Annotated in this window: 55 protein-coding genes (1 of these 55 only partly in view); 27 read left to right on the top strand and 28 right to left on the bottom strand. The window is 61.1% G+C overall.

The annotated features are described in order from the left end of the window. The 3 genes in view from C8K66_RS25310 to C8K66_RS25300 are tightly spaced (each overlapping or abutting the next) and all read right to left on the bottom strand, a layout consistent with a single transcriptional unit that may run on beyond the window. On the bottom strand, positions 1–504 hold the 5' portion of the coding sequence (locus tag C8K66_RS25310; protein ID WP_108526273.1) for a molybdopterin cofactor-binding domain-containing protein. It extends 1,752 nt beyond the left edge of the window; 504 of the gene's 2,256 nt are visible here — the first part of the coding sequence; the start codon lies at positions 502–504; its stop codon lies off the left edge, out of view. Further along, positions 501–965, bottom strand: a complete 465-nt coding sequence (locus C8K66_RS25305; RefSeq protein WP_108526271.1) for a (2Fe-2S)-binding protein — start codon at positions 963–965, stop codon at positions 501–503. Before C8K66_RS25305 ends, C8K66_RS25310 begins: the two co-directional genes overlap by 4 nt. Continuing rightward, positions 962–2,236 (bottom strand): c-type cytochrome, encoded by a 1,275-nt coding sequence (locus C8K66_RS25300; protein WP_108526269.1) that lies wholly within the window; start codon positions 2,234–2,236, stop codon positions 962–964. Before C8K66_RS25300 ends, C8K66_RS25305 begins: the two co-directional genes overlap by 4 nt. A gap of 235 nt (positions 2,237–2,471) precedes the next feature. Here C8K66_RS25300 and C8K66_RS25295 point away from each other — a divergent pair, with 235 nt between their 5' ends. From C8K66_RS25295 to C8K66_RS25280, 4 genes are all read left to right on the top strand, one after another. Beyond that, on the top strand, positions 2,472–3,389 hold the full coding sequence (locus C8K66_RS25295; protein ID WP_108526267.1) for a LysR family transcriptional regulator: 918 nt from the start codon (positions 2,472–2,474) through the stop codon (positions 3,387–3,389). Between the two features lie 111 nt (positions 3,390–3,500). Next, complete coding sequence (locus tag C8K66_RS25290) at positions 3,501–4,145, top strand: DsbA family oxidoreductase (protein WP_057005726.1); 645 nt, start codon at positions 3,501–3,503, stop codon at positions 4,143–4,145. Positions 4,146–4,182: 37 nt separating this feature from the next. Beyond that, the gene (locus tag C8K66_RS25285) at positions 4,183–5,295 is read left to right on the top strand and encodes an alkene reductase (protein WP_108526265.1); all 1,113 of its coding nucleotides are present in this window, start codon (positions 4,183–4,185) and stop codon (positions 5,293–5,295) included. A 52-nt stretch (positions 5,296–5,347) separates the two neighbouring features. Next, complete coding sequence (locus C8K66_RS25280; protein WP_079444318.1) at positions 5,348–6,490, top strand: FAD binding domain-containing protein; 1,143 nt, start codon at positions 5,348–5,350, stop codon at positions 6,488–6,490. 167 nt (positions 6,491–6,657) lie between these two features. Here C8K66_RS25280 and C8K66_RS25275 read toward each other — a convergent pair whose 3' ends face one another. Both C8K66_RS25275 and C8K66_RS25270 read right to left on the bottom strand, forming a co-directional pair. Then, positions 6,658–6,927 (bottom strand): DUF2790 domain-containing protein, encoded by a 270-nt coding sequence (locus C8K66_RS25275; protein WP_017847593.1) that lies wholly within the window; start codon positions 6,925–6,927, stop codon positions 6,658–6,660. A 407-nt stretch (positions 6,928–7,334) separates the two neighbouring features. Then, the gene (locus C8K66_RS25270) at positions 7,335–8,456 is read right to left on the bottom strand and encodes an amidohydrolase family protein (RefSeq protein ID WP_046382742.1); all 1,122 of its coding nucleotides are present in this window, start codon (positions 8,454–8,456) and stop codon (positions 7,335–7,337) included. Positions 8,457–8,733: 277 nt separating this feature from the next. Between C8K66_RS25270 and C8K66_RS25265 the strand changes: the two genes are divergently transcribed. After that, entirely contained in the window at positions 8,734–9,633 is a 900-nt protein-coding gene (locus C8K66_RS25265; RefSeq protein ID WP_046382743.1) for a LysR family transcriptional regulator, read from the top strand. Between the two features lie 232 nt (positions 9,634–9,865). Here the strand turns inward: C8K66_RS25265 and C8K66_RS25260 are convergent, their stop codons facing one another. The 16 genes from C8K66_RS25260 to C8K66_RS25185 all read right to left on the bottom strand — a co-directional run bounded on the left by C8K66_RS25260 (position 9,866) and on the right by C8K66_RS25185 (position 27,316). Continuing rightward, positions 9,866–10,501, bottom strand: coding sequence for a hypothetical protein (locus C8K66_RS25260; protein ID WP_165933338.1), 636 nt, complete (start codon positions 10,499–10,501; stop codon positions 9,866–9,868). Further along, positions 10,498–11,199, bottom strand: coding sequence for a hypothetical protein (locus tag C8K66_RS25255; protein WP_108526261.1), 702 nt, complete (start codon positions 11,197–11,199; stop codon positions 10,498–10,500). Before C8K66_RS25255 ends, C8K66_RS25260 begins: the two co-directional genes overlap by 4 nt. Positions 11,200–11,303: 104 nt before the next feature. Further along, positions 11,304–12,065, bottom strand: a complete 762-nt coding sequence (gene pstB, locus C8K66_RS25250) for a phosphate ABC transporter ATP-binding protein PstB (RefSeq protein ID WP_017847588.1) — start codon at positions 12,063–12,065, stop codon at positions 11,304–11,306. 76 nt (positions 12,066–12,141) lie between these two features. Beyond that, entirely contained in the window at positions 12,142–13,035 is an 894-nt protein-coding gene (pstA, locus tag C8K66_RS25245) for a phosphate ABC transporter permease PstA (protein ID WP_026140105.1), read from the bottom strand. Then, positions 13,035–14,000 carry a phosphate ABC transporter permease subunit PstC gene (gene pstC, locus C8K66_RS25240; RefSeq protein ID WP_046382745.1) on the bottom strand — a complete coding sequence of 322 codons (966 nt, stop codon included), beginning with the start codon at positions 13,998–14,000 and terminating at the stop codon, positions 13,035–13,037. Before pstC ends, pstA begins: the two co-directional genes overlap by 1 nt. Before the next feature lie 74 nt (positions 14,001–14,074). Further along, positions 14,075–15,106 carry a phosphate ABC transporter substrate-binding protein PstS gene (gene pstS / locus C8K66_RS25235; protein WP_026140103.1) on the bottom strand — a complete coding sequence of 344 codons (1,032 nt, stop codon included), beginning with the start codon at positions 15,104–15,106 and terminating at the stop codon, positions 14,075–14,077. A gap of 453 nt (positions 15,107–15,559) precedes the next feature. After that, positions 15,560–16,558 carry a helix-turn-helix domain-containing protein gene (locus tag C8K66_RS25230; RefSeq protein WP_057005721.1) on the bottom strand — a complete coding sequence of 333 codons (999 nt, stop codon included), beginning with the start codon at positions 16,556–16,558 and terminating at the stop codon, positions 15,560–15,562. A gap of 71 nt (positions 16,559–16,629) precedes the next feature. Further along, positions 16,630–18,108, bottom strand: coding sequence for an aldehyde dehydrogenase family protein (locus C8K66_RS25225; RefSeq protein WP_057005720.1), 1,479 nt, complete (start codon positions 18,106–18,108; stop codon positions 16,630–16,632). Between the two features lie 71 nt (positions 18,109–18,179). Beyond that, positions 18,180–19,028, bottom strand: a complete 849-nt coding sequence (locus C8K66_RS25220; RefSeq protein ID WP_057005719.1) for a VOC family protein — start codon at positions 19,026–19,028, stop codon at positions 18,180–18,182. 22 nt (positions 19,029–19,050) lie between these two features. Beyond that, positions 19,051–20,697 carry a bifunctional 3-(3-hydroxy-phenyl)propionate/3-hydroxycinnamic acid hydroxylase gene (locus C8K66_RS25215; RefSeq protein WP_057005718.1) on the bottom strand — a complete coding sequence of 549 codons (1,647 nt, stop codon included), beginning with the start codon at positions 20,695–20,697 and terminating at the stop codon, positions 19,051–19,053. A 30-nt stretch (positions 20,698–20,727) separates the two neighbouring features. Beyond that, on the bottom strand, positions 20,728–21,540 hold the full coding sequence (locus C8K66_RS25210; RefSeq protein ID WP_057005717.1) for an IclR family transcriptional regulator: 813 nt from the start codon (positions 21,538–21,540) through the stop codon (positions 20,728–20,730). Positions 21,541–21,543: 3 nt separating this feature from the next. Beyond that, complete coding sequence (locus C8K66_RS25205) at positions 21,544–22,395, bottom strand: fumarylacetoacetate hydrolase family protein (protein WP_057005716.1); 852 nt, start codon at positions 22,393–22,395, stop codon at positions 21,544–21,546. Positions 22,396–22,627: 232 nt separating this feature from the next. Continuing rightward, on the bottom strand, positions 22,628–24,073 hold the full coding sequence (locus C8K66_RS25200; protein WP_057005715.1) for a carotenoid oxygenase family protein: 1,446 nt from the start codon (positions 24,071–24,073) through the stop codon (positions 22,628–22,630). Positions 24,074–24,118: 45 nt separating this feature from the next. Continuing rightward, on the bottom strand, positions 24,119–25,300 hold the full coding sequence (locus C8K66_RS25195) for an MFS transporter (RefSeq protein ID WP_057005714.1): 1,182 nt from the start codon (positions 25,298–25,300) through the stop codon (positions 24,119–24,121). A gap of 15 nt (positions 25,301–25,315) precedes the next feature. Beyond that, positions 25,316–26,308, bottom strand: coding sequence for a transporter (locus C8K66_RS25190; RefSeq protein ID WP_057005713.1), 993 nt, complete (start codon positions 26,306–26,308; stop codon positions 25,316–25,318). A gap of 114 nt (positions 26,309–26,422) precedes the next feature. After that, complete coding sequence (locus tag C8K66_RS25185) at positions 26,423–27,316, bottom strand: helix-turn-helix domain-containing protein (protein WP_108526259.1); 894 nt, start codon at positions 27,314–27,316, stop codon at positions 26,423–26,425. A 204-nt stretch (positions 27,317–27,520) separates the two neighbouring features. Here C8K66_RS25185 and C8K66_RS25180 point away from each other — a divergent pair, with 204 nt between their 5' ends. From C8K66_RS25180 to C8K66_RS25165, 4 genes are all read left to right on the top strand, one after another. Next, on the top strand, positions 27,521–28,360 hold the full coding sequence (locus tag C8K66_RS25180; protein ID WP_169864956.1) for an SDR family NAD(P)-dependent oxidoreductase: 840 nt from the start codon (positions 27,521–27,523) through the stop codon (positions 28,358–28,360). Between the two features lie 115 nt (positions 28,361–28,475). Beyond that, positions 28,476–30,224 (top strand): FAD-dependent oxidoreductase, encoded by a 1,749-nt coding sequence (locus C8K66_RS25175; protein WP_057005711.1) that lies wholly within the window; start codon positions 28,476–28,478, stop codon positions 30,222–30,224. Beyond that, a complete protein-coding gene (locus tag C8K66_RS25170) occupies positions 30,224–30,556 on the top strand; it encodes an NIPSNAP family protein (protein ID WP_057005710.1) in 333 nt (110 codons plus the stop codon). The genes C8K66_RS25175 and C8K66_RS25170 overlap by 1 nt, the downstream gene beginning before the upstream one ends. 83 nt (positions 30,557–30,639) lie before the next feature. Continuing rightward, on the top strand, positions 30,640–32,013 hold the full coding sequence (locus C8K66_RS25165; RefSeq protein WP_108526257.1) for an aromatic acid/H+ symport family MFS transporter: 1,374 nt from the start codon (positions 30,640–30,642) through the stop codon (positions 32,011–32,013). A gap of 26 nt (positions 32,014–32,039) precedes the next feature. Here C8K66_RS25165 and C8K66_RS25160 read toward each other — a convergent pair whose 3' ends face one another. The 5 genes from C8K66_RS25160 to C8K66_RS25140 all read right to left on the bottom strand — a co-directional run bounded on the left by C8K66_RS25160 (position 32,040) and on the right by C8K66_RS25140 (position 38,017). Continuing rightward, a complete protein-coding gene (locus C8K66_RS25160; protein WP_057005708.1) occupies positions 32,040–33,596 on the bottom strand; it encodes a methyl-accepting chemotaxis protein in 1,557 nt (518 codons plus the stop codon). Positions 33,597–33,947: 351 nt separating this feature from the next. After that, positions 33,948–34,181, bottom strand: a complete 234-nt coding sequence (locus tag C8K66_RS25155) for a hypothetical protein (protein ID WP_026140102.1) — start codon at positions 34,179–34,181, stop codon at positions 33,948–33,950. A gap of 397 nt (positions 34,182–34,578) precedes the next feature. Further along, positions 34,579–35,385 carry a sulfite exporter TauE/SafE family protein gene (locus C8K66_RS25150; protein ID WP_017847582.1) on the bottom strand — a complete coding sequence of 269 codons (807 nt, stop codon included), beginning with the start codon at positions 35,383–35,385 and terminating at the stop codon, positions 34,579–34,581. Positions 35,386–35,413: 28 nt separating this feature from the next. Continuing rightward, entirely contained in the window at positions 35,414–37,084 is a 1,671-nt protein-coding gene (locus C8K66_RS25145) for a bifunctional protein tyrosine phosphatase family protein/NAD(P)/FAD-dependent oxidoreductase (protein WP_108526255.1), read from the bottom strand. A gap of 54 nt (positions 37,085–37,138) precedes the next feature. Then, complete coding sequence (locus C8K66_RS25140) at positions 37,139–38,017, bottom strand: MBL fold metallo-hydrolase (RefSeq protein ID WP_017847580.1); 879 nt, start codon at positions 38,015–38,017, stop codon at positions 37,139–37,141. Between the two features lie 243 nt (positions 38,018–38,260). Here C8K66_RS25140 and C8K66_RS25135 point away from each other — a divergent pair, with 243 nt between their 5' ends. From C8K66_RS25135 to gspD, 18 genes are all read left to right on the top strand, one after another. Beyond that, the gene (locus C8K66_RS25135; protein ID WP_057005704.1) at positions 38,261–39,592 is read left to right on the top strand and encodes a sigma-54-dependent Fis family transcriptional regulator; all 1,332 of its coding nucleotides are present in this window, start codon (positions 38,261–38,263) and stop codon (positions 39,590–39,592) included. Positions 39,593–39,751: 159 nt separating this feature from the next. Continuing rightward, positions 39,752–39,928, top strand: coding sequence for a cytochrome oxidase putative small subunit CydP (gene cydP, locus C8K66_RS31035; protein WP_017847578.1), 177 nt, complete (start codon positions 39,752–39,754; stop codon positions 39,926–39,928). Further along, entirely contained in the window at positions 39,925–41,496 is a 1,572-nt protein-coding gene (locus C8K66_RS25130; protein WP_057005703.1) for a cytochrome ubiquinol oxidase subunit I, read from the top strand. Before cydP ends, C8K66_RS25130 begins: the two co-directional genes overlap by 4 nt. After that, positions 41,489–42,625 (top strand): cytochrome d ubiquinol oxidase subunit II, encoded by a 1,137-nt coding sequence (gene cydB / locus C8K66_RS25125; protein WP_108526253.1) that lies wholly within the window; start codon positions 41,489–41,491, stop codon positions 42,623–42,625. Before C8K66_RS25130 ends, cydB begins: the two co-directional genes overlap by 8 nt. A gap of 22 nt (positions 42,626–42,647) precedes the next feature. Beyond that, the gene (gene cydX, locus C8K66_RS25120) at positions 42,648–42,770 is read left to right on the top strand and encodes a cytochrome bd-I oxidase subunit CydX (RefSeq protein ID WP_017847575.1); all 123 of its coding nucleotides are present in this window, start codon (positions 42,648–42,650) and stop codon (positions 42,768–42,770) included. Further along, positions 42,767–43,054: a cyd operon YbgE family protein gene (locus C8K66_RS25115; RefSeq protein ID WP_017847574.1), complete on the top strand. Its 288-nt coding sequence runs from the start codon at positions 42,767–42,769 to the stop codon at positions 43,052–43,054. The genes cydX and C8K66_RS25115 overlap by 4 nt, the downstream gene beginning before the upstream one ends. A gap of 177 nt (positions 43,055–43,231) precedes the next feature. Further along, positions 43,232–45,622, top strand: coding sequence for a TonB-dependent receptor (locus tag C8K66_RS25110; protein WP_108526251.1), 2,391 nt, complete (start codon positions 43,232–43,234; stop codon positions 45,620–45,622). A 387-nt stretch (positions 45,623–46,009) separates the two neighbouring features. Then, positions 46,010–47,719, top strand: coding sequence for a type II secretion system ATPase GspE (gene gspE, locus C8K66_RS25105; protein ID WP_057005699.1), 1,710 nt, complete (start codon positions 46,010–46,012; stop codon positions 47,717–47,719). Continuing rightward, the gene (gene gspF, locus C8K66_RS25100) at positions 47,716–48,918 is read left to right on the top strand and encodes a type II secretion system inner membrane protein GspF (RefSeq protein WP_108526249.1); all 1,203 of its coding nucleotides are present in this window, start codon (positions 47,716–47,718) and stop codon (positions 48,916–48,918) included. The genes gspE and gspF overlap by 4 nt, the downstream gene beginning before the upstream one ends. Before the next feature lie 20 nt (positions 48,919–48,938). Further along, positions 48,939–49,349 carry a type II secretion system major pseudopilin GspG gene (gene gspG / locus C8K66_RS25095; RefSeq protein ID WP_156422917.1) on the top strand — a complete coding sequence of 137 codons (411 nt, stop codon included), beginning with the start codon at positions 48,939–48,941 and terminating at the stop codon, positions 49,347–49,349. A 7-nt stretch (positions 49,350–49,356) separates the two neighbouring features. Continuing rightward, positions 49,357–49,782, top strand: a complete 426-nt coding sequence (locus tag C8K66_RS25090) for a prepilin-type N-terminal cleavage/methylation domain-containing protein (protein WP_108526247.1) — start codon at positions 49,357–49,359, stop codon at positions 49,780–49,782. Then, positions 49,779–50,111, top strand: a complete 333-nt coding sequence (locus tag C8K66_RS25085) for a type II secretion system protein (RefSeq protein WP_108526245.1) — start codon at positions 49,779–49,781, stop codon at positions 50,109–50,111. Before C8K66_RS25090 ends, C8K66_RS25085 begins: the two co-directional genes overlap by 4 nt. Next, positions 50,108–50,716, top strand: a complete 609-nt coding sequence (locus tag C8K66_RS25080; RefSeq protein WP_079444300.1) for a prepilin-type N-terminal cleavage/methylation domain-containing protein — start codon at positions 50,108–50,110, stop codon at positions 50,714–50,716. The genes C8K66_RS25085 and C8K66_RS25080 overlap by 4 nt, the downstream gene beginning before the upstream one ends. Continuing rightward, entirely contained in the window at positions 50,713–51,414 is a 702-nt protein-coding gene (locus tag C8K66_RS25075) for a hypothetical protein (protein WP_057005695.1), read from the top strand. The genes C8K66_RS25080 and C8K66_RS25075 overlap by 4 nt, the downstream gene beginning before the upstream one ends. After that, complete coding sequence (locus C8K66_RS25070) at positions 51,411–52,409, top strand: type II secretion system protein GspL (protein ID WP_057005694.1); 999 nt, start codon at positions 51,411–51,413, stop codon at positions 52,407–52,409. The genes C8K66_RS25075 and C8K66_RS25070 overlap by 4 nt, the downstream gene beginning before the upstream one ends. Then, a complete protein-coding gene (gspM, locus tag C8K66_RS25065; RefSeq protein WP_017847564.1) occupies positions 52,384–52,983 on the top strand; it encodes a type II secretion system protein GspM in 600 nt (199 codons plus the stop codon). Before C8K66_RS25070 ends, gspM begins: the two co-directional genes overlap by 26 nt. After that, the gene (locus tag C8K66_RS25060) at positions 52,980–53,498 is read left to right on the top strand and encodes a general secretion pathway protein GspN (protein ID WP_108526243.1); all 519 of its coding nucleotides are present in this window, start codon (positions 52,980–52,982) and stop codon (positions 53,496–53,498) included. Before gspM ends, C8K66_RS25060 begins: the two co-directional genes overlap by 4 nt. Positions 53,499–53,503: 5 nt before the next feature. Continuing rightward, positions 53,504–55,627: a type II secretion system secretin GspD gene (gspD, locus tag C8K66_RS25055; protein WP_108526361.1), complete on the top strand. Its 2,124-nt coding sequence runs from the start codon at positions 53,504–53,506 to the stop codon at positions 55,625–55,627. 240 nt (positions 55,628–55,867) lie between these two features. Here gspD and C8K66_RS25050 read toward each other — a convergent pair whose 3' ends face one another. Continuing rightward, a complete protein-coding gene (locus C8K66_RS25050; protein ID WP_046486556.1) occupies positions 55,868–56,482 on the bottom strand; it encodes a hypothetical protein in 615 nt (204 codons plus the stop codon). After that, on the bottom strand, positions 56,479–57,069 hold a 591-nt coding region (locus C8K66_RS25045; RefSeq protein ID WP_371928169.1), incomplete at its 5' end, for a DUF2515 family protein. The genes C8K66_RS25045 and C8K66_RS25050, both read right to left, overlap by 4 nt.

Below are 57,069 nucleotides of genomic sequence, written 5' to 3'. Positions count from 1 at the left end.
GATCACCGCATCCCGCGTGGTCAGGCTGTCGATGCTGCGCTGCCATTGCCGTGCTGCGGACTCGAGTAACAACTGCCGCACCTGGGCCGCGGCGTTGAACAGTGCAGTGCCGCTGTCGACGATCGTATGGCTGCCGGCGGTGTAACCTTCATTGGGTGTCAGTGCAGTGTCGGCAGTGAGAAAACGGATGAGCCCAGGTGACACTTCAAGGCGTTCGGCGGCGATCTGCAGGAGCGCAGTTTTAACACCCGTGCCCAGCTCCACTTTGCCGGTGTAGACGGTGATGCCATCTTTCGCATCAATGCGGATCCAGGCGTCCAGATAGGGCGTGGCCCGCAGGCTGCCGGGCAGATCAGGCGCCAGGATTGTCGTACCCAAGGTGTCCACCTCGGTGTCAGCGAAGGCCCGGGGAATACCTGGAAGCATCGCGAACCCCATCACCAAAGCCCCGTTTATCACGAAGGCGCGGCGGCTCAGATTGACGTTTTGCGTGGGGTTTTTCATACCTTGCCTCCCTGCGCGACAACCGACTTGATCGCGGCGAAGATCCGCACGTGGGTGCCGCAGCGGCATAAATTCGGTGCCATGTGGCGGCGGATCGTTTCATCGTCCGGATGAGGGTTGGCCTCCAGCAGCGCCTGCGCCCTCACGATCATTCCCGCGATGCAATAACCACACTGGGCGGCCTGTTCATCGATAAAGGCTTTCTGCAACGGCCCCGGTTGGTCGACGCTGCCCAGGCTCTCGACGGTGCGTACCGATTTGCCCGCCAGTGCGCCGCACGGCGTCAGGCAGGAAAACACCGGCTTGTCGTTCACTAACACGGTGCACGCGCCGCACTGACCCAGGCCGCAGCCGTATTTGGCGCCATTGAGCCCCACCTGGTTGCGCAAGGCATATAGCAGGGGCATGTCGTCCGCGATGTCCATTTCGTGAGTCTTGCCGTTGATGTCAAGTGTGATCACGGTTGCTGCTCCTGAGCCCGAATACTTTTGATTGTCTTGTCGAGATCCGTCCAGGGTCGGTTTGCACAGCTTTCATTGCGCAAGTACTCGGCAAGTGCGGCCACATGGGTGTCGTCCAGGTTGTGGGCGAAGGCAGGCATGTAGTGGCTGGAAGCGGCGCTGGACATCGGAATGCCCTGCAGGATGGTCTGGATCAAATTGCGTGGCGAGTCCGCCCTCACCGCCGAGGTGTTCGCCAGTGCCGGCCGCGATTCAATGACGCGCATCGGCGCCGCGCGGCCATGGCAACTCGCGCAGGCCCCCTCGAACAACGCGGCGCCCCGCAGCGCCGTGGCGCTGGGCTTGACCCCAGAGGTGCAGGGCGGCGATGGGGCATCCGATGAAGTTTTCTTGAGGTCAAGAATGTACTGCGCGATGGCATGCGCGTCTTCCGCCGGCAATTGCGCGATGCTCAGGCTGACCGGCAACATCGGGCCCGCCGCTGCGCCATGTCCTTCGGCGACCTCGCCCGTCAGATAGGCGACCAACTGGGCTTCATTCCAGGGGGGTTGTGCCTCGGTCATTCCGCGCAGGGCGGGAGCTGTCCAGCCGTCGACGACGCCACCGTTGAACAGTTCGCTGCCTTTCTCCCCACCAATCAGATTCAGGGGCGAATGGCACGACGAACAGTGCCCCGCGCCCTCGACCAGATAACGTCCGCGGTTCCATTGTGCTGATCGGTTGGGAAGTGGTTCCAGCGGATCCCCATGCAGGAACAGTAAGTTCCAGAAAGACACCAGCGGACGGAAGTTCATGGGGAAGACCATATGATTTTCCGGTGCGGTGTATTTGATCGGGTCCACGCTCATCAGGAAAGCATAGGCGTCGGCAATATCGGCATCGCTCAGCTTCCGGTAATGCACGTAGGGGAAGGCCGGATAGAGAAAGTGGCCGTCACGCGCGATGCCTTCACGCATGGCCCGTTCAAAGGCGTCCAGCGACCACTGACCGATACCGGACTGCGGGTCCGGGGTGATGTTGGTGGTGAAGAGGGTTCCGAAGGGCGTTACCAGCGGCAAACCGCCGGCCATGTAGGCGCCCCCTGGCCGTGTGTGACAGACCGCACAGTCGCCCGCTTCGACCACGCGGCGGCCTCTGTCCAGCGTCTCGCGATCAGCATTCAGGTGTTGGCTGACAGTGGCAATTTCCGGCCTCCACATCATCCAGAACGCAAAGCCTAACCCCGCGACGCCGATTGCCAGAACGGCACCGATGATCGTCTTGCGCTTCATCGCCTTACCTCTCGAGCTGAATTAACGACAGATTTTTCAATCCGCCGCGTGCGATGGGCGGCGATTTTCCATGTCGTGAGCTTAGAGAGGGCGCTTGTGATGGAGTACCCCATCAAGGCGCAACGCTACATTGCGCCAGGCGCAACGGCGGCAGAATTAACAACCGTTAACTCGCGCAGGGTGCGCCGATGTCCAAAGATAGGCGCTCAAGGAGCGTAATGACGGAAGGGGTTTCATGGACAAGCTGCTCGCACTGAAAATATTCATCCAGTCAGTAGATTCCAAGGGCTTTTCGTCTGCCGCCAGGCAACTCAATCTGGCGACCTCGTCAGTGACCAGAATGATCGACAGGCTTGAGGATGACCTGGGCGCCGTGCTGCTGAATCGCTCTACCCGGCGAGTCACGTTGACCGATGCCGGTAGTGTGTACTACCTGAAAAGCCGGGATATTCTGAGCGCCATGGCTGACGCCGACGAGTCAGTTTCGGACCGCGGTGAAGTGCCCGCGGGACAGTTGCGTATCTCCGTGCCCGTGGCGTTTGGACAGCGTCTTATTGCCCCTCATATCGGCGCGCTTTTAGCGCGCTATCCCCTGCTCGTACTGGATATGACGCTATCGGACGACATCGTCGATCTGCTCGGCGAACGCATCGATCTATCGATCCGGCTGGGGTCGCCAGCGGCGATGGAAACGCTGGTCAGCCGCTGCATCGGCAACTTTCGCCGCCGCGTAGTCGCCAGCGCCGAGTACCTGAACGCTCGAGGATTTCCCGACGGGCCCATGGACCTCATGCAACACGAGTGCATGTGCTTCAACTATGGCGCGCCACAGCAGTTCTGGACATTTACAGAGCAGGGCCAAGAGCTGCGCGTGCCCGTCGAAGGGCAATTCAAGAGCAACAATGCCGAGGTCCTGCGCGAAGTGGTGCTGGCCGGGTGCGGGGTGGCGCTGTTACCCGATTGGCTGGTCAATGATGACGTCGACAGTGGTCGACTCACTGCCTTGTTCGACGCTTTTGTCGTCAATCCGAACAGCGCCAGTTCAGCGATCTCGGCCTTGTACCTGCCCAATCATCGCGGCTCGAAACGTATCAATGCGTTCATTGATTTCCTCACCGAATTGCTCAAGTCGCAAACACAGCCGACGACGTGATCGGTGCATCGTTGCGTTTTGCGAAAAGCAACGTTGTGCAGCAGGTGGATTCTCTGTCGGCGCTCCGGCACCTACCTTGGGGAGGTGAAACATTCAACCACGGAGACCGTCATGAGTTTGCATTCATCCAAAATTCAGGTGACTTACGACTTCATCTGCCCATGGTGCTGGATCGGTGAGGAAAATCTTGAACGCGCGCTGGCCGCTTCGGGTTTTTCAACGGACCGCCCAATCAGTTTCCTGCCTTATCAGTTGAACCCGGACATGCCGGTTCGAGGCATGGATCGCAAAGCCTATCGCTCTGGCAAGTTCGGCAGTTGGGCGCGTAGCCAGGCCATGGACGCACAGGTCACCCACGCCGGTAAGGCCGTCGGCCTTGAGTTCGATTATGAGCGCGTCGAAAAAACGCCCAACACCCTGGCCGCGCATCGGTTGGTATGGCGCGAGCAACAGGCGGGTCGAGACGCTTCCTTGCTGGTCAAGGCCATTTTCAAGGCGTACTTCAGCGAAGGGCGGGATATCGGCGACCTCACTGTGCTGGCCGACATCGCTGCCGAAACCGGGCTGGACCGAGAGGTCATTGTCGACTTTCTCAAGGCCGATGAAGGCACCGCTGAAGTCTTGAAGCTCGAAGCCCAAACCAAGGCGTCCGGTGTGCGCTCGGTGCCGAGTATCCAGATCGCGGATGACGTGATCAGTGGCGCGCAGCCCATCGAAATAATGATCCAGATACTGAAGCGAAGCCAAGCCGCCTGAGGCGGTTTTTCAATCCCAATCCATTCAGGACATCATCATGACTCATCACTTGTTCAGCCCTATCAAACTCGGCCAATTCACCCTCGATCACCGCGTCGTCATGGCGCCTCTGACTCGCTCGCGAGCGGGGCAACCTGGCAACGTACCGACATCGATGAACGTCGAGTACTACCGTCAGCGTGCCAGTGCTGCATTGATCATTACCGAGGCTACACAGATTTCGCAGCAGGGTCAGGGTTACGCCTGGACGCCCGGCATCCATAGCGACGAGCAGATTCAGGGCTGGAAGGCTGTCAGCGAAGCCGTGCACGCAGAAGGCGGGCGCATTTTCCTGCAGCTCTGGCATGTGGGGCGGGTGTCGCACCCGGTGTTCCAGCCTAACGGCGGCTTGCCGGTGGCACCGACCGCGCAGCCAGTGCCCGGCAAGACCTTCATCCTGAATGAAGAGGGCGAGGGCGTATGGGGTGATGTACCTGTCCCTCAGGCGCTGGACATTCCTGGGATCGAAGCGATCGTTGCCGACTTCCGCAGGGCCGCTCGCAACGCGATTCTGGCCGGTATGGATGGTGTGGAAATTCACGCGGGCAACGGCTACCTGCTCGACCAATTCATCAACAGCGCCAGCAATCAGCGAAGTGATCGCTACGGGGGAAGTATCGAAAACCGTGCGCGGTTGCTGCTTGAAGTCGTGGAAGCCGTGACCGCGGAAGTAGGTGCCGAACGTGTTGCTGTCCGCCTGACACCGATGGGACGTTTCATGGGAATGGGCGATGACACCCCGGAACAAACCTTTGGCTACATCGCATCCCAGCTCAATCACTGGAATCTCGCTTACCTGCACCTGGTAGAACCGATGATGGTCGGCACAGTGCTCGATGAAAGTAACGATCCACGCTGGGACGCGATCATCAAGCAACTGCGTACTGACTTCCACGGCGTTCTGATGTTGGCGGGTGGCTACTCCGGCGAAACGGCCGAACAGGCCATTGCGCAGGGCCGTGCAGACCTCATTGCGTTTGGTCGCCCGTTCATTGCCAACCCCGACTTACCGGCTCGCTTGCGTGGTCGCAACGAACTCAACGTGGCTGACGGCAACAGCTTTTTTGGCGGCGACGCCAAGGGGTACATCGACTATCCGGTGTTGGCATAACGCAACGGTAAACCGCAGCTGCGGGAATCACCCTGCAACGAGGAGAAAGGTAATGAAGAGTTCAGGCGTTCCAAAGGCCTTGGTCATTGGTGGTTCCCTGGGCGGGCTGTTCGCCGCCACGGCGTTACGCGCGATTGGTTGGCAGGTCGATATTTACGAGCGATCCCCTGCGGCGATGGATAGTCGTGGCGGGGGCATCGTTCTGCAAGCGGACGTCCTGCACCATTTTCGTTATGCGGGCATTCATCCGGCAGGAGCGCTCGGCGTCCGGTCCCATGATCGTCTCTATCTGGATCGAGAGGGTAGCGTCGTGCATAAAGAGCCGATGCCGCAAACCCAGACGTCCTGGAACACACTGTACAGCTCATTATTTTCTGCATTTGCTGCTGAGCATTATCACCGTGGCAAGACGTTGGTGGATCTGACTCAGAATGAACACCGGGTGACTGCGATTTTTGCCGACGGCAGCACTGCCGAGGCAGACCTGCTGATTGGCGCTGATGGCTCGGGTTCAACCGTGCGAAGCGTGGTGTTGCCTGGAACAGTACCCAGCTATTCGGGGTATGTGGTGTGGCGCGGGCTGGTCGATGAAGAGCAACTTCCAGACTTCGCCAAAATGCAGCTTTACGAGGACTTTGTTTTTCAACAAGACCCTGAATCGCTGATGTTGGAATACATGGTGCCGAGCGTGAATGGCTCCGTTAATCCGGGCGAGCGTCGGTTCAATTGGCTGTGGTATTTGAAAGCTGCACAAGGGGCGGAACTGGACGCTGTGCTCACTGACAGCGATGGCCGTCGGCGTAGTCACTCCATTCCACCCGGAGCCTTGGCCGCTGGGCAGGATGCTTACATACGGGGAATGGGTGAGCGGCAGGCGAACCCGGCTTTTCGGGAACTGATTCGCCAGACCCAAGATATTTTTGTGCAAGCAATCCTTGATCTCAAAGTTCCTCAGATGGTGTTTGGCCGTGTGCTGTTGACTGGCGACGCCGCTTTTGTGCCGCGTCCTCATACCGCCGGAAGCACGGCCAAGGCAGCCCGCAATGCACTGGCCCTGGCGCAAGCAATCGACGACATCGGCGACCTCGATAAAGCCCTGCTTGCCTGGCAGCACCAACAACTTGCAGAAGGCATGCGTATGGCGGATTGGGGGGTGAGTATGGGCAATCGGATTATGGGGATCGCCCAAGCCTGATGGAGCGGCTCACATCGGACTTATTGGCGAGAGCCTTGCGTTGGCGGGATGAAAGTGGGGTGTGATCGTTGGGCTGTTGCAGTCTTTCTAGACTGAATATAAAAAGAGGAGATTAGCTTCAGATCGAAGCGGTCTCCTCTTTTTTAGCACCTGTAAACTTTGAAGTTTTAACCATTCTGGCAAGCGCCACCGAGTATTTTGTATTGCAGGTCGTGCGTTATACCCTTGTGATCCACATACACCATGTGCGCGTCCACTGGGCCACAAGCGTTGTTTGTGTCCTCTGCTGTAGTGATGTCGATGACCTTGGCGATATCCAGGTGTTCGGAATAATTGTACCGCTCAGGTTCAGGGGCAGAGGCATTGTTGTTGGCGCCATCATGGGCTGAAGCGTATACGCTAAACATCATGAGTGAGGCGAGCATTGCATATTTCATCAGGGTGTCTTCCAGTAAGAGTGAGAGAGGGGACAAAATCTCTTTGTTTGCTTCTGGAGCTGATTATGCTGTCGCCAGGTTGTTTGTAGAAATGCTCAGGCGGGATACTGATTATTACCGAAAATGATGTTTATCCATGTTTGTCTACAGATGGGCCAATATAATTTAATGGGTGTAGTGCTTGCTGTCGGCAATGCGGGTCGGTTGGTTTTTATAGTCTTTTGACTGATTTATTTAAAGTCGTATGGGCCCATGGTTATGATTGATCAGTATTTGTTTATTCGGTTCGATCATCTTGGCTGGGGGCCCGAGCCGAACGGCAGAGACGATTTGGTGAAGTCTTGAACGGTTCGCAAAAAAAAAGGCCGGTCAAACCGGCCAAAGGGAAATCGAGAGTTTCGCCAACGCTATACGGGGAGTTTCAGGATTCTGGCCGCGTTGGCGCCGAGTACTGCCGCTTTCTCGCGCGGGCCCAAGCCTACGCTTTCGACAAAACGCACCGGCTGTTCATAGCCCATGTCGAAGCAGTAGTCGCTGCCCAGGACCAGATGGTCGATACCGACGTTGGCGATCAAATAGTCCAGCACCGGCCCGGAGTGCGACACGGTGTCGTAGCTGAATCGCGTCAAGTAGCTGCTCGGCTTCTGGGCCAGGCGTCGTGTCTCAGGGCGTGAGGTCCACCCGGCATCGAGACGTCCCACGAGTATTGGCAAAGCCCCACCGGCGTGAGGCAATGACACATGCAGTTGAGGGTATTGATCCAATACTCCGCCGAGGATCAGGTGTGACGCCGCGATAGCGGTATCGAACGGGTTGCCCAGCAAGTTGCTCAAGTAGTAGTTGCTCAGACGGTTGCCGCCGACCGTTTGTTGCGGGTGCAGGAATACTGGGAGTCCGAGCTGTTCTATACGGGCAAAGACGGGCGCGAAGCGCGGATTGTCCAGGTCCAGGCCGTTGATGTTTGTGCCCATGTACACCCCACGAACCCCAGGCAATTCGGCGGCGCGTTCCAGCTCGGCGATGGCATCGTCAGCCTCTAGCATCGGCAACGTGGCCAGCACCACAAAACGTTGTGGGTGTTGGCGATGGACCATCGACGCAGCATCGTTCCAGGCACGTGCCAGGCGGGCATTGAGTTGTCGATCTGCCCAGTACACCATTGGCACGCTAAGGGACAGCGCCTGTACGTCGACGCCGGAACGGTCCATATCGAGCAAACGCGCCTGCACGTCGATGAATTTCAACGGCAATGGCCCCAATCCTCCGGCCGGGGTGGAGAAGCTGAAAGTAGTTTCCTGGCGGGTATAGCTTGCACCGAACGTTTTGCCCTCACTTCCCAGGAGGTGTAAGAACTCTTCAGGGTAGTAATGTGCATGGATGTCCACCGATCGCACCGGGACATCGGCACCTTTCTTGATCGGTGCCGCCGAGGCGGGTGATAAACGGGTAACCAGCAGACCACCGGCGGTAGCTGCCATGATGCCCAGCAGTTGGCGACGGGTCTTTGAAAGACAGCAGGGGCATTGCATCGTCGATCTCCTTTTTATTGTTGTCTTGACGGGTTCAAGTGCGCGCCTTTGTGCTTGCACGGGTTCAGAGCGACCGGTTCCCGCCGTGGCATGTACCCGCTCCGAGACGTCGCTCTATTAATCGGTCGATCATTTGATCAATTTTGATTATCATCCGATCAATAGGGAGATCGCAAGCCTCCTTAACCAATCAAGCCATTGAGCACAGCCATGCAAGACTCCCATTGCCTGGTCATGCACAGTCGCTACCTTTACCTTTCGATCTCGGAATCCGTGCATGGACAAGTTGCTGGCGCTGAAAATGTTTGTCGAAACGGTGCGCTGTGGGGGTTACTCATCTGCGGCGCGTAAGCTCGGCATCTCCACATCGTCTGTGACACGGCAGGTCGCGGGGCTGGAAAGTGAGTTGGGCGCCAGCCTGCTCAACCGCACCACGCGCAATACGAGCGTCACGGTGGCGGGGCAGCACTATTTCGATAAAGTCGTGGCGATCCTTGAGGCCATCGATGGCGCGGATGCCGTCGTTGCCGACCGTGGCAGCGAAGCTCAGGGGCGTTTGCGGGTCAGTGTCCCGGTGGAATTCGGCCGGCGAATCATCGCCCCGCACTTGGGGCGGTTGCTTGAACGCCATCCCGGTCTGGAAATCAGTCTCTCGCTGAGCGACGAGGTCAGTGACCTGCTCAGCGAACAAATCGATGTGTCAGTACGTCTTGGTTCATCGGTTGTCAGTGATGACATCGTCAGCAAGCGGCTGGGCTATTTCCAGCGTTGGGTGGTGGCGAGTCCCGAATACCTGACACGAACCGGACTGCCGCGACACCCTCGCGACTTGCTCGAGCACCCGTGCTTGCGTTTCGATTACCACACGGGCCACCACGACTGGACATTCCTGGGCGATGAGGACGTCATCCGCGTGAACGTGCAGGGACGGCTGCAAAGCAACAATGCCGACATTCTGCGCGAGGCTGCCTTGGCCGGTGGCGGGGTGACGCTATTGGCCGATTGGCTGGTACGTGAGGACGTCAGTGCAGGTCGGCTGACGCGGGTGCTGGAGCAATATGAAGTCAACCCAGGCAGTGCAAGCACCTGCATCAATGCGCTGTATCTGCCCAACCACCGTGGTTCCAGCCGCATCAGTGTATTCATCGCGTTTCTTCAGGAAATACTCGCGCCCTAAGCACGTCCTGCGCATCAGGCAAGATCGCGTTGCGCGTCGCTTTTGATCGAATTGACTGCCAGCCAATACCCGCGCGGCGTGCGAATACCCTCTTCCTCACCCGCAGGCCCACAACGTGTCCGGTTAGGGTAAAGGCAATGGAGCGATTTCGATGAACACACAAGAGAATGTCCAGACCGTGAAGATTTTTTTGCAGCCATGGGCCGCGGTGAGAAGCCAGGGTTACTAAAACTCACGAGGGCACAATTTCCGAGCATTGTTGTGCTGGCTTCTTCTTCCTGAACGGTTGTTGCCAAGCGAGCTGTGTTTGGACTTCCGCCACGGCATCGAGGACTTTCTGTGCCCAGCGCTCATCCTCCGGATGCACGACAACAACGCGAAAACCGTGATCACGCCCTTCAGTCCGCACGCCTTCGGAATCGTCGACATGTAAGTCGATATCGAATGCCGGCGGAAATTTCGAGGGCGCGTTCGACAGGCCATGCACCGTCAGGGCACGGTTATGCAGCATGCTGTTGACCACCCCGTCGACGCGGATGCCGTACAGCAATAGCCAACGCCTGATGTAGGACGGAGTGCGACCGGACGAGGTGTAGACCCAGATACTGCAGCCCTGGCGACGTAACTCTTGGGTCAGGGAGCGTGTGCCGATACGCAGTGGTTCACCCAGCCAACGATGCACACAGGCCGGCAGCCGGCTTGGCTCGACCGCGCAGTGGTGGAGTTGGCAGGCCAGGGTGTCATCGATATCGAACGAAATGCGTATGCGCTGACGCCTGAATCCGTGCATCGGGACGGCGCGCCGCATGGCGTGCCATACCCGGCTGCCGGAAGCTCGGCATTTAGCGAGCGTGGGATACCGGCTCATCGATGACCCTCCTGGTAGAGGGACGAGGCCTTGTCGTTGAGAAGAAATTTCATTGAATCAGATGCCTGTTCTTCCAGGAAGGCTGCATACTTTTTCTTGATCTTGGGCAATTCATACAACGCCTTGACGCCATGCTTGGCAGAGTTGCGTATGACCGATGACGGGTTGAAGTAGCCCTCGGCGTTTTTCAGCGTCAGCACGAACGGAGGCAAACCTGCGCGCATGAGCAAATAGCTGACGATGAGCGACCCACTGCGGTTATTGCCTTCAATAAACAACTGCGGCTTGCTGAGGATTCGCACGTAGACACCGGCTGCACGTTTCCAGACGGATTCGCTGCGATACGCACAGTACCAATTGAACAAGTCTTTTATCCCCCCCTCGACGTTGTTGAAGAAGTGTTCCTCGGTCGCCGCCAGATGTTGAGCGTATTCTCGTCGGCGTACCGGGTCCCGGCCACAGAGCACGGTGGCGTTGATCTCCAGCATCAGGTTCAGTTGCTGAAGGTCGAACAGGTCTACGCCGCTTGCGACATAGCTGTCAATCAACGCATAACCTTCAAGTACATTGTGCAGCACTTCGTCGGTCAAGGGGTCGCGCGGCTCGGTAAAGTGCCTGCTGAGCTCGGAAAAGCGGCTCTGCACCTCGCGTAGCGCGCGTTCGATTGCAGGTAAATCAAGACGACGGGGTGCAGGCATTGGCAATCCTGGGAAACGGTAGATAAGCAGGTAAAACGACCGGATGCCCGCTAAAGCACCTTTGGCACTATAGCGGTATGCGGTCTTGACTGGACGTTTGCTGTTTAGCTGAACTTGCCGCTGATGTAATCCCCGGTCATTTGTTCGCGCGGGTTATCGAAAATCTGCGCCGTTGGGCCCATCTCAACCAAATAACCGGTGCGCGTGCCCTGGGAAATATCAACCGAGAAAAACGCCGTCGTGTCTGCAACACGGATGGCTTGCTGCATATTGTGGGTGACCAGGGCGATGGTGTAATCCTTCTTCAGCTCAACCATCAACTCCTCGACCCGACGCGTCGCGATCGGGTCGAGTGCCGAACAGGGCTCATCCAGCAACAGCACTTCAGGTTCGGTCGCGATGGCGCGAGCGATACAAAGCCGTTGTTGCTGGCCGCCGGAGAGTGACAGGCCGCTGACCTTGAGCTTGTCCTTGACCTCATCCCACAGCGCCGCGCCTTGCAGGGCGTGCTTTACACGGTCTCCCAGGTCGCCTTTGTAGCGATTGAGGCGCAGGCCAAACGCAACGTTGTCGAAAATGCTCATCGAAAATGGGTTCGGCTGCTGAAAAACCATGCCGATGTAACGCCGCACGACCACCGGGTCAACGCCCTTGCCATAGACGTCTTGCCCAAGGAAATGCACGTGCCCTTCAAACCGAAAGCCTTTCACCAGATCGTTCATCCGATTGAGGCTGCGCAGCACGGTACTTTTGCCGCAGCCAGAAGGGCCGATGAAACCGGTGATCTTGTTTTTTTCGATCGGCACATGGCTGTCACGTACCGCCATGAAGTTGCCGTAGAAAATTTTGTCCAGCTTGCAGTCCATGACCACAGGCGCCTGGGTGACAAACGGAGCGGCTATTTGCGCAGTTGATACGTTCAAAATTCAGATGCTCCCGTTCTCAATACTTGGGCTTGCCGAAAATGCGGCTGACAATATTCACGACTAGTACGATCATCACCAGCACCAGTGAGGCTGCCCATGCGAGCTCGAGTTGGTTGTCGAAGGGCATGCCGGAGAAGTTGTAAATCAGCACGGCAAGCGATGCAGTCGGATTCATGACTGCCAGGCTGCCGTCGTGAAAAATCCAGTAGTTGCTGAACAGCGCGGTAAACAACAACGGCGCGGTTTCGCCAGCGGCGCGGGCCACGGCGAGCATGACGCCCGTCAGGATCGCCGGCATGCCGGTAGGCAAGACGATTTTCCAGATGACCTGCGAGCGGGTACAGCCCATGCCGTAGGCCGCATCCTTCATGATTTTAGGCACCATCCTCATCGACTCTTCAGCCGTCAGCACGACGATGGGCAACATCAGTACCGCCAGTGCCACGCCACCCGCCGGTGCTGAATAGGTACCGGTGGTCATCACCACCAGCGCGTAGGCAAACACCCCGGCCAGAATGGATGGCAGGCCCGTGAGCATCTTGGCGGCAAAGCGCGCGGCGTTTGCCAGCTTGCTGTCTGGCCCCAGTTCCGCCAGAAAAATGGCCGCCATGATGCCGACCGGCACCGCGATTGCCGCCGCGATACCGACCATGACGAAGGTGCCTGCCATCGCGTTGCCGAAGCCACCGCCGGTCTCGAAACCGGTTGGCGGCAGTTCGGTGAATACCTCCAGGCTCAGGCGTGCCCCTCCGCGCGTGATCAGCATGTAGAGCACGGAAATCAGCGGCACGCTGGCCAGTAGAGCACCACCCCAGACCAGTGTGGTCAACACCAGGCTGCGCAGGGCGCGGCCTTCAAACTTGCGCTGCAGGCTTGGTAAAGCGGCTGTAGAGGAAGTGATGTCAGTCATCATTTAGTACCACGTTGGGCATAGACCATGATCATGGAACCGATGACGTTCACCAGGAGCGTGATAAACATCAGTACCAGTGCGGCGTACATCAATACTTCGATTTCGTTCGGCCCGGCTTCGGGGAAGTTCAGCGCCAACAAGGCCGCTAGCGTATTGGCCGGGGCAAACAGAGAAAGCGAGATGTTGTTCGCGTTGCCCACCAGCATGGCCAGCGCCATGGTTTCCCCTAGCGCGCGACCCAGGCCGAGGACCAGGGAACCGAAAATACCGGTGGCGGCGGATGGCACCATCACCTTCAGAATCGCTTCCCAATGGGTCGTCCCCATGCCGTAGGCGGCCTGTTTGGTTTTCATCGGGACACCGGTGAGGGCGTCCTGCGACACGGCCGCAATGGTCGGCAGAATCATGATGGCCAGTACCAACGCCGCAGGAAGCAGCCCCGGCCCGCTCAAGGTTGTGCCAAAAAAAGGTATCCAGCCCAGTTCGCTGTTCAGCCACGCCGTAAGCGGGCGAATCGTCGGGATCACCACGTAAATCCCCCACAGGCCATAAACGACGCTGGGGATGGCCGCGAGTAATTCGACGATGGTTCGAAACACGGCTGCCAGCTTCGCCGGCAGGAAATCCTGGGTCAGGAAAATCGCCATGCTGACGCCGAAAAAGCCTGCGATCAGCAGCGCGATCAGGGCGCTGTAGAGCGTGCCCCAAATGGCCGGCAAAATGCCGTACTTGCCTTGGTTAACGTCCCAGACGCTGCCGAGAAGCACATCAAAACCGTGCTTTTCCATGCCTGGAAGGGCCTTGCGTCCCACCTCGAATACCAAGGCGAAGACCAACGCCAGAATCAGAATCACCCCTATTCGTGCGAGCGCACGGAAGGTGCGATCAACCAGGAAATCCTTTGCAGAGGGTGGTTGGCAGGCAGAATCCTGGTTAACCGGTACGACAAAAGGTGTGCTCATAGGCTAACTCCGGAACAAGGGGGAAACGCTCCCGGTATGGCTGAGCGCGCATACCGAGAGAGGCCTCACGTGCGTTACTGGATGTTGGCGGACGCTTTGCGAACCTCATCGACAACCGATTTCGGCAGCGGGATGTAACCCATCGAGTCGGCGATTTTCTGCCCTTCGGTCAGGCTGTATTCGACCATTTCGCGCATCGCCTTGGCCTTGGCCGGGTTCTCGTTGTGCTTGCGGAAGATCATCCAGGTGTAGGACGTGATCGGGTAGGACTTGGCGCCGTCCGGATCCGGCAGCCAGGCCACCAGGCTTTCCGGCATTTTCACAGCCGCGAGGGCCTCGGCACCGCTTTCTGCGTTAGGGACAACGTACTTGCCGGCCTTGTTCTGCAGTTGGGCAAAGTCAACCTTGGCCAGCTTGGCGAAACCGTATTCGATATAGCCGATAGCGCCCGGAGTCTGGCGCACGGTCGCTGTCACACCATCGTTCTTCGGCGATTTGATGAATTTGTCGCTGGCAGGCCAGTTGACGGTGTTGCCTTCACCCAAATCTTTCTGGAACTGTGGGTTGATCGTCGCCAGATGCTTTGTGAATACCGCAGTGGTACCGCTGGAGTCTGCACGCACGACCACGGTGATCGGCATATCAGGCAGTTTCAGGCCCGGGTTGGCTGCAACGATTTTCGGGTCGTTCCACTTGGTGATTTTGCCCAAGAAGATGTTGGAGTAAACGTCGCGTGGCAATTTGAGTTCTTTAGGATTGCCCGGCAGGTTAAAAGCCAACACGATTTCACCTGCCGTCATCGGCAGCAACTGCACGCCTTCGGCAACCTTGGCGATATCTTCGTCTTTCATTGCCGAGTCACTGGCGGCGAAATCGACGGTTTTGTTCAGGAAGTCCTGCACACCGGCGCCACTGCCCTTGGATTGATAATCCACAGTGACGCCTGCGGTTTTCTTACTGAAATCCTTGAACCAGGTCAGGTAGATCGGTGCCGGGAAACTAGCGCCTGAGCCGCTCAGACGAACGCTTTCCTCAGCAAAAGCCATGGAACTTGCACAAAGAGAAACCGCAACGGCGAGTGCAGCAGACTTCATCAAATTTTTCATCGAAGGAACTCATTGTGATAACGGGCTCCCGAACTTTGCAGCACTTTCGTTAAGCTTTTATGAAAGTTGAATGGCGGGTCGCGCCAACCGCGCCAGGCGCTAGGGGCTGGCCGTTGTGCATTAGGTCGTCCAGCCTTTGCGAAACGTCGAGGTCAGGTCATTACCGTGAAGGTTAAACCAGTACCACCAGAACCCTGCAGCCGTTCGAGGCATCAGTCAGCGCACTGAGACTCTCCGGTGCGGGTCTTGAGTTCCTGAAAGACATGCAAGGCAACGCGGGAGAGAAAAACAGGGCGGCCGGTTTCTTGTCCCCGGGTGCCTTTGACGGTTTCGCTGGGGCGACGTACAGGATGACGGTTGATCGGTGCGTTACCAGCCCTTGCCGGGCGGTGAGGCGCATTGATCGCAGGGGCCGTCCATCAACGCCTTGGCGCTGGCGGACGGCGCCTGGGGTTACGCCGCAGTGGCGTTGGCACGGGTGTCGCTGGCGGTGTCACGAAACAACCGGGGCGACATGCCGAATGTCGCTTTGAAGTGCCGGCTGAAATGCGAGCTGCTGCCATAGCCCCAGGCATAGGCGATCTCGGTGAGGGAGCGATGGGCCTGTTCATGGTTGCGCAGGTCCTCGGCGCAACGGGACAGCCGACGCTGCCAGATGTACTCGCTGACACTGCACCCCAGTTCGTCCTGAAATGCCCGATGCAAGCTGCGCACTGAGCATTGCTCGGCGTTGGCGATGCGCTCGATGCTGAGGTCGCGGTCGGCCAGGTGACGCTCGATATACGCCTTGAGGCGATTCTGTTTGAAAAAGCGGAAGTCATGGTCGAGTTGCTTTTCATCTTGTTTGTTCTTCAGCGCATTGTTCAGCAACCCGGTGATGCTGTCGCCGATCAGCCCGGCCGATTGGCTGTTGAGCAGGGGATATTGGTGATAAGCGTCGCTGATCAAGTGCATCAGCATGCGCCCCAGCCCGTTGCGGCCATTCAAGTGCATGTCGCCGGTCTGCGTCAGTTGCCCGGCGGGGCCCTGGAATAGCAGGATAAAGTGCTCGCAGCCCTGGGTGCTGGTGACGCTGAAGGGTTTGCCGCAGTCGACCAGGAGCATTTCGTCCGGCGCGACGGTGCTGTTTTGCTGGCCTTGCTCGAAATGACTGACACCAGCGACCTGCAGTATCAACATGCGCGGTGTGTCGACGACATCAAGCGCCTTGCTCAGGTGGCGTGAATAGCGATGGGCACTGGCGGTCATGCGGCAGAAACGCAACTGGCCCAAGTCGCCGTATTCCAGGCGGCCCTGGAAGTTGCCGTTGTGCAACGGGTCGATGTTGGTGGACTCCAGGCGCTTTATATACTCCGGCGTGCGGCCCAGGTGATCGCTCATGAACTCTTTCCATTTCATCAGCCGATCAGAGCGAACGACTTGATCGGTGGATACGCAGGCTAGGTTATTCATTGTTTCGCCTTTTGTTTTTTTGTTTTGGGCTGGCGGGCAAGGTGTGAGCCTTGCCCGCTCCTGACAGACGATCAGAACGGGTAGTGATGGCCCCCGGCTTGCCAGGTGACCCAATGGGCTCGGGTAAACTCATCCAAGGCATAGTGGCCGTTGAAGCGTCCAAGACCGGAATTCTTTTCGCCGCCGAACGGCGCATTGGGCTGGTCATCGACGGTGATGTCGTTGATATGGGTCATGCCCGCTACGATGCCCCGGGCAAAGCTCAGGCCGCGTGCCATGTCACGGGTAAACACCGCGCTGGACAGACCGTACTCGCTTGCATTGGCCAACTCCAGGGCATGGGCCTGATTCTGCGCAATCATCAGCGGCAGCAACGGGCCGAACGTTTCATCGCGGGCCAAGGCCTGCTCGGGGCCCACTTCACCGAAGACGTGGGCCGGTAGCACCAGCCCGCGCGCCTGGCCGCCACACAGTTGCTTGAGACCGGCACGCTCGGCGGCGTCGATCTTCCCAAGCAGGCCATCAAGCTGACTCTGGTTGACCACCGGCCCGATTACCGTATCGGCCTTGGCCGGGTCACCGGTCTTGAGATTGCGCACGCGCTCGACCACCAGCGCCGCGAAGTCGGCATACAGCGCACGATCAACAATGACCCGGTTGACGCTCATGCAGATCTGACCCTGATGCAGGAAGCGCCCGACCACGGCGGCATGCGCCGCTATCTCGATGTCCGCATCCTCCAGCACCACCAGCGGTGCGTTACCGCCCAGTTCCAGGGCCACGCGCTTGATGTGCTTGCCGCCAGTGGCGATGCGTCCGACGTTGCGTCCCACGTCGGTGGAGCCGGTGAAGGAGATCAGGCTCGGTATCGGGTGTTCGACGAACGCATCGCCGATCTCCGCACCCGCGCCGACCACCACGTTCAGCGAGCCCGCCGGGAACCCGGCCTCTTCGAACAGATGGGCAATCAACAGGCCGCCGGTAACCGCCGTATCGCTGGCAGGCTTGAGCACCACGGTATTGCCCAGCGCAAGGGCCGGCACCACCGAGCGCATGCTCAGGTACAGCGGGAAGTTCCACGGGCTGATCACACCGACGACCCCCAGCGGCTCGCGAAACACGAAACTCTGTTCGCCAGGCTTGTAGCTGGTCAGGATCCGGCCTTCAACCTGCATCGGCAGTGTTGCGCATTCGCGAACCAGGTTGAGGGTGAACTGCCATTCCATGCCAGCTTTGATACGGGTACTGCCGGACTCGCGGATCAGCCAGTCGATGATTTCTTCGCTGCGGTTCTGGATGACCTGGGCGAGTTTTTCCAGTTGCGCACTGCGCTGGGTCGGGTGCAGCGCTGCCCAGTCGGTTTGCGCGCGCTGGGCGGCCTGGTAGGCGTCATCCAGGTCGGCCACCGAGGCCAGGGGCATTTCCAGCAAGGGTTCGCCGTTGAAGGGGTTGCGGTCGTCCAGGCGTCGTGCAGAACGACCCGCACGCCAGGTGCCGTTGATGTATTGGTCGCCGTTGATGGCGTAGGCCGCGAGTATTGGAGTTGTCATAGTCTTACCTTAGAGGCAGGTAGCCGCGTCGATTGAGGGTGGTGAGGGCAGACCCTTTAGGTTGAGCGTATTCAGCTTCGGATCCAGGCGCGTCCCCAGGCGTTGAGGGTGTATTCCTCCTGCGGCCAGACGCCAGGCGGGCGGGAGGCTTCGGTGATCTCCAGCTCGGCCGAGAATTCCAGGCGGTTGCGATCGGCATCGACCACCATGAAGAACAGGTTGTTGCCTGGGCCATGTCGTCCCGGGCCGAAGAACAAGGTGATCCGCTCCTTGGCGAAGCGGTCGCCCCAGTCGCGGATGTCATTCCATTCGTTGGTTTCGTAACAGTGGTGATCCCACTCGTTTTTCGACCCGCGGAAGAACGCCAGCGAATGGTGTTCATCGTCCGAACGCAGGAAGCAGGTGGTGAGCTGGCCGCTTTGCTCGTCGACGACATTGTCCGAGACGGTGAACCCCACTGTGTTGACGTAGAAGTCGATCATCGCTTCCAGCTCCGTGGTCTGGAACACCACGTGCTGCAGGCGCCCCGGCATGCCCTTGCGGTCGATGGTGGACGCGCCGCGAGACACGCCAAATAGGGTTTGCCGACCCTGGGGGTCACGGATTTGAAAGGCGCCCGCTTCCAGCAGCGGCGAGTCGAGCGCTTCGACCTGACAACCGTTGCCGAGCAGGCGCGCGCGCAGTTCACTCAAGTGCGCTTGGCTGCCCAGGTCATACGCCGCCGCGAGCAGGCCGCTATGGTCGGCGGGTGAAATCAGCATGGCCCGTTGGGGCCCCTGGAGCAGCCAGCTGCCGTCAGCCTGCGCCAGGCCGTCCATGTCCAGCAGGCGCCGATAGAAGTCGACCTGCTGCTGTGGAGCTTTGCTTGCCAGGTGCAGGTAACACAGGCGGGCGGGGGTGGAAGTCTGCAAGGTTTGCATAAACACCTCTGGGGCTGAAGGTTCAGGGGTAGACGGGCGCCATGCCCGGCTGATCCGCGCAGTTGTTCGTCAGGGTGATGCCGAACAGCGATTGCAATGCGTCGGCGACCGGGTCTTGCGTGGCCATCTCGAAGATGGCGGCGACATAGCGATCCGGACGCAGCAGCAGAAACTTCTGGCTGTCGCCGAGCAGGTCCTTGAGCGCATTCTCGCGGTCTTGCAGCACGGTGCAGCCGGGGATCGACGGTAGCGTCTGAACGTGTGCGGGCAGGATCAGGATGCGTTTGGCTTCCAGGTGGTCCCACAGACCGTGTCGCAGTTCATCGAGACGTGGATGGGGCAGGTCGCCATATTGGATCAGGGCGAAGCCGGCACCGATGGTCGTGTCCAGCAGGTGAGCGCGGCCTTGGGCATCGGTCAGCAATGGCTGAGGAAACATTTGCCCGCAGGCCAGTTTCCCGGCCTTGCCTTCGGGTAATACCAGGCCTTTGGTAAAGCGCGGTTTGGGCTTGAAGCGCATTTGCAGGAAATAATCGCGCAGCGGCGGCACCAGGCCGATGACCGCGAATGCCGCGCTGATCAGGCGAGCCCGCAGCACGGTGGCTGGCGCCATGACCACACCAAGGTTCAGGGCCAGCTTGATCAAGGCCCAGGCATGGTCGCGCCGCTCGCTTTCGTAGGACAGCAGGGCGTTCGCCGCCATTTGGCCCTTGAGCACGGCGACCAGCTTCCAGCCCAGATTGTGGGCATCGCGAACGCCGCTGTTCATCCCTTGCCCCGCGTAGGGCGGGGTCAAATGCGCGGCATCGCCGGCGAGAAATACGCGGCCGACCTGCCAACGTTCGGCGATGCGGGCATGAAAGGTGTACACCGTCTTGCGCACGATGGACACCGGGGCATCGCCTTTGAACGGATGAAGCAGGGTGTGCAGGCATTCGGGGCTGAGCACCTGCGCATCGGTTTCGTCCGGCTTGAGCAGGAATTCAAAGCGCCGCGTGCGGTGTGGGCCGGGCACTTCCACCACGGGGCGGCGGGCATCGCAGTACACGCGGGTCTGCCAGAAGGGGTCGTCATCCTGGTCGGTATCGACCACCAGCCAGCGTGAGGAGAAGCTCGACCCCACCATCTCGATCCCCAGTTGCTTGCGCACCGGGCTGCGGCCGCCGTCGCAGGCGATCAGGTAGCTGGCCTTGACGTTGAGCAACTGGCCATCGGCATCCTTGATCAACGCGTGCACGCCATGCTGGTCTTGGGTGAACTCGAGCAGCTCGTGATTGAAGCGCGCGGTCAGGTTCGCAAAACGCTCAAGGCCGGTCTTCAGCGTGCTTTCGAACAGCGGCTGGCGGAAGGCGTTACGCTTGGGAAACCCATATAACCTGCCGGTCGGCTCGACCTTGCCGAAGCAACGCCCGCCCGCGCGGGTGAAGTAATGCACGCCATAACCGGGCACCACATCGCGCAACACGGCGTCATCCAGCCCGATGGCTTGCATGGTGCGCAAGGATTCATCGTCGATCGAGACGGCACGCGGTTCGGTCACGGTGCCGGGTTTGCGGTCGATGATCAGGCTGTCCACGTTGGCCTGGCCGAGGAGGTTGGCCAGGGTCAGTCCGGTAGGGCCTGCCCCGATGATCAAGACTTGGGTGCTGAAGCTGTTGAGGGTTGTCATTGTTATTCCCTTCCAAAGTTTTCAGTCTGGCTACGCGGGGCGGTGGGTGAGCGTCGCCATGCGCTGCGACAACGCCTGTGCGAGGGCCTGCATTTGTGCCCCTTGTTGCGCTTCCTGGGCGTTGTCGCGCTCCTGAATCGGACGCAGGCAACTGATGCTGCCGACCACCTTGCTGTCGTTGTCGAAGATCGGTGCCGCCAGGCCGTAGACGCCGGGGTCAATTTCAGCCGCGCTGGCGACATAGCCCTGGCGGCGCAGTTGCTGCAGTGAGCGGCGGAATTGTTCCCAGGTCTGTCCCAGATGGCTGGCGCGCACTTCATCGGGGTTTTCCAGAAACAGCTGACTGTGTTGGCGCGACGTCATGTTGGCGAGGATCGCCTTCGAGGTCGCGCCGAGGAACAGCGGCCTGGGTGAGCCGCGGGAGTAGCTGACCTCGCTGAACAAGTCGCCATGCTGGTGGATACACACCACCTGGTTCTTGAACAGCCGGCAGATCAGCCACACCTGTTGCTCGCTCCAACGCGGCAGGTCTTGTTCCAGGGCTTGCGCTGCGCGTACCAGCGGGTCGCTCAGGCGCAGTTGGCGGTCCCAGGTGATAATCCGTGCGCCCAACGCGTAGCGGCCGGCTTCGACCTGAAACAACAGGTTCGCCTCGGCCAGTTCGCGCACGTAGCGGTAGATGGTCGACCGCGTGTAACCCAGCGCAGCGCCCATCTCGTCGACCGCCCAGATCGGGCTGGCCTCGGTAAACAGATCCAGCACCCGCAGCATGCGCTCCAGGCTTGAGCCTTTGCTGTCGGCGTCCTGCTCCGGCAGGTGTTCTGATTCAGGTAATGGCTTCATGGCTTATTGTTCATCGGCGATGCTGTTGCGCAGGATGCCGATGCCCGATATCTCGACCTCGACGGTATCGCCGGGCTTCATCCATACCGGCGGTTCACGGAATGCGCCGACGCCACCGGTGGTGCCGCTGACAATCACATCGCCGGGCGCCAGTTCGGTGAAGGTGGAGCAGTATTCGATCAGGTGGCGCACGTCGAAAATCATGTCGCTGGTGCGGGTGTGTTGCATCACTTGGCCGTTCAGGCGCGTGGTCAATTCCAGGTCCTGCGGGTCGCCGATCTCATCGCAAGTCACCAGCCAGGGACCGAAGCCGCCGGTGTCCGGGAAATTCTTGCCCGGCACGAACTGGATGGTGTGCTTCTGCCAGTCGCGGACGCTGCCATCGTTGTAGCAGGCATAACCGGCCACATACTCCAGCGCCTGCGAAGCCTTGACGTGGCGCGCGGTTTTGCCGATGACCACTGCAAGTTCGCCTTCGAAATCCAGCTTATGCGAAACCTTTGGGCGAATGATCGGTTGCAGGTGTGCAACCTGGCTGTCGGCGAAACGCGTGAAAATCATTGGGTAGGTCGGCATCTCCCGACCGGTTTCACGCACATGGGTGGCGTAGTTGATGCCAATGCACAGCACTTTGCCCGGGTTTGCGATCACCGGCAGGAACGTCACGTCCGCCAACGCTACGCGTGGCAGCGCGGCCAGGATGGTCGGCGTCAGTTCACCCAGGCGATTGATGGCGATGGCTTGCTTGAGGTCGGTGCCAAAGGTGGATTTGACCGATTCCAGGTCAATCACCTGAGCGCCCTCGACCACCCCGTAGGTGGTACGGCCTTGAACGATAAAGCTCGCGAATTTCATGAAGTGTCCTCTCGGAAAGGGGAGCGTGAGATGGGCTGCAATGGGCTCAATCTAGTCTTGCGAACTAATCCTGTAAAGTGGGATTTTTGTATAAATCCTGCATTTCGGAATAAATGTTATTTTTCTGTTCGGTGATCGGATTGCTGCCTGAAACGCCAAGCAGCCCGTGCCATTCCAGTATGTGGATGGCTACGGGCGTGGCTATTGGAGGGGAGGGGAACGCTATGCCGATTTAGCGCGGTGCCCAGCAGCCGTGCAGCGACATCCGCATACGGAATGGGACTTTGATGCGGGCGATGGGGCCGGCCGCCATGTCAGTGGAGTCCAGCACCACCAGTTCACTGCGCCCTTCGACAATCAGGTTGAGCAGGCAGACCACGTAGCCATCGCCTTCCGCTGCCGCGGCGGAGCGTGGAATGAAAATGGGTTCCTGAAAGCACCCGCTGTCACCGGGAAACCATGCGTCGGTGACACCGGTTGTCAGGTTGATGTGAGCCAGCAGGTTGAAGAACTGAAACGGCATCGGGCCATTCGCCGAGTTATACGGCCGCTGCGGATCAAAGGCGAGCAGGAATCCGTGTTCATATTTGCGGCCTATGTAACGGTCATCGCAGCGGGGAAATTCACAGGGATAGTCCGTCAGCGCCTGCGGTTGCAGTTCGTCCTGTGCGCTGCTCAGGTCAAAGACCCAGCGCATCAGGCTGGCCGCCAGGGTTTCCGGCGGCGGTACGAAACCGTCCGCCTGGGGAAAGAAGTAAAAGACGTTGCCGCCGGTGACCGGCATGTCCACATAGACTTTACCGTCTTCGTCGAACGCGTTCAGGGTATGGCCCTGGAAGCCGTCCTTGGGCCCTTTGAACCAACGCACCTCGCGCGCGTCCCCGTGGCGCGGCACCACGGCAAACAGCTGGGGCAGTTCGGGCTGCCACTGGAAATGCTGGCCGCCTTGTTTCATGCGCTCGACGTCCACCGTCAGGGGGATCAGCGGGAACACCACATAATGCTCGGTGACCGCGAAGTCGTGGACCATGGCGGCGTAGGGCGCCTGGAACCAGATCTGGTGCAGCAGTTTGCCCTGCGGCGAAATTTCGAAATACGCCATGTCGGGTGTGCCGTCGCCTTTGGCTTCGTAGCTGAAGGCCAGCAGGTTTCCGGTCACCGGGTCGAGCTTGGGATGGGCGGTGAAGGTGGCTGAGTCGATCTGCCCGTCGAAATTCCACTCGCCGAGGGTCTCCAGCGTCTGCGGGTCCAGTGCCCACGGCATGGCATCTTCCTTGAGTGCCAGCAGGACGTTGTTATGCGGGATCACCGAGGTGTTGGCCGTGGTGTTGTTTTTTGCCGCGAGCGCGTCGTTGGTGTAGGCATTGCGATAGACGCCGTTGAGCGAACGCCCTTCACGGCGCTGGGCGACCAGGCGATCGGTGAGCACATAGCGCCGACGCAACGAGACCTTGCCATCGGCAAAATAGAAGCCGCTGACCATGGCGTCGCCGTTGAAGAAGATATCCGTGCCCAGCATGGGCGGGTATTGCGGGTCCGGCGAGACTTGATAAAAGGTCCCGCGGATCGCCTCAGGCACAGCGCCTTCGATCTCCAGGTCGAATACGTCGGCTTCTACGCGGCTGGGGGTATACAGCGCGCCGGAAAACTCGGGGGTTTTGGGAAATGGAATATTCATCGCGTCATCTCATTGATCCAGTGGGTTCACGTCAGGGCAGGGTATTCAGGCAGATTGTGGCGACAGGGCCGGCGCGCGCGGTTTGAGGCCTCGACGAAAGCGCGCCACCACCAGGCACGAAATGATCAAGGCCACTCCATACGCCGAGGCTGCCAGCCACCCCACGGCCCGGAAATGCCCTTCGCCGACCACCAGCGCGGCACCGAACGGGCCCAGCCCTTGGCCGACAAAAATCGCCGCGTTGCCCAGGCCGGCCAATCGACCGGAAGGGTCCAGTTCGGCCGCCATCGACAGCAGGTAGGGCAGGCTGAAAAACCACACCATATGGATCAGGCACGCCGTGGCGGCGAACGCGACGGTGCTGTCGCCATAGACCATCACCAGGGTCGCCAGCAACGCGGTGCCAAAGCTCAGCAGTTGCGGAAACAGCAAACCCAGGCGGCGCCCCAACAGCCCGGAGAGCCCGGCGCCCAGGGCGCCGGCAAGGATGCTGCCGCCGAGGATGGCGCCGATCTGCTGGGGTTCCAGGCCAATACTTTTGCCAATTCGTTCCTGATACACCCACAGCGCGGAGTGCCCGAAAAACAACAGTGCAAACAACAGGATCAGCAGTACGGCAGTCAGCCCGAACGGCTGAGCCGCACCCTGGGCGATGCGATGGGCGTCAGGGTAGTGCCTGGGGATTTTCCAGCAACCCAGCGCCGCGAACAGGCTGGTGATGGCCAGCAAGGAAAACGCGCCCTGCACGCCAAACGCCTGCAAGAGCATGGGCATGGACGTCACCAGCAGCATGCCCCAGAGCAGGTTGCCGATATTGATCACGGCGAATGTCGCGTCTTTCGACCTGCGCAGCGCCGCAGTCGCATACACCACCGCCATGACCGCGCCACCGCTGGCGCCGCAGATGATCCTGAACACCATCAGCCAGGCCTGGCTGTGCAGTTGTGTGCTCGCCAGGTTGCCGGCGGCCAGGATCAGCAAGGCAACCAGCGCAAAGCGGCGGCGGTCGACCCGTGCCATGAACAGAGCACAGACGCCGCAGGCGATGGCCATCGCGATCAACTCGGCGGCGAAGATCGCGCCGATGGCATTGAGCGGCAGCCCCAGTTGATCAATCAACGCGCCGCCCAGGATCGGCTGGATCTGCAGCGTTCCCAGGGAAATGACCATCATCAGGCAAATAGCGCCCAGTGATTTCTTGCTGTCGATGGAGTCGAGCGCATTCATCGCATATCACCTCAGTCAGAACTTGTGAACGTAGCGGACCTGCACGGCGTAATCCGTCTTGCTGCGGTTTTCCACGCCGGTCTCTTTATAGGTATTGAGCCAAAAGGCCTGGTCTTCGGTCATTTTCCAGAAGAGGCCGGGGCCAATGCCCAGTACTTTTTCCCGAGAATTGCTCAGGCGGTCGCCGTTGACCTGGTCATCGGAAATCTGCCTGAAGTAATAGCCGTTGATCCCGACTGAAACCTTCGGGAACACCTCATACGAAGCCGTAAAGTTGGCCCACGCCGATTGACCCGATTGGGTGTCGTGCACCGGCCGCCCTTCAAAGAACTGCGCCGAACTGCTTGCCGGGTCGTTGTTCTTGAAGTTGTACAAGTAATTCAAGCGCCAACTCACTTCCCAGCGCGGCGCCGGCATCAGGGTCGCGGCCCAGTAGGGGTTGAAGGAGAAGTAATTGGAGCCGGGATTCAAGTCCTTGTGTTTGTCGTACTTGCCGGTGGGCAGGATCGTATCGAAGGCCACGCGCTGCACAAACACCGGCCGGCCTTCGGCGTTGACGATCGGATCGAACTGGATCTGCGGGCCGACAGTGACGTCGCCCAGGCCGACGCCGTTGTCCTTGAGCTTTACGCCGTTGTCGCCAAAGTCGCCGTCCAGAGAGACCACGGGCACCAAAAGGCTCCAGCCCAAGTGCGCGCCGCCGCCGATGGTGTCGGGCGAGTAATAGCTGAATTGGTTGATCAGGGTAATGACGTTGATCTTCGGGTTATCGAAGTTGCGGTTGTCCTTGCCGCCATTGTCACGAACGCTGCTGGATGTACTGAACTTCAGATAGGTCTGATGCGTTAGCCCGGGGGGGCCTGCGAACCCATCATAAAAGCTGGTACCGCCCAGGTTGATACCGCTGGGTTGGCTCACGGAGGGGGGAGGAGGGCCCTCTGCCGCAAAGACGGCAAGTGATACGAAGCTGAGTGTCAGGCACGCTGGCAAGGATTGTGTCAGTCTCATTGACGTCGCTCTATTATTGGAGTTGTGAGCTGGGGTAGCTTCCCCTGGCGCTTCAACTTTAATTCTCGAGCTTTCGGGTTGCTTGAACACAACGGTCAGAGTTGACTGAGAGCGTCACGTTGCGTGACGTGTGGCTTGGGTTTGAAGGCGGAATTCACTCGGGCTGCACTGGGCGTGCTTGCGAAAAAAGCGGCTGAAGTAACCGACATCGGAAAAGCCCATGCCATGGGCAATCTGCTTCACGCTTTGGGCCGAATGGGCCAGCTCGCGTTTGGCTTCGAGGATCAGCCGGGCGTTGATCAGGGTCATGGGGGTCATGCCGAGTTGTTCGTGGCACAGCCGGCCCAATGTGACGACGGTGACCCCCAGGAAACCGGCATAGTCATGCAGCGAAAGATGCTCGCGAAAGTGCCTGTTCACCAGCTCGCGAAAGGCAACGACCTGCTGGCTGCGTCGATCATGACGGTGTGCATGCAGGTCGTGGCTGTACTCGCTCAGGCGCAGCATCTGGATCACCAGCGCCAACAATAACGACATGCTGCACGCGATGTGTTCCCGACCGCGTCCGTGGTATTCGCCGTACAACGCCCGATACAGAGGCTCCAGCGGATCATCGGCCGGCGCCCAGTGCGGCAGGGCGACTACGCAGGGTTTCTGGATCTGCGGTAACAGGCCAGGGGAGAGCACTTGGACGATGCTTTCCAGCGGGTGTTGGACGGCGGTGATCACATGCCCTTCGACCCGGCCGTGCCAGGCGAAGCCATGCACGATCTGCTCAGGGATGAACAGCAGGCACGGGGCCTTGACCTCGACCCGCTGGTTGTCCAGCAGCACCTCGCCTTCGCCGCTTTGCAGGTACAGCATCTGCAACAACCCATCGTGGCGATGAGCGGCGATCTCCCAGTTATAGGCGCCGGAGCGCAGGGAGATTGACTCGACATGCAGGGAGTCGTGCCATATCGGCGCCGCCGCCTCGCCGTACAGGGCATAGCTGGGAATCTTGTTCATTATTCTTATGGTCTACAGGCACGTGTTTTCTACCTTAGCGAAGAATCCGCGCGTAGGGCAATTTGCCGCTGATTTGTCGTAAAAGTCTCTACGGTTGAAGGTTTTGTCCATTCTTGCGAGTCGTCCCACGCTTCTATGCTGAGCCTCGCCTGCTGCTTGCCATGCAGTGGGCGAACTGTCTTGAAATGCGTGTTGGAGATAACAATGAATAATAACGACCTGCCGAAAAACTGGCTGAACCTCGAGGCCAAAGTCTGTGTCCTCACTGGCGCGGCTGGCGGTATCGGCGCTGCGATCGCCGCCGCGCTGGTTAGCCAGAATGCCCATGTGGTGCTGCTCGATCGCGACGAACGGAAATGCCGTGAACTGGCCGTCGAGCTGGCGAAAAACAGTGAAGCGGATGTCTCGGTGTTGCACTGCGATATTGCCGATCCCTTTAGCGTGCAACAGGCCGCGGAGCAAGTGCAGGCGCTCCATGGGCGTTGCGATGTGCTGATCAACAACGCCAGCGTGCTGCAGGCCGGGGCGCTTGAAACGCTGACCCTGGACGAATGGAACCAGGTGCTGTCGGTCAACCTGACGGGCTATCTGCTGTGTGCCCAGGCGTTCGGGCGCCTGATGCTGGCCCGACAAAGCGGCAGCATCGTGCATATCGCGTCGATCGCCGCGCATTACCCGCAAACCTTCAGCGGTGCCTACAGTACAGCCAAGGCCGGGGTCGCCATGCTTTCTCGGCAGATAGCGGCGGAGTGGGGGCCGCGGGGCATCCGCAGCAATGCCATCTGCCCGGGCCTGATCCGCACGCCGCTGTCGGCAGCGTTCTACGCCGATCCCAAGGTCGAGCAAGAGCGCAAGGCGATGACCGCCAACCAGCGGATCGGCGAGCCGCAGGACATAGCCGATGCCGTCCTGTTCCTTGCGAGCCCGCGGGCAGGTTATGTCAACGCTGCCGAGTTGACCGTCGATGGAGGCCTGGAAAGTATGTTGATGGCGTTGATCCCTCGCCCCGGCTACGAATCACCCACGATCAGCCGCCAGGCCTGACCTCCGTTCGGCCGATGACGGTCGACTCCGAATCCCCCAGCGAACCCTCGCCTGTCGTGCTGTCGATGGCGACGACGGCTGCCGTTCGGCTGGCTTTTACCGAGTGAGACTGACTATGACGACGACAACAACCGCGGCGATCCGCCGGTGCGACGTACTGGTGATCGGCGCCGGTGCCGGTGGCCTGGCGACCGCCATTACGGCGCGCAAGCAGGGGCTGGAAGTCATTGTGATTGAAAAGGATGCGTTCTTCGGCGGCACCACCGCCTTCTCGGGTGGGGTGCTGTGGATTCCCGGCAATGCCTTGTCCCAGGCCAACGGCATCCCGGACAGCCGCGAGGCCGCGCTGACCTATATGAAGCACGAAACGGGCGATTTCTACGATGCCGAGGCCGTCGATGCATTTCTCGATAACGCGCCGCGGATGATCGACTTTTTCCAGCGAGAGACCGAGGTCCAGTTCGTCCCCACCCTCTATCCGGACTATCACCCGGACGTGGCCGGTGGCGTCGATATTGGCCGTTCGATCCTCGCCGCGCCTTTCGACATCCGCAAGCTTGGGGCCGACATGGCACGCCTGCGGCCGCCGCTCAAAACCATCACGTTCATTGGGATGATGTTCAATTCGTCGAATGCCGACCTCAAGCATTTCTTCAATGCCACCAAATCCCTGACCTCATTCCTCTATGTCGCAAAGCGCTTGATGACGCATGCCAAGGAGTTGCTGCTTTACCGGCGCGGCATTCAGGTGACCAGCGGCAATGCCTTGGCCGCGCGGCTGGCGAAATCGGCACTGGACCTGGGGATTCCGATTCTGACGCAAACCAGCGCGCAGCAATTGTTGAAAAGCGCAGACCGGGTCAATGGCGTGGTCGCTCAGACCGCGGGCGGTGAAGTGCGGTTTGAAGCCCGCTACGGTGTGGTGCTGGCCAGCGGTGGGTTTTCCCATGATCTGCAACGGTTGAAGCAGGCCTATCCCCATGTGCGCCGCGGTGGCGAGCATTTCTCCCCGGTGCCGCAGACCAACACCGGAGATGGCGCACGCATGGCCGAGGCCTTGGGTGGCACCGTCGATATACGGCTCAAGGCGCCTGCTGCCTGGATGCCCGTCTCGAAAGTGCCGATGGGTAACGGCAGGTTCACCGCCTTCCCGCATCTGCTCGATCGCTACAAGCCCGGAGTGATCGGCGTGACCCGCAATGGCCAACGGTTCACCAACGAGTCCAACTCGTATCACGACGTGGGCGCGGCAATGATTGACGCCTGCGCCCACCAGGCTGAAACCGCCATGTGGTTGATCTGCGACCGCCGGACCATGGCCAAGTACGGGCTGGGTTATGCCAAGCCGGCACCGATGCCCCTCGCGCCATTGCTGCGCAACGGTTACTTGCACAGCGGCAGCACCCTGGCTGAATTGGCGCGCAACGCCGGGCTCGACGCGGCCGGCTTGGAACAGACCGTGCGTGACTACAATCGCACGGCGGGGCAGGGCGTGGATCAGCAGTTCGGCCGTGGCAGCACCACCTTCAACCGCTACCTCGCCGACCCGCAGAACCTGCCGAATCCGTGCGTGGCGCCGATTGGCGAAGGCCCTTACTACGCCCTCAAAGTGATCATGGGCGACCTCGGCACCTTCGATGGCATCAACACCAGCGTGCGCGGCGAAGTGCTCAACCGACAAGGCCAGGCGATCGATGGGCTTTACGCGGTGGGCAACGACCGGGCGAGCATCATGGGCGGCAACTATCCCGCTGCCGGGATCACGCTCGGGCCGATCATGACCTTCGCTTATCTCACCGGCCTGCACCTGGCTCGCGTGGCTGCAGAAAAAGCTTCGGGCACCCCCCAGCAGGAGGTGGCCTGATGATTCACAAACCGGTCATCGATCACCGCATCTACACCATCCGTCCACGCGGCATGAGCGAGTTCATCGAGGTATTCGATCGTCTGGCAATGCCGATTTTGCTGGAGCATCTGGGCGCGCCGCTGGGTTTTTATACCAGCAGCATCGGCCCATTGAACCAAGTCGTTCACCTCTGGGGCTACGACAGTCTCGATGACTTCGAGCGCCGCAGCCAGGCGCGGGATGGCGACCCCCGCTTCCCGGCCTACCTGCAAGCATCGGCGCATCTGATCCTGGCTCAGGAAACCCGGATTATCCGTCCGGTGCGGTTCAACAGTCTCGGCAGCGCTTGAGCCGCCGGTCGCGATCCTCGTTTCACCCCAATAAAAAAGCGGGCGCAGTGGTTGGGCGCCCCCACAACACAGAGGTGACTTTCATGCTGACAACTCAACCCATCGACATCCAGGCGCTGATCAACAGTCGCGCCATTGGCGGCTTTCAGAAGTGGGTCGTATTTCTCGGTTTCCTGATCATCGGCCTGGATGGCTTCGATGTGGCAATCATGGGCTTTCTCGCACCGCAATTGAAAATGGACTGGGGCTTGAGCCACCAGCAGTTGGGCCCGGTGTTGAGTGCGGCGCTGATTGGCCTGGCTGTCGGTGCGCTGGTCGCGGGGCCGCTGGCCGACCGTTACGGACGCAAGATCGTGCTGGTGAGCAGTGTGTTCATGTTTGGTCTGTGGACGCTGGCGACGGCGTTTTCCCCGGACATCAATACCATGGTCGTACTGCGCTTCATGACGGGCTTGGGGCTCGGCGCGGCCATGCCGAATGCCAGCACCCTGGTGTCGGAGTACGCGCCGCAGCGCAGTCGTTCGTTCCTGATCACGGTGGCGTTTTGCGGGTTTTCCTTGGGCGCTGCGGCAGGCGGCTTTCTGTCAGCCTGGATGATTCCGGCCTTCGGCTGGAAAAGCATGCTGATCCTGGGCGGTGTCTTGCCCCTGCTGGTGGCGCCGCTACTGTATTTCAAACTGCCTGAATCGGTGGCCTTCCTGGTCGCCAGGCAGGCGCCGAACGCGTCTATCCGCGCCATTGTGGAAAAACTCGCGCCGGGCGTCAGCGACGCGAAATCGACCTTCTGCCTGCCGGCTCATCCGCTGATGCGCGCTTCGGCGATGCAGATCGTATTGTCCCCGTCCTATCGCTTCGGCACGTTGATGTTGTGGAGCGGTTATGTCCTTGCGTTGTTTCTGGTCTACCTGTTCAGCGGCTGGTTACCGACCCTGGTGAAAGAAGGCGGCGGTTATAGCGTCGCGGACGCGGCCATCGTGACCGCGATGTTCCAGATCGGCGGACCCGCAGGCGCGCTGTGCGTCGGTTGGGTAATGGATCGCTGGAACAAATACCGGGTGCTGATGGCGGTGTTCATGTTGAGCGGTGCGGTGATCTATGCGATCGGCCAGGCCACGGGGCACTTTGTGCTGCTGTGCTCGATTGCCTGGATGGTGGGGTTTTGCCTCAATGGCGCGAGCGTCGGCATGAATGCGCTGGCCGCCACGTTCTACCCCACGCAGGCGCGAGCAACCGGCGCCAGTTGGATGAGCGGTATCGGTCGTGTTGGCGCGATCCTCAGCGCCTTTGCCGGCGCGCAGATGCTGAGTTGGGGCTGGACCTTCGCGCAAGTGTTTGCCGCGCTTGTGGTGCCTTCCGGTCTGGCGGCCCTGGCGATTTATGGGCTGGGCCGCAGCGCCAACAGGGTGTTTACCGATCGACCGGTGGTGTCTGTGCCACCGCGCCGGACGAATCTGTAAGCACCGATATTGGCGATCCGCCGCACCTAGACCTTGAAACGCTCCACCAGCCGTTCCAGCTCATGTCCCAGCCGCGCCAGTTCGTTACTCGACGCGGCGGTTTCCTCGCAGGTGTTGGCCGTCTGGTCGGAGATGTCGCGAACGTTGATCACGCTGCGATTGATCTCCTCGGTGACGGCGCTTTGCTGTTCCGCCGCCGTTGCAATCTGCTGATTCATTGCCTGAATGATCGAGACCTTGCTGGTGATGTTCTCCAGCGCGCTGACGGCACGGTGGGTGCATTCCACGCTGCTTTCGCTCAGCAGCAGGCTGCTTTCCATGCCCGAGGCCACGGCTTGGGTGCCGCTTTGCACACCGGCGACCAGGCTCTCGATTTCTTCGGTGGAGCGCTGGGTGCGCAGGGCGAGGTTGCGCACTTCGTCGGCCACCACCGCAAAACCACGGCCGGCCTCTCCGGCGCGGGCGGCTTCAATCGCGGCGTTCAGCGCCAGCAGGTTGGTTTGCTGGGCGACGGCTTTGATCACGTCCAGGACACCGCCGATTTTATCGCTCTGTTCCTGGAGGTGGCGCACAGCGTCTGCCGACTGGTTGAGTTCTGTCGCCAGGCGCTGGATCTGCTCGATGGCTTCACCCACGATCTGCTCGCCCTCGCTGGCTTGCTGATCGGCGGCCGACGCAGCGACGGAAGCTTCCTCGGCGTTGCGTGCGACGTTGTGGACGGTGGCGGTCATCTCGTTCATTGCGGTGGCGACATGATCTGTTTCGGCTTTCTGGGTGCTGATCCCCGAATTCGTTTGCTCGGTCACCGCCGACAGTTGTTCGGCCGCGCTGGCAACCTGAATAACGCCGGATCGAATGCCATCGATCAGCTCATGAAGGTTGAGCATCATCTGCTGAAGGCCCGACTGCAGTTGGCCCAGCTCATCGCGCCGGGTCACCGCCACATGCTCGGTCAAATCACCCCGGGCAATGCGGTTCACCGCCTGGAGCGTGTGCTGCAGTGGATTGACGATTTGCCGTGTGATCACCCATGCGGCGAGCGCGCCCAGCAGCAGCGCCAGGGCCGCAACGAGGCCCAGCGAGGCCTTGGCGGACGCGGCATCCGAATCGCGTTTGGTGTTTTGCGACTCAATCAGCTTTTGCGTGGTGTCGAGCAACACGTCGCCCAACTGACCCATCCGTTTAAACAAGGCCGCCTGGTCAATATTGGGCGTGGCCAGGTCATGCAGCAGTTGCCCGTACCCTTTGACTGCATTTTCCTGCTGTTGAATCAGGTCTTGATCCTGCGGGTCGATGAATTTTTCCCTGATGCTGTCCAAGTGGGTTGCGAGGCGATCCAGGGTTTGCTGCAGCGGTTGATAGGCATCCGGTTGGGTGTTCGTACCGATGCGCAAGCGAATGATCCGCAAGTCTTTGGTGTAATCGCTGACCTGCGCAATTTCCTCAACCTTGAGCCCGCGGTCGGTCAATGCCACCACGGCGTACCAGCCGGTCGCGGCCAGCAACAACGCAAGCCCCAGTACCAGGCCGAATCCCCAACTTAATTTAGCACTGACTCGGATATTGCTGATCCAGCCGAACATATGGACTCCAGTGAGTAACTCAGGTTGATTGATCCTTTATCACCTGAATGTCGACCATCCCTCTCAATGCTTTAGCACTAGTGTGACGGTCAGGCTGATCCAGATGGCAAATCGGGCCATGTATGAAAAATATCAGGATGCGAGGGAGATTGATTGGCGGTGCGACTGAAAGGATACAGCTCAACGTCTGTCGGGCGTTGGCGGAGTTGTCGGTTATTCAACTAAGGTGGCTTTTTCGACACGCGTAGTGCGGCTTTGTACTTTAGTCGAATATTCAGCCGGTCCGAGTTCTGGCGGGCCTGTTTTCAGCGCGCGAACGACCGAAAAGAGTGCAGGGCCGTACTGATAAGTCTAGATCTTGATCGCTTTTTTCAGATAGGAAAACAGCTGGTCCTGGCAGGCCCTGTATTGATTTTCAAGGTGTTCCACTTCCCACATGCGAGCCAGCCATACCTCATCACAGGCCGCTTCCAAATGATTGACGGTTGTCATCCAGGCGGTTTGGGCGTTAGCCGTCGCTTGGAGTAATTGCAACAGTTCCTCATTTATCGGAAGGGTATTCGGTGAAGAGGGGATGGGCGACATTCAAAGTACCGGGAGTCGATTTTAATAGTGGGTGATTTTTCTATTACACACTATAAAACGCTGTCCGCGAAAGGCAGTATTCGACTAATGGCTAACGGGGTGAGGCGGTAAAGTTCAATTCCTTTGGGGTGCATATTCATGCGATTTATAATGTTGCGCGCGCACTTATAGTATTTTCTCGGATTAAGCCAGTGATTCGATTCAGCCGATAAGTTGGATATTTATTTAGCCTTTATCTAATAACGTATCGCGCGGGTACTTGTATCTTGGCGGCCCGGGTGATCAACGGCTGCCACGATGGCGCGCCAATGCCCACGCCTGCCAGGCACGACCGAAGCGTGACGTTGAACCCTGACAGGCGTGTTTCACGCACGCCTGGAAAGTCGGGAATCCGCGCTCATGATCCAAGCGCTTTGACCAGCAGGGCCACCGCCACCAGCATCGACACGGCGGCAAATCCGCGTTGCAAGTGCGGGCCTGCCAGCCGCGCCGCGATCAGGCGCCCGCCGGCCATTCCAAACAAGGCGCCCACGGAGAACGGCAGGGCCACGGCCCACTGCAAATGCCCGGCCGCCGAGCTGGCGGCCACGCCAGCCATCGACACCAGCGCAATCACCGCCAGCGACGTCGCCAGCACCGACTGCGCGGTCAAATTGGTGTAGCGCTGCAGCGCCGGCACCATCACAAAGCCGCCACCCACGCCGAGCAAGCCCGAAAGCCCGCCCGCGATCACGCCCGACACCGTGAGCGCCCAGGCGCACGGCGCCGTCCAGTTCAGCTTGCCGCGTTGGGCGTCCAATACGCAGGGCGGCGGTTTGGTCGCGACGGCGGCCTTCGACGCCGGGGACGGCGGCAACGACCGTTTGAATACCCGGAACGCCACGTACATCAGCACGCAGGCAAACAGGATCGTCAACGGACGATTCGGCGTGCGCTGCGCCAACCACAGGCCCAGCGGCGAGCAGATGATCCCGGCGGTGGCGATCAACAGCGCCGCCTTGTAGCGGACGGTGCCGTTTTTCAGGCCCATCACCGCGCCCAGCGTCGCGGCCAGGCCCACCGCCAACAACCCGATGGGCCCGGCCTCTGCCATGCTCAAGCCCGCCCCAAACACCAGCAACGGCACCGCGAGTATGCCGCCGCCGGCGCCGGTCAGGGCCAGAATCACGCCGACTGTCAGCCCGAGCAGTAAGACGATGATCATCTCAGTCTCCTTGCGTTCAGCGCTGATTTCATTGGTCGGTCAACTCGGGTTTCGCCAGCCATTCGCGGCCCTTGAGCATACCCTTCCAATACAGCGGCGGAAGAATCCGCTCTTTGAGCAGCCACGCCAGCCGGGAAGGGCGGGTGCCGTCGATCAGCCATGACGGGAAGCTGGGGGCGACCTTGCCGCCATAGGTGAACTCCGCCAGGACGATCTTGCCGCGCTCCACCGTCAGCGGGCAGGAGCCGTAACCGTCGTACTGCGCGCAACCGTTGGCCTTGCCCATGGCCGCCAGCACGTTATGCGCCACCACCGGCGCCTGCTTGCGCGCAGCGGCCGCGGTCTTGGCGTTGCTCGTGTTGGCCGCGTCGCCCAGCGCATGGATATTGGCAAAGGTTTTGTGGCGCAGCGTGGCGGGGTCGACATCGATCCAGCCGGCCGCGTCAGCCAGCGGGCTGACCCGAATGAAGTCCGGCGCGACCTGCGGTGGCACCACGTGCAGCAAATCAAACTCACGGGTCAGCACACGGGGGCTGCCATCCGGGTTCACGCCGCTGAACGTGGCCGTCCGCGCCGGGCCATCGACGCGGGTGAGGGTGTTGCCGAAATTCAGGTCGATGCCGTAAGCGGTGACGTATTCCATCAGCGCGGGCACATAGTCGGGAACCCCGAACAGCACCGCGCCGGCGCTGTAGAACTCGATCTCGACGGCATCTAGCACACCGCTGCGTTTCCAGTGGTCGGCCGATAAGTACATGGCTTTTTGCGGCGCCCCGGCGCATTTGATCGGCATCGGCGGCTGCGTGAAAATCGCCCGGCCACCCCGCAGTTGCTGGACCTTTTCCCAGGTATAAGGTGCCAGGTGATACAGGTAATTGGAGGTCACGCCGTTGCGGCCCAGGGTCTCCGACAACCCCTCGATGGCATGCCAATCGAGCTTCAGGCCGGGGCACACAATCAGTTGCTCGTATTTGACGACCCGGCAGCCATCCAGAATCACCGCATTTCGCTCGGGTTCGAAAGCCGCCACCGCCGCCTTGATCCAATGCACGCCGCGGGGCAGGGTGGTGCCCATGGTGTGCGCCGTTTGGCGCGCATCGAACACACCACCGCCGACCAGCGTCCAGCCGGGTTGGTAGTAATGCACATCGGCCGGGTCGACGATCGCAATGTCGAGCCCCGGCGCGCGGGCCAGCAGGCTGGAGGCGGTGGCGATACCCGCCGCGCCGGCACCGATGATGACCACGGTATGTTGTGCTTCGGCCACTTCGACCGGCGTGCGGCCCTGGTTCGCGATCCGCCGGATCACGCCTTTCATATCGAAGCCGGCTTTTTTGGCGCTTTCGACGATGTGCGGCAGGTCGTGCTGACCTGCTTGCGACAGCGCCCACATCGTTGTCGAGCGCATCCCGGACCGGCAATAAGCCAACACCGGTTTGGGCAGCGTTTCCAGCAACTCGCCGAAGGTAATCCCCTGCTCGTCGGTGACTTTGCCCGACTCGGCGGGAAGGTAGTGCGCTTCGATGCCGACCGCGTCGGCGGCGCGTTTGATTTCGGCAAACAACGGTTGGTCACTGCCTTCGCCATCGGGGCGGTTGCAGATGACGGCACGAAAGCCGGCGGCTTTCAGTTCGGCCAATTGGCTGGGGAAAATCTGTTCTGATACTGATAAAGCAGGCGCAAGGCGGCGGATATCCATAAGTGTCTCCGTTATGGGTATTTTTCTTATGATTTTTTTAGGGTGGGGGGAATGTCAGGCGACGTTGAGTGGGATTTTCAGGTAGCGAATCCCATTCGATTCAGGCTCGGGCAAATGCCCGGCTCGCATGTTGACCTGGACCGAGGGCAGGATCAGGGTCGGCATGTCCATCGAGGCATCCCGCTTGGTACGCATCGCCACGAACTCCTCCTCACTGATGCCATTACGCACATGCACGTTCTGCTCGCGCTGTTCGGCAACGGTGCTGACGAATTGCACCTCGCGGCCGCCCGGCTGGTAGTCGTGGCACATATACAGCAATGTATCCGCCGGCAGGCTCAACACTTTGTTGATTGACTGGAACAGCGTGCGCGCATTGCCGCCGGGGAAGTCACAGCGGGCGGTGCCGTAGTCGGGCATGAACAGCGTGTCGCCGACGAAGGCCGCCGTTTCGCTGCCATCGCTGACGACATAAGTCATGCAGGCCGGCGTATGGCCGGGTGTATGCAGTGCGGTGCAGTGCAGCGTGCCAATGCTGAACGACTCGTCGTTGACGAACAGGTGATCGAACTGACTGCCGTCGCGGGGCATATCGCTACCGGCATTGAACAGCGTGCCGAAGACCTTTTGTACCGTCGAAATCTGGCTGCCGATGCCGATCTTCCCGCCGAGCTTTTCTTTCAGGTAGGGCGCGGCGGTCAGGTGGTCGGCGTGGACGTGGGTCTCGAGAATCCACTCGACCTGCGCATTCAGCTCGCTCACCCGCGCGATCAGGCGGTCGGCGGACGTGGTGGCGGTGTGGCCGGATTTAGGGTCGTAATCCAATACGCTGTCGATGATCGCGCAGTGGAGGGTGGTCTCGTCCAGTACCAGATAGCTGACGGTGTTGGTGGCAGAGTCGAAGAAGCCTTCGACGTGAAGTTTGACGCGCATGAACTGTCTCCTTAGGGGGGGGCTTTTTTTTCGAGCCGCTTAGACTAAGGACTGACATAGCAATAAGTTTGCCAGGCCATGGTTTTGCCGAAATAGCCTAATATCCAATTGATTTTATTGGGCTTTGTGTTTCTGTATAGGGGTATTCAGGCCTGTATCTGGGGGATTCTTCTGCCATTGGCAGTGCCTTGACAGAGGTGGCAGTGCCACAACAGGATGGAAAAATGGATTCCAGGAGCCATGATGAAGACTTTTCTGCCTACCCCAGCCAACGCCGTTCCACACCCGGATCAAGTGCAGTCGCTTGTTTCGTTTCTGGAACACGAACCCAATCCGATGATCGTGCTCGATCCGGACTACAACATCCTGGCAGCCAACACGGCCTATCAGCGCCAGTTCGGCAGCGCTGACAAACCCTTTATCGGCCATAAGTGTTATCAGATCTCACACCATTACGACGTCCCTTGTGACCAGGCGGGTGAGAATTGCCCGATGAAGAAGGCCCAGGAAAAGCGCGGGCCGGATCGTGTCTTGCACATCCACCACACGCCTCGGGGGCCTGAGCATGTCGACGTCGAATTACGGCCGATCCTCGACGAACATGGGGTGATCACCGCTTATGTTGAGCGCCTGACGCTGGTGCGCAGCGCCTCGGCGCGGCCGAGCAACGAAGGGCTGGTCGGTTGTTCACCGGCCTTCAACCTTGCCCTGTCGGAACTGCAGCGGGTGGCGCCGTCCATGCTGCCGGTGCTGCTCCTGGGCGAGTCGGGTACCGGCAAGGAGCTGTTCGCGCGCGCCGTCCATGAAACCAGCGAACGGGCCAGCGGGCCGTTTGTCGTGGTGGATTGCTCGGGCTTGACCGAAACACTCTTTGAGAGCGAGCTGTTCGGCCATGAAAAAGGCGCCTTCACCGGCGCCATCACCCGCAAGCCCGGCTTGGTCGAAACCGCCCAGGGCGGCACATTGTTCCTGGATGAGATTGGCGATGTGCCGTTGGCCATGCAGGTCAAACTGTTGCGCCTGATCGAATCGGGCACCTATCGCCGGGTCGGCAGTGTCGAGACCTTCCACGCCAATTTCAGGTTGATTGCCGCCACCCACAAGCCGCTGGAAAAAATGATGGAAAAAGGCGAGTTCAGGCAGGACCTGTACTACCGCATCAGCGCCTTCCCCATTCATTTGCCGCCCTTGCGCAACCGGGTAGAAGACATCGCCTTGCTGGTGAATTCATTCCTGCAACGGCGTGGTGCCGGCAAACGTCGACTGACCATCGATGCCGAAGCCCTGGCAGCCCTGCAGCAGTACTCATGGCCAGGCAATGTGCGTGAGTTACGCAACGTCCTGGAAAGAGCAAGCCTGTTCGCTGACGATGGGGTCATCCGCGCCATCCATTTACCCCAGGCCTCCGTGGCGCCGCCACCTCAGGCTGCGCCTGCGGCTTCGACGCCGTTCGACGGCAGCACTCTGGCGCAGGCCCTGGCCACATTCAAAGGCACCCGCAGCGAACTGGCCAAGCACCTGGGGATCAGCGACCGGACCTTGTACCGGCGCCTGAAGGAGCAAGGCCTGGCCTAGCCCTCTACGACTGCCAGTGACTGCCAAGCTGCCAGACTGGCAGCGCATTGACCAGCAGCGGTGCGCCAGGGCTACCGCTAAAAAACTCATAACCAATTGTTTTATAACGATAAAAATAGAAGATCTGGCTTTGGCATGCCCTGTGCTTAGTGCATAGACATGACTATTTCCGACAAACGCCTACTACGCCATCTACTCACCGCGGTGCTGATCAAGCTCGTGCTGCTGAGCGTGCTGTGGTGGCTGTTCATCCGGGATTCGCACGTCAGTGTCGACCCGAACATCGTCGGCAACCGTTTCGGTGTACCCACCTCGACTCAAGGGGCAAGCAAGTGATCTCAGAACAACTGGTGGATTTGTCACGGCTGCAGTTCGCAGCCACTGCGCTTTACCACTTTCTATTCGTACCGCTGACGGTTGGCATGGTGTGGCTACTGGTCATCATGGAAAGCGTCTATGTGATGACCGGGAACGTCATCTGGAAGGACATGACGCGCTTTTGGGGCAAGTTATTCGGTATCAACTTCGCCCTGGGGGTGACAACCGGCATCACCCTGGAATTTCAGTTCGGCACCAACTGGGCGTACTACTCGCACTACGTGGGCGACATCTTCGGTGCCCCGCTGGCCATCGAGGGCTTGATGGCGTTCTTTCTCGAATCGACCATGATCGGTCTGTTCTTTTTTGGCTGGGATCGCCTGAAGAAAGAGCACCACTTGCTGGTCACGTTGCTGATGGCCATCGGTACCAACCTGTCGGCGCTGTGGATTCTGATCGCCAATGGCTGGATGCAGAACCCGGTCGGCTCGGAATTCAGCTACATCACCATGCGTATGGAGATGGTCGATTTCTGGGCGGTGTTGTTCAACCCGGTGGCCCAGGCCAAGTTCGTACACACTGTGTCTGCCGGTTACGTCACCGGTTCGATGTTTGTGTTGTCGATTTCCAGCTGGTACTTGCTCAAAAATCGCGATGTCGAATTCGCCAAGCGCAGTTTCCGGGTGGCGGCGGCGTTCGGCCTGGCCTCGGTGCTGAGCGTCATCGTGCTGGGGGATGAGTCGGGTTACACCGTGGGTGAGGCGCAGCAAACCAAGCTGGCGGCCATGGAAGCCATGTGGGAAACCAAACCCGCGCCGGCCGGCCTGACCTTGCTGGCCAGCATCAATGAAGCCGAGTCCAGGAATAACTGGGAAGTCGATGTGCCGTGGGTGATGGGCTTGATCGGCACGCGCTCGGTGAGCAAGCAGATCCCGGGCATTCATGACATCAAAGCGAAAAACCGCGCGCGCATCCTGCGTGGCATTACCGCCGTCAATGCGCTTGAAGCCCTGCGGGCCGATCGCACCGATAAGGCGGCGTTCGATACCTTCGAAGAGTACAAAGCGGACCTCGGCTTTGGCCTGCTGCTGAAAAAGTACGTTGAAGACGTCAACCAGGCCACGCCGGAGATCATCGACAAGGCGATGAACGACACCGTACCGCGCGTGACCCCGATGTTCTGGGCGTTCCGGGTCATGGTCGCGCTGGGTTTCGCCATGCTGTTGCTGTTCGGGCTGGCCTTCTGGAGCACCTTGAAGTCGGTCTGCACACGCCGCCGCTGGCTGTTGCGTTGGGCGCTCTGCATGCTGCCGGCGCCTTGGCTGGCCTGCGAGCTGGGCTGGTTCGTCGCTGAATACGGCCGTCAACCCTGGACCATCTACGGCGTGCTGCCCACTCACATGAGTGTCTCCACCCTTAGCGTCAATAACCTCTATGGCTCGCTGGCAGGCTTCGTCGCGTTCTACACCGTGCTGCTAGTGGTTGAAATGTTCCTGATGGTCAAGTTCGCCCGCCAAGGGCCCGGCAGCCTCGGAACCGGCCGTTACGCTTACGATGCCAACCTGAAGGAACTCCACCATGCTTGATTACTTCACTCTGAAAATTATCTGGTGGGCACTGGTCGGCGTACTGCTGATCGGCTTCGCCATCATGGACGGCCACGACATGGGCGTCGGCACCTTGCTGCCCTTCGTGGGCCGCTCGGACGTGGAACGCCGCGTCGCGATCAACACCGTCGGGCCGCACTGGGACGGCAACCAAGTGTGGTTCATCACCGCGGGCGGCGCGCTGTTCGCCGCGTGGCCGGTGGTGTATGCCACCGCGTTCAGCGGGTTTTATTGGGCGATGATTCTGGTCCTGTGGGCGCTGTTCTTCCGCCCGGTGGGGTTTGACTATCGCAGCAAGATTCACAACGCCAAATGGCGCAGCACCTGGGACTGGGGGCTGTTTGTCGGTGGGGCCGTGCCGCCGCTGGTGTTCGGCATCGCGTTCGGCAACCTGTTGCAAGGCGTACCGTTCCACTTCAACAACATGCTGGTATCGACTTACACCGGGAGTTTCTGGCAACTGCTGAACCCCTTTGCGCTGCTGACCGGTGTGGTGAGCAGTGCAATGATCACCCTGCAAGGCGGTACCTATCTGGCGCACCGCACTGAGGGCGTGATCCAGGCCCGTGCCATCAAGGGCGGGGTGGGCGCGGCGCTGGTGCTGCTGTGTACATTCGTTATTGCTGGTGTGTGGTTGCAATCGATTGACGGCTATCGCATCACCTCGGTGGTGGATACCGCCGGGCTGCCGGACATTCTCAACAAAACCGTGGTACGCGAAGCGGGCGCCTGGATGGCCAACTATGGTCATTACCCTCTGCTGTGGCTGCTGCCTGCGCTGGGCCTGGCGGGCGCCGCTGGTGCTGCGTTGTTGATGATGATGCGCCGCACACTGGCCGCGTTTGTCGCCTCGTCGCTCGCGGTGATCGGGGTGATCAGCACGGCCGGCGTGTCGATGTTCCCGTTCGTCATGCCGTCTTCGACCGTGCCTGCGGCCAGCCTGACCGTGTGGGACAGCGTGTCCAGTCATCTCAGCCTGTCCATCATGTTCTGGGCCACGTTGATCTTCATGCCGCTGATCGTGATCTACACCTCGTGGGCCTATCGCGTCATGCGCGGCAAGGTCACCGTGGCACAGATCAAAGCCAACGAACATTCGGCCTACTAACGCCATCAGAGGAGCAAAGACTATGTGGTATTTCGCCTGGATGCTGGGAGTCGGTTTCGCCTTGTTGCTGGCCATATTGAATGCGATGTGGGGCGAGAACGAAGCGGGGCGCGCCCTGAGCGACCGTGAGGAGCCGCGGCCATGATGCCGCGTGTCGCCGAGGCTCCGGCGCCCTCACGCATTCACCCGCTGAGCTTGCTTATCGCGATCGCGATCATGCTGGTGTGTACGCTCTATCCGCCCCTGATGGCCACCCCGGACGGCAAAGCTGATCATGGGCTGGCAATGGCCTTGTTCGCGGCGATGAGTGTGGCCTTTGTGCGGGGCGTGGGGTTCGTGCCCCGTGCGCGTGTGTGGCGCTGGCTGTTCTCGGGCTGGACCTGCTTTGCCGCGCTGGCACTGGCTGGCTGGTTGAAGTTCCTGCACTGAAAACGGACGATCCCGACGCCACCGTGGCGGTACTGCGCGGCGCCGGGATCGTCGAGTCAACCTGTCGGTTGATTGAGCCTTAGTGGTTATTTGCTAGAAAAAAGCGCGGAAGCCTGTCCCTTTTTTTCACCTCGCCTGTCATTCCAGGTAAGTGAACAAAATCGAGAGCTTCCGCCCATGCCCGCCGTCCGCCCCTTGCTCAAACTGAGCCTGATGCTGAGCCTCAGCGCCAGCCCACTGTTTACCCCGATCAGCTATGCCGAAGACACCGCCACCCGCCGCAGCTACCAAGTGCCGGCCGGTAGCCTGGGTGCCGCGTTGACCCGTTTCGCCGGGTTGTCGGGGGTCAACCTGGCGGTGGACCCGGCGCTGGTCAGTGGCCGCGGTAGCAGTGGTTTATCCGGCGAGTACGCGGTGGAAGAAGGTTTTGCCCGCCTGCTGCAAGGTTCCGGCCTGCAACTGCAGCCGATGGGGGAGCAGGCCTACATGCTGGTGCCGGTGCCGCAGGGCAGCAGCCTGCAACTGTCTCCGACCGCCATCCTCGGGACCCGCAGCGAAGCCGACGGCGATATCTACGCCGGTGGGCAAGTGGCGCGACGCGGTTCGCAGGGCCTGCTGGGCTCGCGGGACTTCATGGACACGCCCTTCAGCATGACCACCTACACCCAGGAGGCGGTGAAGAACCAGCAGGCGCGGACCCTCGGCGACCTGATCGCCAGCGACCCGTCGGTGCGCGCCACCAACCCGGCCGGTGGGCGCTATGAACAGTTCACCATTCGCGGGTTCAGCCTGTTCAACAGTGATGTGGCCTACAACGGCCTGTACGGCGTGTTGCCGACCTACACCATCGACATGGAAATGGCCGACCGCGTCGACATCGTCAAAGGCCCCAGCCAATTGATCAACGGCATCTCGCCGCGCGGCAGTGTGGGCGGCGGGATCAACGTGGTGCCCAAGCGCGCCACCGACAAGGACATCAACTCGTTCACCGGCACCTGGGCCTCCGACAGCCAGGCTGGCGGCGCGGTGGACGTGGGCCGGCGCTTCGGCGAGGACAACAAGTTCGGCCTGCGCTTCAACGGCGTGAAACAGGCCGGCGACACCGAGTGGGACCATCAGCGTGTCGACCGTGAAATGGCCGTGCTGGGCCTGGACTTTCGCGGTGAGCGCCTGCGCCTTTCCAGCGATATCGGCCACACCGAGCGCGACACCAACGCCCCGCAGGAGCGCGTGCAGGTGGCCGCCGCGGCCCCGGTGCCAAGCGCCAACGATGTACGCCGCAACTACGCGCAGTCGTGGAGCAAGGCCAGCACCAACGACACGTTCGGCACGCTCAATGCCGAGTTCGACCTCAGCGATAACCTGATGCTCTACGGCGGTGTCGGCGCGCGCAAAAGCAACCACGACTTCCTGCGTCACGCCGTTTCCGTCAGCAACAGTGCAGGGGATTTCAGCGTGCAGCCGCGCGACTTCAGCCGCGATGAAAATGTGCGTACCGCCACGGCAGGCGTGCGCAGCGGGTTCCATACCGGGCCGGTGAGCCACGAGGTCAACCTGGCGGCCAGCTACTTCTACATGGACTTCACCAACGGCGGCGCACGCTATGCGGCGGCGCCGAGCAATCTTTACAACCCGGTGCAAACACCGACGCCGTCCACCGCCATCCGCCAGGATGCGCAGGTATACACCGAGAATAAATTCAGCGGCGTGGCGTTGTCCGACACCCTGGGCTTTTTCGACGATCGCCTGCTGCTGACCCTCGGCGCACGCTGGCAGCGGGTGAAGGTGGATGACTGGACCAACAACGTCAAAGGCGACACCGCCTACGACGAAGAAAAAATCTCGCCGTCCGGCGGCATCCTGTTCAAGGCCACCGACGCGCTGTCGCTGTACGCCAACTACCTGGAAGGCCTGAGCCAGGGCAAGGTCGCGCCTTCCACCTCGGTCAACGAAGATGAAATCTTCCCGCCGTTCATCAGCCGCCAGGTGGAAGTCGGCGCCAAATACGACGCCGGTGCGTTCGCCGTGACCGCCGCGGTGTTCCGCATCAAGCAACCGGCCTATGAAACCAACGCGACCTCGCGGGTGTTCGGCCCCAACGGCAAGCGCCAGAACGACGGCGTGGAACTCAGCCTGTTCGGCGAACCGCTCAAGGGCCTGCGCCTGCTGGGCGGCGTGATGTACATCGACAGCGAATTGACCCACACCACCAACGGCACGTTCGACGGCAACCGCGCCCCGGCCACGCCCAAGTACAACGTCAACCTCGGCGCGGAATGGGACGTGCCGCGCCTCGAAGGCCTGACCCTGACCACGCGCGGGATCTACTCCAGCTCGCAATACCTGGACCAGGCCAACGTCAAGGAAATCGACGCCTGGAACCGCATCGACGTGGGCGCGCGGTATGCGTTCAAGGTCGATGACAAACACATCACCCTGCGCGCGAACGTGGAAAACGTCGCCGATAAACGCTACTGGAGCTCGGCGGGCGCGTCGGACGACAGCGAACCGGGGCTGACCTTGTCGACGCCGCGGACTTACCTGTTGTCGGCGACGGTCGACTTCTGACGGGCAGATCGTCTGTGTTTGCTACCACGCGGCAAACCCAGCGCTCAGCGGCAATGAAGATCAACAACAAGGTTGTTTGAAAGTTTGAGCTTGATGCGCGTCGAGGAAAAACTTCGGCGCCTGGCTCTGATTAGCGAAGTGGCTAATTGCAATTAGCTGAATCCTTGGGTGTCGGCTTGGGGGCTTTAAATCAAGGCTTTCGCGGCTGTTTCAAGGCGGTCGCAGGCTATTCTTTTCAGTTTGTTTCCCCGCTTCAGGAACTAGCGCTGGAACTTCCAGTCGATTAACCCAGTTAACTCCGACTGCGGCGTGGCGAACTAATGGCATTTTATTTTTATATCCAGTAGTTCCAAATAGCCATACTTTCTCGCAACTAGACACCCCACTATGTCGTCAATGCCCATCGATGCCTGCCATACGCAGATACCGCACACCGACCGCGTGTGCGTGTGGCTGATGCAGCACGCCGGGCTGAAAACCGTCGACCTGGAGCGCGCCCGACGCTTGTCCCCGGACGGCAGCGACCTGCTCGGCCTGCTCACGCGCCTGGGGCTGGTGTCCGAAGTCGAACTGGCGCGCGCCTGGGCCGAGTTGCTCGGCGCGCCGCTGTTACTCGCCGATGCCGCGCCGCCGTTGCTCGACCCGTTGCCCGCGCTCACCGAGCGCTTCATGCGCCATTACCAAGTGGTGCCCATGGGCTGGGCCCACGGCGGGCTGCGCGTGCTTGCGGCCAACCCGACGCAGCATTATCCCTTCCAGGCCCTGGCCTACGCCTGTGATGTGCCGGTGTGGCTGGCCATCGGCCCGCGCACTGAAGTCGAGACGCTGATCGAGCGCTATTACGGCCAGGGCCGTTCCGCCATGGGCACCCTGATCGAGAACCTCGATGAGCAGGGCGGCGCGCTGGAAGATATCGAACACCTCAAGGACATGGCTTCCGAAGCGCCGGTGATCCGCCTGGTCAACCTGATCCTGCAGCGGGCGGTGGAGCAGCGTGCGTCGGACATCCATATCGAACCCTTCGAAAACCAACTCAAGGTGCGCTACCGCATCGACGGCGTGCTGCACGACGCCGAAGCGCCGCCGGCCAGTTCGTCGGCGGCGGTGATCTCGCGGGTGAAGATCATGGCGCGCCTGGACATCGCCGAGCGGCGCTTGCCCCAGGACGGGCGGATCATGCTGCGCATCCAGGGCAAGGCGCTGGACTTGCGGGTGTCCACGGTGCCGACCAGCTTCGGCGAGTCGGTGGTCATGCGCCTGCTCGACCGGCAAACCGTGCAGTTCGACTTCCCCAGCCTGGGCTTCGACGGCGAGCGCCTGGCCGCCTTCCTCGATGTGCTCGAACGGCCCCACGGCATCCTGCTGGTCACCGGGCCCACCGGCTCCGGCAAGACCACCACGCTCTACACCGCACTGGCGCGGCTCAACAGCGCCGAGCGCAAGATCATCACCGTCGAAGACCCGGTGGAATACCAGCTCGAAGGCATCAACCAGATCCAGGTCAAGCCGGCCATCGGCCTGGACTTCGCTGGCGCGCTGCGCTCCATCGTGCGCCAGGACCCGGACGTGATCATGATCGGCGAGATCCGCGACCTGGAAACCTGCCGCATCGCGATCCAGTCGTCGCTCACCGGCCATCTCGTGCTCTCCACCCTGCACACCAACAGCGCCGCCGCGAGCATCACGCGCCTGCTGGACATGGGCGTGGAAAGTTACCTGATCGCCTCGACCGTCAGCGGCATCCTCGCGCAGCGCCTGGTGCGGCGCCTGGACCCGGCGACCCGCGTCGCCTTCGAAGCGCCGCCGGAGTTGATCGAGGAACATGGCCTGCAGCGTTTCACCGATGAGCGCCCGATCTTGCTCTATCGCCCCGGCGCCGAAGGCGGCTACCACGGCCGCAGCGCGATCACCGAATTGCTGGTGATGAACGACGAACTGCGCGGCCTGCTGATGCGCCACGCCGATGCCGCGACGCTGGAGCAGGCCGCCCGACGTGCGGGCCTGCGCACCTTGCATGAAGAAGGCCTGCGCCAGGCAGTGGCGGGCGTCACCTCGCTGGAAGAAGTGCTGCGCGTCACCCGTGGTGAGGGCGCGTGAGTCTGTTCACCTTCCGTGCCCTCGACAGCCAGGGCGTGACCCAGCGCGGCACGCTGCAAGCCAAGGATCAGAGCGCCGCCATCGCGATCCTGCACAAGCGCGGCTGGCTGCTGTTGCAGATCGACGCCGCCGGCCGCCAGGGCCTGCGCCATGCCTTGCGGCGGGGGCCGTTGACGGGCGCGGCGTTGGTGAGTTTCACCCAGCAGTTGGCGACGTTGCTCGGCGCCGGTCAGCCGCTGGAACGTTCCCTGGGCTTGCTGCTCAAGCAGCCCGGCCAGCCTCAAGTGCGTGTACTGATCGAGCGTATCCGTGACCACGTCAAGGCGGGTAAACCGTTATCCGCCGCGCTGGAAGAAGAGGGCAGCACCTTTTCCCCGCTGTACCTGAGCATGGTGCGTGCCGGTGAAGCCGGCGGCGCGCTGGAAAGCACCCTGCGCCAACTCAGCGACTACCTCGAACGCAGCCAGCGGCTGCGCGGCGAGGTGATCAATGCGCTGATCTACCCGGCGTTCCTGGTGGTCGGCGTGCTCGGCTCCCTGGCGTTGTTGCTGGCGTATGTGGTGCCGCAGTTCGTGCCGATCTTCCAGGACCTGGACGTGCCGATTCCGCTGATCACCGAAGTGATTCTGGCCCTCGGCCAATTCCTCGGCGCCTACGGCCTGCTGCTGTTGGCCGGGTCGAGCGTCGCGCTGGGCACCCTGGCGGCACGCCTGCGCGACCCCCGGCGCCGCGAACGCTACGACCGCCGCCTGCTCGGCCTGCGCGTGCTCGGCCCGCTGTTGCAGCGGGTCGAAGCGGCGCGCCTGACACGCACCCTGGGCACCTTGCTGAGCAACGGCGTGGCCTTGCTGCCTGCGTTGGTCATCGCCCGACAGGTCTGCACCAACCGCGCGTTACAAGCCCAAGTGGCCGAGGCCGCCGAGTCGGTGAAAGGCGGCGGCACCCTGGCCAGTGCGTTCGGTGCGCAACCGCTGCTGCCCGACCTGGCCCTGCAAATGATTGACGTCGGCGAACAGGCCGGTGAGCTGGACAGCATGCTGCTCAAAGTCGCCGACATCTTCGACATCGAAGCCAGGCGCGGCATCGAGCGCCTGCTCGCCGCGCTGGTGCCGTCCCTCACCGTGGTCATGGCGCTGCTGGTGGCCGTGATCATGCTGGCGATCATGCTGCCGCTGATGAGCCTGACCAGCCATATATGAACCTTCAAGGAACCCGATCGATGAGAACTCAACGCCGTCAAAGCGGTTTCACCCTGCTGGAAATGCTCGCGGTAATCGTGCTGCTGGGCATTGTCGCGACCATCGTGGTGCGCCAGGTCGGTGGCAATGTGGACAAGGGCAAGTACGGTGCGGGCAAGGCGCAACTGGCCAGCCTGAGCATGAAAATCGACAGCTACGCCCTGGATGTCGGCTCACCGCCCAACAGCCTGCAGCAGTTGGTGGACAAGCCCGGCAACGCCAGCAGTTGGGCCGGGCCGTATGCCAAGCTGTCGGAGCTGAAAGACCCGTTCGGCCATGCATTCGGCTATCGCTTCCCGGGCGAACACGGCGCCTTCGACCTGATCTTCTACGGCCAGGACGGCCAACCGGGTGGCGACGGCTACAGCGCCGACCTGGGTAACTGGGAATAACCCGCCGATGCCCCAACGCGGCTTTACCTTGCTGGAGATGCTGGTGGTCATCCTGTTGATCAGCCTCGCTGTCGGCTTGTTGGGGCTCGGTGTGCGCCAGGCCGTGCAGGCGGCGAACGAGCGCCGCGTGGTCGGGCAGATGGTCGACGCCCTGCGCGCCACGCGGGCCGCGGCGATTGTCGAGGCGCGTGTGGCCAGGACCGAATTCGATCTGCAGCGCCTGACCTTCCAGGCCCCGGGCCGCGCCCCGCACGCCTGGCCGCCGCAGCTGCAGGTCACCGTGCATACCGCCGAACAGGTCGGCGCCGCCGTAGAGTTCTATCCCGACGGCAGTTCCACCGGCGGCCATCTGCTGCTGGCCAACGGTAGCCGGCGTTGGCGCATCGACATTGGCTGGCTAACCGGCAGCGTGCAGTCCAAGGCGCTGCCATGAAGCGCCAGGCCGGTTTCACGTTACTGGAAATGCTCGCCGCCCTGACGTTGATGGCGGTGTGCAGCACGGTGCTGCTGGTCGCCTTCGGCCAGAGCGCGCGCTCGTTGGCGCAAGCGGCTCACAGCGACCGCCTGACCCATGCCGCCCTCAGTGTGCTGGACCAGGAAGCAGCGGGGCGCCTGGTCGAAGGTGTCAGCCAGGGCGCGCTGGACGGCATCCACTGGCAACTGATCTGCGTGCGTCAGCAAGCCCATCTGTATCGTCTCGACCTGATCGTCAGCGAGGGGCCGCGCCAGGCCCGGTTCAGCACTCTGAAGGTGCGCCAGTGAGGCGCCGCGAGCAGGGCTTCACTCTGCTGGAAATCCTCGTGGTGCTGAGCTTGCTCGCGGTGCTGCTGGTGCTGCTCAGCGGTGCGTTGCTCGGCGCCAATCGCGCGGTGGCCAAGGCCCAACAGTACACCGTGAGCCTGGACGAAATGCGCGCCGCCCAGCAGTTCCTGCGCACCGCGATCAGTGAGGCGTTGCCGCTGGATGTCAGCGAAGACGACCGCCAGAGCGCCGGGTTTTTCTTAGGGGAGCCCGAGCGTCTGCAGTTTGTCGCGACCCTGCCCGGTGTGCTCGGCGGCGGGATTCAGCGCTTCACCCTGCAACGGGTCGCCGAGGATTTGCAGGTGGGGTTCTCGCGGTTGGAACGGCAGGCCGATGCTTCCCGCGATGCGCCGCAAGTGCTGCTGACGAACCTTGCGGCGCTGCGCTTCAGTTATCGCGGCGTATCGCCCCTGGGCCAACCCACCGGATGGATCGACCAGTGGCCGTGGCCCCGGCGCTTGCCCGCTGCGGTGCGGATCGCCGCGCATGTCGACGGGCCGGTGCCGTGGGTCACTCAGGTGATTGCCTTGCGCTTGAACCTGGCCAGCGGAGCGTCGGGCGAATGAGGCGGCAACGCGGGGCGGCGCTGCTGCTGGTGCTGTGGGTGCTGGCCTTGCTCAGTGTGTTGCTGGGTGGATTGGCCGGTTGGGTGCAGCTGGAAAGTCGCCAGGCGCTGTGGCATCGCCAGCACACCCAGACGGAGCTCGCAGCGCAAGCCGGCGTCGCCCTGGCGATGGCCGATCGGCACTGGATCGCCGACGGCCGTGAAAGGCTCCTGACCTTCGATGACGCGCAGTTGCACGTCAGCCTGCGCAGCGAGCGCGGCAAGCTGTACCTGGTCAACGCCGAGGCGCACGACCTCACGCGCCTGGCCCTGGCCTGCGGCGCCAGCCCGGCGCAGGCCGCGCAGGTGGCCAAGGCCTTGGACGCACGGCGCAAGCAGGGGCTGGCGCCGTTTCGCGTGCTCGAAGAAGTGCGCCAATTGCCCGGCATGAGCCAGGCGCTGTACCGCCAATTGCTGCCCGAGCTCACCTTGTGGAGCGACCTGGATCGGCCCGCTCCGGCGTTCGCCAGCGCGCTGATGCGCCAGGCCCTCAACCTGCCGCAGCAGAGCGCACAGGGCGCCGACCCTGGCGAGGTGCTGGTGGTCGACAGCCGCGCACAACGCCCCGGCGGCTATGAAGCACGCCTGCAAGTCACGGTTTTATTGAGCCCAACGGAGGACGGCGCACAACCCTACCGGGTGTTGCGTTGGCAAGAATGAATCGACTGGAACCCATCGCCCGTTATTGGCGTGGCAGCCTACTGCAACAAGGTTGGCGCCTGTGGCTCACGGAGCTGCGCGTGTGTGTGCCGGCGTGGCTGGCGTTGCGCGAGCCGCCCGAGCAGCGCTGGCACTGGCCGTTGAGCGAGCCGGTCGCGTCGGCGCCGGGCAATGCGCGGCATGTGTTGGTGCTCGCGGCCGATGCCGTGCTGCTGCAAACCATCCACTTGCCCGTAGCCGCTGCGCGCAACCTCAGCGCCGTGGTCGGCTATGAACTGGATCGCTACACGCCGTTCGAGGCCGACCGGCTGTACTTCGTCGCACGCCAGGAACGGCGCACGCCGACCCAACTGCAGGTGACGCTGGTGGCGATCCTGCGCGAGCGCCTCGATCAGATCCTCAGCGACTGCGCCGCCCTCGGCCTGCAGCCGCATCGCGTGGATGTCGGCGACCTGGGCATCGACTTGCTGCCCGCGCCTTTGCGCCCGCGTCCGCGTCCGCCGGGCAAGGGTTTGCAACGCAGCTTGCCGTGGCTGTGCGGCGCGTTGCTGATTGCGGCGATGTTGCTGTGGCTCAACGACCGCCAGCGCGTGCTCGACACCATGTACGACAGCGTCCAGCAGCAAAAGGCCCAGGTCGCCGAGGTGCATGCGCTGCGTCAGCAACTGCTCGCCACCCGTGGCGCGGTGCAGTACCTGACCCGGCGCAAGGTGGCCCAGCCGCCGCTGGTGGCGCTGCTCGACGACCTCACCCGATGCCTGCCCGCCGACACCTGGCTCGACCAGTTGGACATCAAGGGCAGCGAGATTGCCTTCTCCGGCCAAAGCGCCAAGGCCAGCGCCCTGATCACCCGGATCAAAGGCTGTCACCGCCTGGACAATGCGCAGTTCGAAGGCGTGATTCAACCCGATGCGCGCAGCGGCAAGGATCAGTTTGCCTTGCGTGCCCACCTTCGCCCGGAGGCCGCCGATGCGCCGACCCCTCACACCCCGTGAACGCCGTGGCACGGCGTTGCTGATCCTGGCCGTGGTGCTCGGCGCGGCGTACTGGCTGCTGATCGACAGCTGGTTCGCCGGGCCCTTGCGTGCCATGGGCGAACAGGCCGAACAACTGCGCGAACAGCAGCAACGCTATGCCGGCGTGTTGCGCCAGGGTGATGCGCTGCGCGAGCAACTGGAGCAGGCTCGCCAGGACCCGGCCAGCCAAACCAGCCTGCTGCCGGGGGATGACCCGGATGGGGTCGCCGCCGACCTGATGCAACGCCTCGCCGATCTGATCAGCCGCCACGCCAACCTCGGCGGCGGCTGCAGCCTGACCCAGCGCAAACCCATCACCCCGGAGCAGGACGACGGCGAACCGTATCGACAGGTGCAGGTCAGCCTGACCCTCGATTGCGCCATCGAACCGCTGACCGCGATCCTGCATGAGCTGGAATACCAGCCGCCGTTTCTGTTCGTCGATGAGCTGCGCATCCGCCGTGGCAAACAGGCGCCGGCCAGCGGCGGGGCGGGGCAGTTGGTGGTGCAGGTGCTGGTGCGCGGTTACCTGCAACCGCAGGTGGCCCGATGATCGGTGTCTTGCGCCCCTTGGAATGGGGCTTGCTCGGCCTGGTCGGGGCATTGGGCCTGTTGATGGCGTTCATCCTGAGCAGCATCGGCGACGAGCCGCAGTGGCTGCCCGCACCGGCGGTGCGCGGGCATTCCTCTGCGCGGGTGCAAGTCGCCCCCAGCGTGACGTTGGACAGCCTCGCTGGCACCTGGCAAACGCCGTTGTTCAGCGCGGATCGCAGCCCCGATCGCGCCGTCGGCAACACCCAGGCCAGCAGCCTGGCCAACCTGACCCTGAGCGGCATCCTGATCACCGGCAATCTGCAAATGGCGATGCTCAAGCAGGCCGACGGCCGCCCGCTGACGGTACGCCTGGGCCAGGTGCTGCCCAACGGCTGGCGCCTGGACCACCTCACGCCGCAATCCGCCCGTTTCACCCTGGACGGCCGCACGCAAACCTTGAACCTGTACGCCAAGCGTTTGCCGCCGCCGTCGACCCGGCCACCGATTTCTCTGCCTCGCGAGCCCTTCCCTTGATCGATCTGCGCACCTCGTTGTTTTGCCTGACTACCGCCGTCTCCCTGGGCGGCTGTGGCTCACTGCCCGACCGCCTCGACGCGGACGACGCGTTACTCCACGAAGCCATGCAAGGCACCGGCGCGCAACGCCCGCCGAGTGAGGTGCCCGCCGCGCAAAGCCCGCAGCCCGCGGCGAAGGTAGCGCCCCAACGCCAGATGAGGCGGGGCAGTCAGCAATTCGTGCGCCCACCCAGCGCCAGCCTGCCGGCGAAAGAGCAGGGCGGCGATATCGTGTTCAACTTCGCCGACCAGCCGATCGAAGCGGTGATCAACAGCGTGATGGGCGACCTGTTGCACGAGAACTACAGCATCGCCCAAGGCGTGAAAGGCAATGTCAGCTTTTCCACCTCCAAGCCGGTGGACAAACAGCAGGCGCTGTCGATCCTGGAAACCCTGTTGTCCTGGACCGACAACGCCATGATCAAACAGGGCAACCGCTACGTGATCCTGCCGGCCAACCAGGCGGTGGCGGGCAAGCTGGTGCCGCAGATGAACCTGGCGCCACCGTCCAACGGCCTGTCGGCGCGGCTGTTTCCGTTGCGCTATATCTCCGCCACCGAGATGCAGAAACTGCTCAAGCCGTTCGCCCGCGAAAACGCTTTTCTGCTGGTGGACCCGGCGCGCAATGTGCTGAGTCTGGCCGGCACCCCGGAAGAACTGGCCAACTACCAGGCCACCATCGACACCTTCGATGTGGACTGGCTCAAGGGCATGTCGGTGGGCGTATTCGGCTTGCAACGCGCGTCGGTGGCCGAGCTGATGCCCGAGCTGCAAGCCATGTTCGGCCCGGACAGCGGCATGCCGCTGGCGGGCATGCTGCGCTTTCTGCCGATCGAGCGGACCAACTCGGTGGTGGCGATTTCTTCCCAGCCGCAGTACCTCAGCGAGGTGGGTGACTGGATTCGCACCATCGACGAAGGCGGCGGCAACGAGCCGCAGATGTATGTGTACGACGTGCGCAACATGAAGGCCTCGGACCTGGCCAAGTACCTGCGGCAGATCTACGGCAACGGCGCGATCAAGGACGATACGCCGGCCAAGGTCGCGCCGGGGTTGCGCACCACCACGTTGTCATCGCTCAACAACAATACCGGTGGCCTGCAGAACCCGCCGCCGCCTGCCGACGAGCCCGAGCCCGTCGCCGAAGCGTCCGAACCGGCACCGGATAAAAGCCTCGAAGCCGGCACCCGCATCACCGCGCAAAAAAGCAGTAACCAACTGCTGGTGCGTACCCGCCCGGCGCAATGGAAAGAGATCGAAACCGCGATCAAACGCCTCGACAATCCGCCGCTGCAAGTGCAGATCGAGACGCGCATCCTCGAAGTCAAACTCACCGGTGAACTGGACCTTGGCGTGCAGTGGTACCTCGGTCGCCTGGCCGGCAATTCCACCAGCACCACAGTCGCCAACGCCTCCGGCAGCCAGGGCGCGTTGGGCGGTGGCGGGGCAGGGTTGGGGGCGTCGGATTCGTTGTTCTATTCCTTCGTCAGTTCCAACCTGCAAGTGGCCTTGCATGCCCTGGAAACCAACGGCCGCACCCAGGTGCTGTCGGCGCCGTCGCTGGTGGTGATGAACAACCAGCCGGCGCAGATCCAGGTGGGCGACAACATTCCTATCAGCCAGACCACGGTGAACACCGGCAATGCCGACACCACCCTGAGCAGCGTCGAATACGTGCAGACCGGGGTGATTCTGGACGTGGTGCCGCGCATCAATCCGGGCGGCCTGGTGTACATGGATATCCAGCAGCAGGTCAGCGATGCCGAGAACCAGACCGGCAGCAGCGACACGCCGGTGAATCCGCGTATCTCCACGCGTTCAGTCTCGACGCAAGTCGCCGTGCAGAGCGGGCAGACCGTATTGCTCGGCGGGTTGATCAAACAGGACAACAGCGAGAGCGTCAGTGCCGTGCCGTACCTGGGGAAAATCCCCGGCCTGCGCTGGTTGTTCGGCAACACCAGCAAATCCAAGGACCGCACTGAGCTGATTGTGCTGATTACGCCGAAGGTGATCACCAGCAGCAGCCAGGCGCGGCAGGTGACGGATGACTATCGCCAGCAGATGCAGCTGCTGCGGCCAGCGAACTGAAGGCGCGCGGTCAAAATGCCGCTTCATTGCTCTTGTAAATCCGGTACGACTTCAAGCGTGTCATTGAGCAAAAAGCGGTTCGACCTGAGGGGAAATGCGGACACTGCTGACCCTTCCATTACTCTCGAAGCTCACTGTGAAGAAGCGAGCCTGGGGGCACGAATCCATATTCAGGCTTTACGAGCCGCAGCCGGGCGTCTAAGCAACCCTCGGTTCGCCGGCGCCAAAGTGGGTATCTGATCATTGCGGTATCCACGGCGCGGCCAGGTGCAGCTTGATGAGATAGCGTTCTTCAGTGGGATGTCGAACGTCCTTGAAGCGATTGACCACCATCATCACTTGGTATTTGTCCGCCGCTTGCCAATAGGACGTACCGCCCAGGTTCACGTTCCGCAAGCGGGCACGCCATTGAGGGGTGTCGGCGAAGGGTGGGTCGTCTTTTATATGGATGGGGGTCCAGCCACCTTTGCGCCACTGTTCCTGTAAGTCCAGCACGATTTCAAGCGTGTCATCGAGCAATAGCGGTTCGATTTGAGGGGACATGCGGATGCCATCGATTTGCTCATCATCGAAGCCTATCGTGAAGAAACGGGCCAAAGGAGTTATGAATCCATATTGAGGGTCTACGAGCCGCAGTCGGGCATCGGATTTGGGCGCCCTGAACCAGTGATGCCCCGGAATGGCTGGGCCAATCTTTGCGCTGGAGCGCTGGCGCATATCTTCCCAGGGTTCGCCAGGCGTCAATGCAATCTCCGGTTCATCGGTGCCGAGACGTATCGCTAACCCTAAGAAAAGTACGACAGCGATCAGTCCTAGCCCAACACGTCGCCAACCGATCTGCGTGATCCGGCTCATCGGACACCCCGGTCTTCAGCGATGTCTTCTAGCGCCTGTTCGATTCGCTGCCGCTCATTGCTACGCAGCAGTGCATCAAATTTCGCCGCAGCCTTGAGCACGAAGGCCATGCGTTGATCGATATCGGCCAGGTTAGCGATAGGGCTGTTGCTGAATTCAATGGTTCGATCATCTTCGACGGGGCGGCATTGATTTGCCAGCGTTAGCTCAATGGCTTGCGCGGCCCCGGACGGTATGCCTGTGACATAGGAAAGATGGTTACTACGCAGCAGGGCTACCAGCTTTTGGTCGGTATACATGGCTGGCTGAAGGATGTTTCTTTGTTCGTGGTCAGCGAGATACTCAACACTTTTGGCGATATTGCCAGCTTCAATTGCCTCGAAAGCTTTCAGGATTTCACTGTGATTCGTACCAAACTCTAGTGTCTCGTTTCCGATGGGCCATAGCACGGGTGGCTGAGCCTTGTCATAAATATTCTTGCGCGACCGAAGACAGGTCTCAAGCAACCCCAACCCCCGCTCCTTATAAAACGCATGCAACGGAAACACATCCAAAAACAGCGTGGTATTGCCCATCGCCATCATCTC

This window comes from Pseudomonas sp. GV105 (assembly GCF_003058185.1).
Lineage (GTDB): Bacteria > Pseudomonadota > Gammaproteobacteria > Pseudomonadales > Pseudomonadaceae > Aquipseudomonas > Aquipseudomonas veronii.
This window is presented reverse-complemented; position numbering and strand designations above follow the sequence as displayed.

Bases quoted from the DNA above. Each gene is read 5' to 3' on its own strand.
- C8K66_RS25265 (WP_046382743.1), top strand. From the start codon at position 8,734: ATGGACAAGTTGCTGGCGCTGAAAATGTTTGTCGAAACGGTGCGCTGT.
- C8K66_RS25225 (WP_057005720.1), bottom strand. From the start codon at position 18,108: ATGACAACTCCAATACTCGCGGCCTACGCCATCAACGGCGACCAATAC.
- pstB (WP_017847588.1), bottom strand. From the start codon at position 12,065: ATGGACTGCAAGCTGGACAAAATTTTCTACGGCAACTTCATGGCGGTA.
- C8K66_RS25290 (WP_057005726.1), top strand. From the start codon at position 3,501: ATGAGTTTGCATTCATCCAAAATTCAGGTGACTTACGACTTCATCTGC.
- C8K66_RS25280 (WP_079444318.1), top strand. From the start codon at position 5,348: ATGAAGAGTTCAGGCGTTCCAAAGGCCTTGGTCATTGGTGGTTCCCTG.
- C8K66_RS25070 (WP_057005694.1), top strand. From the start codon at position 51,411: ATGAATCGACTGGAACCCATCGCCCGTTATTGGCGTGGCAGCCTACTG.
- C8K66_RS25255 (WP_108526261.1), bottom strand. From the start codon at position 11,199: ATGCCTGCACCCCGTCGTCTTGATTTACCTGCAATCGAACGCGCGCTA.
- C8K66_RS25115 (WP_017847574.1), top strand. From the start codon at position 42,767: ATGATGCCGCGTGTCGCCGAGGCTCCGGCGCCCTCACGCATTCACCCG.
- C8K66_RS25270 (WP_046382742.1), bottom strand. From the start codon at position 8,456: ATGCAATGCCCCTGCTGTCTTTCAAAGACCCGTCGCCAACTGCTGGGC.
- cydP (WP_017847578.1), top strand. From the start codon at position 39,752: ATGACTATTTCCGACAAACGCCTACTACGCCATCTACTCACCGCGGTG.
- C8K66_RS25190 (WP_057005713.1), bottom strand. From the start codon at position 26,308: ATGAGACTGACACAATCCTTGCCAGCGTGCCTGACACTCAGCTTCGTA.
- C8K66_RS25135 (WP_057005704.1), top strand. From the start codon at position 38,261: ATGAAGACTTTTCTGCCTACCCCAGCCAACGCCGTTCCACACCCGGAT.
- C8K66_RS25110 (WP_108526251.1), top strand. From the start codon at position 43,232: ATGCCCGCCGTCCGCCCCTTGCTCAAACTGAGCCTGATGCTGAGCCTC.
- C8K66_RS25150 (WP_017847582.1), bottom strand. From the start codon at position 35,385: ATGATCATCGTCTTACTGCTCGGGCTGACAGTCGGCGTGATTCTGGCC.
- pstA (WP_026140105.1), bottom strand. From the start codon at position 13,035: ATGACTGACATCACTTCCTCTACAGCCGCTTTACCAAGCCTGCAGCGC.
- C8K66_RS25050 (WP_046486556.1), bottom strand. From the start codon at position 56,482: ATGAGCCGGATCACGCAGATCGGTTGGCGACGTGTTGGGCTAGGACTG.
- gspG (WP_156422917.1), top strand. From the start codon at position 48,939: ATGAGAACTCAACGCCGTCAAAGCGGTTTCACCCTGCTGGAAATGCTC.
- C8K66_RS25195 (WP_057005714.1), bottom strand. From the start codon at position 25,300: ATGAATGCGCTCGACTCCATCGACAGCAAGAAATCACTGGGCGCTATT.
- C8K66_RS25275 (WP_017847593.1), bottom strand. From the start codon at position 6,927: ATGAAATATGCAATGCTCGCCTCACTCATGATGTTTAGCGTATACGCT.
- C8K66_RS25220 (WP_057005719.1), bottom strand. From the start codon at position 19,028: ATGCAAACCTTGCAGACTTCCACCCCCGCCCGCCTGTGTTACCTGCAC.
- C8K66_RS25295 (WP_108526267.1), top strand. From the start codon at position 2,472: ATGGACAAGCTGCTCGCACTGAAAATATTCATCCAGTCAGTAGATTCC.
- C8K66_RS25165 (WP_108526257.1), top strand. From the start codon at position 30,640: ATGCTGACAACTCAACCCATCGACATCCAGGCGCTGATCAACAGTCGC.
- gspM (WP_017847564.1), top strand. From the start codon at position 52,384: ATGCGCCGACCCCTCACACCCCGTGAACGCCGTGGCACGGCGTTGCTG.
- pstC (WP_046382745.1), bottom strand. From the start codon at position 14,000: ATGAGCACACCTTTTGTCGTACCGGTTAACCAGGATTCTGCCTGCCAA.
- C8K66_RS25155 (WP_026140102.1), bottom strand. From the start codon at position 34,181: ATGTCGCCCATCCCCTCTTCACCGAATACCCTTCCGATAAATGAGGAA.
- C8K66_RS25075 (WP_057005695.1), top strand. From the start codon at position 50,713: ATGAGGCGGCAACGCGGGGCGGCGCTGCTGCTGGTGCTGTGGGTGCTG.
- C8K66_RS25185 (WP_108526259.1), bottom strand. From the start codon at position 27,316: ATGAACAAGATTCCCAGCTATGCCCTGTACGGCGAGGCGGCGGCGCCG.
- C8K66_RS25215 (WP_057005718.1), bottom strand. From the start codon at position 20,697: ATGACAACCCTCAACAGCTTCAGCACCCAAGTCTTGATCATCGGGGCA.
- C8K66_RS25210 (WP_057005717.1), bottom strand. From the start codon at position 21,540: ATGAAGCCATTACCTGAATCAGAACACCTGCCGGAGCAGGACGCCGAC.
- C8K66_RS25170 (WP_057005710.1), top strand. From the start codon at position 30,224: ATGATTCACAAACCGGTCATCGATCACCGCATCTACACCATCCGTCCA.
- C8K66_RS25285 (WP_108526265.1), top strand. From the start codon at position 4,183: ATGACTCATCACTTGTTCAGCCCTATCAAACTCGGCCAATTCACCCTC.
- C8K66_RS25145 (WP_108526255.1), bottom strand. From the start codon at position 37,084: ATGGATATCCGCCGCCTTGCGCCTGCTTTATCAGTATCAGAACAGATT.
- C8K66_RS25060 (WP_108526243.1), top strand. From the start codon at position 52,980: ATGATCGGTGTCTTGCGCCCCTTGGAATGGGGCTTGCTCGGCCTGGTC.
- C8K66_RS25175 (WP_057005711.1), top strand. From the start codon at position 28,476: ATGACGACGACAACAACCGCGGCGATCCGCCGGTGCGACGTACTGGTG.
- C8K66_RS25300 (WP_108526269.1), bottom strand. From the start codon at position 2,236: ATGAAGCGCAAGACGATCATCGGTGCCGTTCTGGCAATCGGCGTCGCG.
- gspE (WP_057005699.1), top strand. From the start codon at position 46,010: ATGTCGTCAATGCCCATCGATGCCTGCCATACGCAGATACCGCACACC.
- C8K66_RS25230 (WP_057005721.1), bottom strand. From the start codon at position 16,558: ATGAATAACCTAGCCTGCGTATCCACCGATCAAGTCGTTCGCTCTGAT.
- C8K66_RS25140 (WP_017847580.1), bottom strand. From the start codon at position 38,017: ATGCGCGTCAAACTTCACGTCGAAGGCTTCTTCGACTCTGCCACCAAC.
- cydB (WP_108526253.1), top strand. From the start codon at position 41,489: ATGCTTGATTACTTCACTCTGAAAATTATCTGGTGGGCACTGGTCGGC.
- C8K66_RS25090 (WP_108526247.1), top strand. From the start codon at position 49,357: ATGCCCCAACGCGGCTTTACCTTGCTGGAGATGCTGGTGGTCATCCTG.
- C8K66_RS25205 (WP_057005716.1), bottom strand. From the start codon at position 22,395: ATGAAATTCGCGAGCTTTATCGTTCAAGGCCGTACCACCTACGGGGTG.
- C8K66_RS25160 (WP_057005708.1), bottom strand. From the start codon at position 33,596: ATGTTCGGCTGGATCAGCAATATCCGAGTCAGTGCTAAATTAAGTTGG.
- C8K66_RS25085 (WP_108526245.1), top strand. From the start codon at position 49,779: ATGAAGCGCCAGGCCGGTTTCACGTTACTGGAAATGCTCGCCGCCCTG.
- C8K66_RS25200 (WP_057005715.1), bottom strand. From the start codon at position 24,073: ATGAATATTCCATTTCCCAAAACCCCCGAGTTTTCCGGCGCGCTGTAT.
- C8K66_RS25180 (WP_169864956.1), top strand. From the start codon at position 27,521: ATGAATAATAACGACCTGCCGAAAAACTGGCTGAACCTCGAGGCCAAA.
- C8K66_RS25260 (WP_165933338.1), bottom strand. From the start codon at position 10,501: ATGAGCCGGTATCCCACGCTCGCTAAATGCCGAGCTTCCGGCAGCCGG.
- cydX (WP_017847575.1), top strand. From the start codon at position 42,648: ATGTGGTATTTCGCCTGGATGCTGGGAGTCGGTTTCGCCTTGTTGCTG.
- pstS (WP_026140103.1), bottom strand. From the start codon at position 15,106: ATGAAAAATTTGATGAAGTCTGCTGCACTCGCCGTTGCGGTTTCTCTT.